54 protein-coding genes (1 of these 54 running past the window's edge) are annotated in these 57671 nt (G+C 41.3%); 34 read left to right on the top strand and 20 right to left on the bottom strand.

Annotation, left to right across the window (positions count from 1 at the left end; genetic code table 11):
• The 3 genes from L4D09_RS18590 to L4D09_RS18580 form a co-directional block, all read left to right on the top strand.
• Positions 1–900, top strand: the 3' portion of a protein-coding gene (locus L4D09_RS18590) for a sensor domain-containing diguanylate cyclase (RefSeq protein WP_428459015.1). It extends 792 nt beyond the left edge of the window; 900 of the gene's 1692 nt are visible here — the last part of the coding sequence; the start codon falls outside the window, past its left edge; its stop codon occupies positions 898–900.
• Between the two features lie 302 nt (positions 901–1202).
• The gene (locus L4D09_RS18585) at positions 1203–3089 is read left to right on the top strand and encodes a DEAD/DEAH box helicase (protein ID WP_428459014.1); all 1887 of its coding nucleotides are present in this window, start codon (positions 1203–1205) and stop codon (positions 3087–3089) included.
• A gap of 199 nt (positions 3090–3288) precedes the next feature.
• Complete coding sequence (locus L4D09_RS18580) at positions 3289–4995, top strand: phospho-sugar mutase (RefSeq protein ID WP_428459013.1); 1707 nt, start codon at positions 3289–3291, stop codon at positions 4993–4995.
• Positions 4996–5090: 95 nt separating this feature from the next.
• Here L4D09_RS18580 and L4D09_RS18575 read toward each other — a convergent pair whose 3' ends face one another.
• Positions 5091–5546 carry an exoribonuclease R gene (locus L4D09_RS18575; RefSeq protein ID WP_428459012.1) on the bottom strand — a complete coding sequence of 152 codons (456 nt, stop codon included), beginning with the start codon at positions 5544–5546 and terminating at the stop codon, positions 5091–5093.
• Positions 5547–5775: 229 nt separating this feature from the next.
• Here L4D09_RS18575 and mrcB point away from each other — a divergent pair, with 229 nt between their 5' ends.
• The 3 genes from mrcB to L4D09_RS18560 all read left to right on the top strand — a co-directional run bounded on the left by mrcB (position 5776) and on the right by L4D09_RS18560 (position 10413).
• Positions 5776–8142, top strand: coding sequence for a penicillin-binding protein 1B (gene mrcB, locus L4D09_RS18570; protein WP_428459011.1), 2367 nt, complete (start codon positions 5776–5778; stop codon positions 8140–8142).
• Positions 8143–8241: 99 nt separating this feature from the next.
• Complete coding sequence (locus tag L4D09_RS18565) at positions 8242–8790, top strand: NUDIX hydrolase (RefSeq protein ID WP_428459020.1); 549 nt, start codon at positions 8242–8244, stop codon at positions 8788–8790.
• Between the two features lie 327 nt (positions 8791–9117).
• Positions 9118–10413, top strand: a complete 1296-nt coding sequence (locus L4D09_RS18560) for an L-cysteine desulfidase family protein (RefSeq protein WP_428459010.1) — start codon at positions 9118–9120, stop codon at positions 10411–10413.
• 23 nt (positions 10414–10436) lie between these two features.
• Here the strand turns inward: L4D09_RS18560 and L4D09_RS18555 are convergent, their stop codons facing one another.
• The 3 genes from L4D09_RS18555 to L4D09_RS18545 all read right to left on the bottom strand — a co-directional run bounded on the left by L4D09_RS18555 (position 10437) and on the right by L4D09_RS18545 (position 12854).
• Positions 10437–10724: a Rho-binding antiterminator gene (locus L4D09_RS18555; RefSeq protein WP_428459009.1), complete on the bottom strand. Its 288-nt coding sequence runs from the start codon at positions 10722–10724 to the stop codon at positions 10437–10439.
• 282 nt (positions 10725–11006) lie between these two features.
• Positions 11007–11792, bottom strand: coding sequence for a RelA/SpoT domain-containing protein (locus L4D09_RS18550; protein ID WP_428459008.1), 786 nt, complete (start codon positions 11790–11792; stop codon positions 11007–11009).
• A gap of 258 nt (positions 11793–12050) precedes the next feature.
• On the bottom strand, positions 12051–12854 hold the full coding sequence (locus tag L4D09_RS18545; RefSeq protein WP_428459007.1) for a nucleotidyltransferase family protein: 804 nt from the start codon (positions 12852–12854) through the stop codon (positions 12051–12053).
• Positions 12855–13201: 347 nt separating this feature from the next.
• Between L4D09_RS18545 and L4D09_RS18540 the strand changes: the two genes are divergently transcribed.
• Positions 13202–13534, top strand: a complete 333-nt coding sequence (locus tag L4D09_RS18540) for a hypothetical protein (RefSeq protein ID WP_428459006.1) — start codon at positions 13202–13204, stop codon at positions 13532–13534.
• Positions 13535–13658: 124 nt separating this feature from the next.
• On the opposite strand, the gene L4D09_RS18535 is transcribed toward L4D09_RS18540, so the two are convergent.
• The 3 genes from L4D09_RS18535 to L4D09_RS18525 all read right to left on the bottom strand — a co-directional run bounded on the left by L4D09_RS18535 (position 13659) and on the right by L4D09_RS18525 (position 15611).
• Positions 13659–14024, bottom strand: a complete 366-nt coding sequence (locus L4D09_RS18535) for a HopJ type III effector protein (protein WP_428459005.1) — start codon at positions 14022–14024, stop codon at positions 13659–13661.
• 66 nt (positions 14025–14090) lie between these two features.
• On the bottom strand, positions 14091–14483 hold the full coding sequence (locus L4D09_RS18530; RefSeq protein ID WP_428459004.1) for a DUF2750 domain-containing protein: 393 nt from the start codon (positions 14481–14483) through the stop codon (positions 14091–14093).
• A 120-nt stretch (positions 14484–14603) separates the two neighbouring features.
• Positions 14604–15611 (bottom strand): transporter, encoded by a 1008-nt coding sequence (locus L4D09_RS18525; RefSeq protein WP_428459019.1) that lies wholly within the window; start codon positions 15609–15611, stop codon positions 14604–14606.
• Between the two features lie 449 nt (positions 15612–16060).
• On the opposite strand from L4D09_RS18525, the gene L4D09_RS18520 reads away from it, so the two are divergent.
• The 6 genes from L4D09_RS18520 to L4D09_RS18495 all read left to right on the top strand — a co-directional run bounded on the left by L4D09_RS18520 (position 16061) and on the right by L4D09_RS18495 (position 20748).
• Complete coding sequence (locus tag L4D09_RS18520) at positions 16061–16645, top strand: hypothetical protein (protein WP_428459003.1); 585 nt, start codon at positions 16061–16063, stop codon at positions 16643–16645.
• Between the two features lie 41 nt (positions 16646–16686).
• Positions 16687–17022 carry a carbon storage regulator gene (locus L4D09_RS18515; RefSeq protein ID WP_428459002.1) on the top strand — a complete coding sequence of 112 codons (336 nt, stop codon included), beginning with the start codon at positions 16687–16689 and terminating at the stop codon, positions 17020–17022.
• Between the two features lie 184 nt (positions 17023–17206).
• The gene (locus L4D09_RS18510; protein ID WP_428459001.1) at positions 17207–17791 is read left to right on the top strand and encodes a hypothetical protein; all 585 of its coding nucleotides are present in this window, start codon (positions 17207–17209) and stop codon (positions 17789–17791) included.
• 119 nt (positions 17792–17910) lie between these two features.
• The gene (locus tag L4D09_RS18505; RefSeq protein WP_428459000.1) at positions 17911–18585 is read left to right on the top strand and encodes a C39 family peptidase; all 675 of its coding nucleotides are present in this window, start codon (positions 17911–17913) and stop codon (positions 18583–18585) included.
• A gap of 8 nt (positions 18586–18593) precedes the next feature.
• Positions 18594–19106: a hypothetical protein gene (locus tag L4D09_RS18500; RefSeq protein ID WP_428458999.1), complete on the top strand. Its 513-nt coding sequence runs from the start codon at positions 18594–18596 to the stop codon at positions 19104–19106.
• Positions 19107–19404: 298 nt separating this feature from the next.
• Positions 19405–20748: a sigma-54-dependent transcriptional regulator gene (locus L4D09_RS18495; protein WP_428458998.1), complete on the top strand. Its 1344-nt coding sequence runs from the start codon at positions 19405–19407 to the stop codon at positions 20746–20748.
• Positions 20749–20920: 172 nt separating this feature from the next.
• On the opposite strand, the gene L4D09_RS18490 is transcribed toward L4D09_RS18495, so the two are convergent.
• Complete coding sequence (locus L4D09_RS18490; RefSeq protein WP_428458997.1) at positions 20921–21049, bottom strand: hypothetical protein; 129 nt, start codon at positions 21047–21049, stop codon at positions 20921–20923.
• Positions 21050–21241: 192 nt separating this feature from the next.
• Positions 21242–22681: an MltF family protein gene (locus L4D09_RS18485; protein ID WP_428458996.1), complete on the bottom strand. Its 1440-nt coding sequence runs from the start codon at positions 22679–22681 to the stop codon at positions 21242–21244.
• A 411-nt stretch (positions 22682–23092) separates the two neighbouring features.
• Between L4D09_RS18485 and nrdD the strand changes: the two genes are divergently transcribed.
• From nrdD to L4D09_RS18465, 4 genes are all read left to right on the top strand, one after another.
• On the top strand, positions 23093–25219 hold the full coding sequence (gene nrdD, locus L4D09_RS18480; RefSeq protein ID WP_428458995.1) for an anaerobic ribonucleoside-triphosphate reductase: 2127 nt from the start codon (positions 23093–23095) through the stop codon (positions 25217–25219).
• Positions 25220–25333: 114 nt separating this feature from the next.
• Positions 25334–25798, top strand: coding sequence for an anaerobic ribonucleoside-triphosphate reductase-activating protein (gene nrdG / locus L4D09_RS18475; RefSeq protein WP_428458994.1), 465 nt, complete (start codon positions 25334–25336; stop codon positions 25796–25798).
• Between the two features lie 491 nt (positions 25799–26289).
• Positions 26290–28275 carry an EAL domain-containing protein gene (locus L4D09_RS18470; protein ID WP_428458993.1) on the top strand — a complete coding sequence of 662 codons (1986 nt, stop codon included), beginning with the start codon at positions 26290–26292 and terminating at the stop codon, positions 28273–28275.
• A 32-nt stretch (positions 28276–28307) separates the two neighbouring features.
• Positions 28308–28571 carry a DUF2960 domain-containing protein gene (locus L4D09_RS18465; protein ID WP_428458992.1) on the top strand — a complete coding sequence of 88 codons (264 nt, stop codon included), beginning with the start codon at positions 28308–28310 and terminating at the stop codon, positions 28569–28571.
• Positions 28572–28573: 2 nt separating this feature from the next.
• Here L4D09_RS18465 and L4D09_RS18460 read toward each other — a convergent pair whose 3' ends face one another.
• The 4 genes from L4D09_RS18460 to L4D09_RS18445 form a co-directional block, all read right to left on the bottom strand.
• Positions 28574–29389: a ceramidase domain-containing protein gene (locus tag L4D09_RS18460; protein ID WP_428458991.1), complete on the bottom strand. Its 816-nt coding sequence runs from the start codon at positions 29387–29389 to the stop codon at positions 28574–28576.
• A gap of 1 nt (position 29390) precedes the next feature.
• Positions 29391–29798 (bottom strand): globin, encoded by a 408-nt coding sequence (locus L4D09_RS18455; RefSeq protein WP_428458990.1) that lies wholly within the window; start codon positions 29796–29798, stop codon positions 29391–29393.
• Positions 29799–29981: 183 nt separating this feature from the next.
• A complete protein-coding gene (gene rarD, locus L4D09_RS18450) occupies positions 29982–30881 on the bottom strand; it encodes an EamA family transporter RarD (protein WP_428458989.1) in 900 nt (299 codons plus the stop codon).
• A 117-nt stretch (positions 30882–30998) separates the two neighbouring features.
• Positions 30999–31595 carry a class I SAM-dependent methyltransferase gene (locus L4D09_RS18445; RefSeq protein ID WP_428458988.1) on the bottom strand — a complete coding sequence of 199 codons (597 nt, stop codon included), beginning with the start codon at positions 31593–31595 and terminating at the stop codon, positions 30999–31001.
• A gap of 324 nt (positions 31596–31919) precedes the next feature.
• Between L4D09_RS18445 and L4D09_RS18440 the strand changes: the two genes are divergently transcribed.
• The 4 genes from L4D09_RS18440 (at position 31920) to L4D09_RS18425 (ending at position 34297) form a co-directional block, all read left to right on the top strand.
• Positions 31920–32273 (top strand): DUF2750 domain-containing protein, encoded by a 354-nt coding sequence (locus L4D09_RS18440; RefSeq protein WP_428458987.1) that lies wholly within the window; start codon positions 31920–31922, stop codon positions 32271–32273.
• A 166-nt stretch (positions 32274–32439) separates the two neighbouring features.
• Positions 32440–32688 (top strand): hypothetical protein, encoded by a 249-nt coding sequence (locus L4D09_RS18435; protein ID WP_428458986.1) that lies wholly within the window; start codon positions 32440–32442, stop codon positions 32686–32688.
• A gap of 110 nt (positions 32689–32798) precedes the next feature.
• Entirely contained in the window at positions 32799–33389 is a 591-nt protein-coding gene (locus tag L4D09_RS18430; protein WP_428458985.1) for a TetR/AcrR family transcriptional regulator, read from the top strand.
• Between the two features lie 59 nt (positions 33390–33448).
• Positions 33449–34297 (top strand): alpha/beta hydrolase, encoded by an 849-nt coding sequence (locus tag L4D09_RS18425; RefSeq protein ID WP_428458984.1) that lies wholly within the window; start codon positions 33449–33451, stop codon positions 34295–34297.
• A gap of 108 nt (positions 34298–34405) precedes the next feature.
• Here L4D09_RS18425 and L4D09_RS18420 read toward each other — a convergent pair whose 3' ends face one another.
• Positions 34406–35164: a 1-acylglycerol-3-phosphate O-acyltransferase gene (locus tag L4D09_RS18420; protein ID WP_428458983.1), complete on the bottom strand. Its 759-nt coding sequence runs from the start codon at positions 35162–35164 to the stop codon at positions 34406–34408.
• A 258-nt stretch (positions 35165–35422) separates the two neighbouring features.
• On the opposite strand from L4D09_RS18420, the gene L4D09_RS18415 reads away from it, so the two are divergent.
• From L4D09_RS18415 to L4D09_RS18405, 3 genes are all read left to right on the top strand, one after another.
• On the top strand, positions 35423–37078 hold the full coding sequence (locus tag L4D09_RS18415; RefSeq protein ID WP_428458982.1) for an amidohydrolase: 1656 nt from the start codon (positions 35423–35425) through the stop codon (positions 37076–37078).
• 424 nt (positions 37079–37502) lie between these two features.
• Positions 37503–38012 carry an NlpC/P60 family protein gene (locus L4D09_RS18410; protein ID WP_428459018.1) on the top strand — a complete coding sequence of 170 codons (510 nt, stop codon included), beginning with the start codon at positions 37503–37505 and terminating at the stop codon, positions 38010–38012.
• Between the two features lie 116 nt (positions 38013–38128).
• Positions 38129–38647 (top strand): aminoacyl-tRNA deacylase, encoded by a 519-nt coding sequence (locus L4D09_RS18405; RefSeq protein WP_428458981.1) that lies wholly within the window; start codon positions 38129–38131, stop codon positions 38645–38647.
• A 128-nt stretch (positions 38648–38775) separates the two neighbouring features.
• Here L4D09_RS18405 and L4D09_RS18400 read toward each other — a convergent pair whose 3' ends face one another.
• The 4 genes from L4D09_RS18400 to ylqF all read right to left on the bottom strand — a co-directional run bounded on the left by L4D09_RS18400 (position 38776) and on the right by ylqF (position 43145).
• A complete protein-coding gene (locus tag L4D09_RS18400) occupies positions 38776–39324 on the bottom strand; it encodes a protein disulfide oxidoreductase (protein ID WP_428458980.1) in 549 nt (182 codons plus the stop codon).
• On the bottom strand, positions 39324–41426 hold the full coding sequence (locus tag L4D09_RS18395) for a protein-disulfide reductase DsbD family protein (RefSeq protein WP_428459017.1): 2103 nt from the start codon (positions 41424–41426) through the stop codon (positions 39324–39326). Before L4D09_RS18395 ends, L4D09_RS18400 begins: the two co-directional genes overlap by 1 nt.
• Before the next feature lie 73 nt (positions 41427–41499).
• Positions 41500–41907 (bottom strand): hypothetical protein, encoded by a 408-nt coding sequence (locus tag L4D09_RS18390; RefSeq protein ID WP_428458979.1) that lies wholly within the window; start codon positions 41905–41907, stop codon positions 41500–41502.
• Positions 41908–42191: 284 nt separating this feature from the next.
• Positions 42192–43145, bottom strand: a complete 954-nt coding sequence (gene ylqF, locus L4D09_RS18385) for a ribosome biogenesis GTPase YlqF (RefSeq protein WP_428458978.1) — start codon at positions 43143–43145, stop codon at positions 42192–42194.
• A gap of 518 nt (positions 43146–43663) precedes the next feature.
• Between ylqF and L4D09_RS18380 the strand changes: the two genes are divergently transcribed.
• Both L4D09_RS18380 and L4D09_RS18375 read left to right on the top strand, forming a co-directional pair.
• Complete coding sequence (locus L4D09_RS18380; RefSeq protein ID WP_428458977.1) at positions 43664–45391, top strand: amidohydrolase; 1728 nt, start codon at positions 43664–43666, stop codon at positions 45389–45391.
• A 389-nt stretch (positions 45392–45780) separates the two neighbouring features.
• Positions 45781–46134 carry a DUF3332 family protein gene (locus L4D09_RS18375; RefSeq protein ID WP_428458976.1) on the top strand — a complete coding sequence of 118 codons (354 nt, stop codon included), beginning with the start codon at positions 45781–45783 and terminating at the stop codon, positions 46132–46134.
• A gap of 92 nt (positions 46135–46226) precedes the next feature.
• On the opposite strand, the gene L4D09_RS18370 is transcribed toward L4D09_RS18375, so the two are convergent.
• Together L4D09_RS18370 and L4D09_RS18365 are read right to left on the bottom strand one after the other, a co-directional pair.
• Positions 46227–47222, bottom strand: a complete 996-nt coding sequence (locus tag L4D09_RS18370; RefSeq protein ID WP_428458975.1) for a helix-turn-helix domain-containing protein — start codon at positions 47220–47222, stop codon at positions 46227–46229.
• 224 nt (positions 47223–47446) lie between these two features.
• Positions 47447–47593: a hypothetical protein gene (locus tag L4D09_RS18365; protein WP_428458974.1), complete on the bottom strand. Its 147-nt coding sequence runs from the start codon at positions 47591–47593 to the stop codon at positions 47447–47449.
• Between the two features lie 236 nt (positions 47594–47829).
• Between L4D09_RS18365 and L4D09_RS18360 the strand changes: the two genes are divergently transcribed.
• The 8 genes from L4D09_RS18360 (at position 47830) to L4D09_RS18325 (ending at position 57643) form a co-directional block, all read left to right on the top strand.
• Positions 47830–48591 carry a ribonuclease H1 domain-containing protein gene (locus tag L4D09_RS18360; protein WP_428458973.1) on the top strand — a complete coding sequence of 254 codons (762 nt, stop codon included), beginning with the start codon at positions 47830–47832 and terminating at the stop codon, positions 48589–48591.
• Positions 48592–48738: 147 nt separating this feature from the next.
• Positions 48739–49989 (top strand): esterase/lipase family protein, encoded by a 1251-nt coding sequence (locus L4D09_RS18355; protein WP_428458972.1) that lies wholly within the window; start codon positions 48739–48741, stop codon positions 49987–49989.
• Positions 49990–50280: 291 nt separating this feature from the next.
• Positions 50281–50541, top strand: a complete 261-nt coding sequence (locus L4D09_RS18350) for a chaperone NapD (RefSeq protein WP_428458971.1) — start codon at positions 50281–50283, stop codon at positions 50539–50541.
• Between the two features lies 1 nt (position 50542).
• On the top strand, positions 50543–53029 hold the full coding sequence (gene napA / locus L4D09_RS18345; protein ID WP_428458970.1) for a nitrate reductase catalytic subunit NapA: 2487 nt from the start codon (positions 50543–50545) through the stop codon (positions 53027–53029).
• 28 nt (positions 53030–53057) lie between these two features.
• Positions 53058–53492: a nitrate reductase cytochrome c-type subunit gene (locus tag L4D09_RS18340; protein ID WP_428458969.1), complete on the top strand. Its 435-nt coding sequence runs from the start codon at positions 53058–53060 to the stop codon at positions 53490–53492.
• A gap of 8 nt (positions 53493–53500) precedes the next feature.
• A complete protein-coding gene (locus tag L4D09_RS18335; RefSeq protein WP_428458968.1) occupies positions 53501–54097 on the top strand; it encodes a NapC/NirT family cytochrome c in 597 nt (198 codons plus the stop codon).
• Positions 54098–54358: 261 nt separating this feature from the next.
• The gene (locus L4D09_RS18330; RefSeq protein ID WP_428458967.1) at positions 54359–55033 is read left to right on the top strand and encodes an SDR family oxidoreductase; all 675 of its coding nucleotides are present in this window, start codon (positions 54359–54361) and stop codon (positions 55031–55033) included.
• Positions 55034–55402: 369 nt separating this feature from the next.
• A complete protein-coding gene (locus L4D09_RS18325; RefSeq protein WP_428458966.1) occupies positions 55403–57643 on the top strand; it encodes a bifunctional metallophosphatase/5'-nucleotidase in 2241 nt (746 codons plus the stop codon).
• Positions 57644–57671: the final 28 nt, after the last annotated feature.

Genomic DNA, 57671 nt, shown 5'->3' with positions numbered 1-57671 from the left:
CCCGATCACCCTTTAGTTAATGAAGCGCTCAGCCGTAAAGACCACGTCGTCGTAAAAGAGAATGCACCTTTATATTACGGAACAAATAAAGTGGGCACAGGTTGGAACGCGATGATAGCGATGTGGAATGGCGATCGCTGTATTGGTTGGGTTGCTGCAGATAACTTAATTAATCAGCGCACGTTAACTGAACATCAACGAGAAATCCTAAAGCTATTTGGTGCCGCTCTTGGGCAGCAAATTGTGATTAGGCGTAATCATGACGAGTTGAGCAAATTGAATCATCAATTAGAAGCTAGGGTTAATGAACGAACTCAAGAATTGCTGGCTTCAAATCAAGCACTTGAAAAAGCCAACCAACAACTTGAGCAATGGTCGATGCAAGATGGTTTAACGGGAATTGCTAATCGTCGCTTTTTTGATATCACTTTAAAGCGCTATTGGAATAAGGCGCTTACAAAGGAAGTGCCACTAAGCTTAATCATGATTGATGTCGATAACTTTAAGCAATTTAATGATCAGTACGGGCATATGGAAGGGGATGCTTGTTTGAAGAAAATCGCTACTACGTTAGAGAATGTAGTTAAAAGTGATAAAAGGGTAGTGATAAGTCGCTTTGGTGGGGAAGAATTCGCCTGTTTAATTCCCAAGTCCTCTATTAAAGCGGTTAAAATGATCGCAGAGAAAATGTTAAGGGCAATTTTACGCTTATCAATCAAGCATGTAGGGGCTGATAGCGGTGTAGTTACAATTAGTCTTGGCTGTCACACGGTCTTCCCAACCGAGATGATTAAAGAGAACGTGCTTATGAAAGGGGCTGATAAAGCGTTATATCAGGCAAAGGCACACGGGCGTAATCGAATATTCCAAAACGAAACGAAGGGGTTTACGAGTGAATAAAGGGAGGCTTTTCTTATTTAAAGGTGATTAAAGAAGAGGTAAGTCCTACCATTTAAAGGGAAATATGGTGGTTTGAGGCGTTTTAATAGCCAGTTATGGGTTAGCTGTCAGCCTTATTGTTTAAATAATAGGTGTTTGAAAGTTATTTTGTGACATTGCTCAATTTTTTCTGGCATTTTATCGAGTAATGGAGCAGAATACGCGCCTCATATCGTCGAGGCCCATGCTTGTGGTTGCTATTGCAGAACCGTTTTTTAGCTTTAGGGGCCCCGTTTTACGTTAGATTATTTATTGGGATCCCAATGCTAGAATCTGTTACAGAATTTCGCCAATTAGATTTGGCTGACACACTTTTATCTGCTCTTGACTCAATGGGCTTCGTATCACCAACGCCAATTCAGGCGGCATCAATTCCTTTGCTTCTTACTGGTGCTGATGCATTAGGTAAAGCACAGACTGGTACTGGTAAAACGGCTGCGTTTTCACTACCTGTTCTAAACAAAATTAACCTTTCTCAGCATAAGCCTCAGGCTATCGTAATGGCGCCAACGCGTGAACTTGCGATTCAAGTTGCTGCAGAAATCAAGGTTCTTGGTCAAAACATCAAAGGCTTAAAGGTACTAGAAATCTACGGTGGTGCTTCTATCGTTGATCAAATGCGTGCACTTAAAAATGGTGCTCACATTGTTGTTGGTACACCTGGTCGTGTTAAAGATCTAATCTCTCGTGACCGTTTACACCTTGATGAAGTAAGTACGTTTGTACTTGATGAAGCCGATGAAATGCTAAAAATGGGCTTTGTTGACGACGTTACTTGGATCATGGAGCAAGCGCCAGAAACAGCTCAACGTGTATTGTTCTCGGCAACTATGCCTCCAATCGTTAAGCAGATTGTTGACCGTTTCCTACGTAACCCAGAGCGCATTGACGTTGCTGGCGAAAACCGTACTGTTTCTCAAGTAGATCAGCAGTTCTGGGTAGTTAAAGGTGTAGAAAAAGACGAAGCAATGAGCCGTCTTCTAGAAACAGAAGAGACTGATGCTTCAATCGTATTCGTACGTACTCGTCAAGATACTGAGCGTCTAGCTGATTGGCTATCATCTCGTGGCTTTAAAGCAGCTGCACTTCACGGTGATATCCCTCAGTCTCTACGTGAGCGTACTGTTGATCACATCAAACGTGGTGTTATCGATATTCTAGTTGCAACTGACGTTGTTGCTCGTGGTCTTGATGTTCCACGTATTACACACGTATTCAACTACGATATCCCATTCGATGTAGAATCATACATTCACCGTATTGGTCGTACTGGTCGTGCGGGACGTTCTGGTAAAGCGATCCTATTGGTTCGTACTAACCAAATCCGTATGCTTCGCACTATCGAGCGCGTAACTAAATCACGCATGGAAGAAATTCAACTTCCAAACCGTGACCTAGTTGCAGCATCTCGTCTTAACCGTTTAGGTGAAGAACTTGCTGTTCAAAAAGAGCAAGTGAATGTAGAAGCATTTGTTGAGCTTGTTGAAAAGCTACAAGAATCTATTGAAGTTGATGCAGCAACACTTGCAGCAATGCTACTTCAACGCCAGCAGGGTAACCGTCCATTGTTCTACAAAGGTCCGGACCCAATGATCGCTGCTATCGAGCGTGAAGCACAACGTCGTGAGCGTCGTCGTGATGACCGTGGCGGTGAGCGTGGTGAACGTCGTGAGCGCGGTGAACGTGGCGAGCGTCGTACATTCAACAGTGCTGATTGGGATACTTACCAGTTACAAGTTGGCCGTGAGCAAGGTGTTCAGGTTAAAGATATCGTTGGCGCAATCGCAAACGAACTTGGCCTAAGCAAAGAGTTCATCGGTGCTATTAAACTGGCTCCTTCACATACGTTTGTTCAACTTCCTAAGAAGATGACAGCAGAAGTTGCAGCACAGCTTAAGAAACTACGTATTCGTCAGAACGACGTAAAAGCGGTTGTTGTTGAAGGTGAAGTACTTCGCGAACACCGTGGTGGAAGCCGTGATGGTGGCCGTGGTCGTCGTGATGGTAACCGTGATGGTAACCGTGGCCGTCGTGATGGCGAGCGCCGTTTTGACCGTAACCGTGGCGGCGATAGCCGTGGTAGCCACCGTGGCGAGCGCAACCACAGCGCAGCACCACGTCGTGAGCGTAAGCCACGCACTGAAGGCTAATACTTAGACTTCAATTGCTGAAAAAGTTTAGCTAAGAAACCAGTTCCTTCGGGAGCTGGTTTTTTTTCGTTTGAATGAAAGAGAGCTGACAAGACGATAGGTTTACGTTTGTATGGGAGAAATATTGCTTTTATTCTACTTCGAAATTCAGCTTCTATACTTCATGCAGTAGGTTTGTTTGAAGTTAGGGAATACCCAAATGAATAGTGAAGTATCACAGTGGTTGGCTCGTGACCCAGATCCTGTCACCAGAGAAGAACTAAAGCAGCTAATTGATACCAACAATCGTTCAGAAATCGAAGATAGGTTTGCATCCCGTTTGGCATTTGGTACCGCTGGTTTGAGAGGTATTGTTGGTGCTGGCCCCAATCGTATGAACCGACTCGTTATACAAGAAACCGCGGTTGGTTTAGGAAGATATCTATTGGCAGAGATGGCTAATGCTGCCAATAAAGGTGTCATCATCGGTTATGACGGACGCCCAGACTCGAAACAATTTGCTGAAGATGCAGCATGTATGTTGGTCGCTTTAGGGATTAAAGTTTTTTTGACCGAGAAAGTCGCTCCTACGCCATTGGTCGCTTTTGGGGTCACCCAGCTTGGTGCAGCAGCAGGTATTGTGGTTACCGCAAGTCATAACCCGCCAGCCTATAATGGATTTAAAGTATATTGGAGCAATGGCGCGCAAATTATCCCACCACATGATATTGGTATCGCCGCCGCCATTGAGGTTGCGGCAAGAGAGACACTACCAGTCATGACGCTTGAAGCGGCAGAGCTACAAGGCTTGTTGGTATGGTTAAATGCTGATTTTTATGCTCAGTATCGTGACGCCTTAACGGGTAGTGCCTATTTATCAAATCACACTCAGCCGCAGGATATTAGTTTGGCCTATACCGCCATGCACGGTGTTGGAGCGGAAATGGCTGAGGCATTATTAAAAGATGCAGGGTTTAATCAGGTTTATAGTGTGCAAGCACAAAGAGAACCAGACGGTCGTTTTCCAACTGTTAACTTTCCAAATCCAGAAGAAGCTGGCGCAATGGATTTGGTGATAGCTGAAGCACAAGAGCATAAAGCGGATCTTGCTTGTGCAAACGATCCTGACGCCGATCGCTTTGCTGTTGCTGTTAGGACGGAATCAGGTACTTATAAGATGCTAACAGGGGATCAAGTCGGTGTGTTGCTTGGTCATTATTTATTGACTCATGCGGTACCAGAACAATGTTTAGTTGGCACGACAATTGTTTCGTCTAGCTTACTTGAGCAGGTGGCCAAATCGGTTGATGCGACGTATTTTGAGACTCTAACGGGTTTTAAATGGCTCACAAATGTCGCGATGCAAAAGCAAACCGAGCATAACCAGTTTCTGTTTGCTTACGAAGAAGCACTTGGTTATACCGTTGGTAACACTGTGTGGGATAAAGATGGATTATCGGCTTTAGTTGCTTTCGCGCAGTTAACTGCTGAGCTATCTACGAATAATCACACAGTATGGGATAGGCTGGAAGCGATATACCGAGAGCATGGTTTGTACCTCAACGCTCAACGAAGTATTGGACTTGATGCTGGTTCTCCACCTATTGGTGATACTCTACGAGCTGACCCACCAAGCTGTATTGCTGGGCGTAAAGTGATTATCACCGACGATCTTAAAGTGTCGAAAAAATTTCATGCCGATGGTGAAGTGGAAAGCATTGATTTACCAGCCAGTGATGTACTTATTTATCGCTTAGATGATGGCTCAAGAGTGGTTGTTAGGCCTTCTGGGACGGAGCCAAAATTGAAGTGTTATTATGAAGTTATCGAGGCGATGAGCCATGAAGATACGATTGAGCATGCGCAGCAACGTGCCGAAGAGGCGATGGCTGATTTAATTAACAAGCATCAAGCTTCATTATTGTAAGTTTGCTTAAAATAGGTACGCTCAATGAAAAGAGGCATTCTTTACATAGGATAAAGAATGCCAGTTTAAAATCGAAATACAGGCGCTATATAGGCTTATTTAGTGCTTTTTTGCTCACTTAATTCAGCGTATTTGTGCAGTAAATCAGTCAACGCTTTTACCCAGCCAAATGCGTCTTTTGGTGCTTTTACTAACAGCGCTTCGACTTGCTCGCAGTGCTGTTCAAGGCTAACCGCTTCTTCAAGGTTGAACGACATTGCATAGAAGTGCCATAAAATTAGGCGATACATACGTTCACTGTTTTGTTGCGCATTTTCAGACTCTGAAAATGCCACGCCGACTTCACCCAAAGCAATGGCTGTCATTCGTAGCATGGCATCAAACTGTGCCGACTTCATACGTTCTTCACTGTCTACTTCTTCTTGCTCGAAGGTAAACAATTCTTGCATGACATCTTCTGGAACCATACGGCCCACAACGCGTAAGCTAAATTCTTCTAGTTCATGGCGTGGCATCGTTAGTAAGCATTCAAGTTTATAATCGCGTTCCATTTTATCTCGGCTTTTTTATCTGTATTAATAAGAGCATAGGTAGGTATTACTCAGTGGTTAGCTGTATAGACCAATGATATTACTGCCTAGTGGCTTGTATCTCCCCATAGAGGGGGGCGTATTTTGAGGGATTTTAACATCAAAAGCCAGTGCCTGTTTGACATAGCGATGACACCGCCAGCTTGTTCATGGGGTAAGGTCGGCGCGAACTCGTAACCAGCAAGACATTATGACAGATCAACATAAGCCAAATAGCGATAAGCCACAAGATACTAAGCAACAAGCCGTGAAACCGCATTTGTCAGAGCAAGTGCAGGGGAGCTCTCCAATGCGGAAGAGGAGTTTGCGGAAATTATTCACCTATAGCACTGTGGGTGGGCTGTTACTGGTGTCTGGTGGTTTGGTTAAAATGGGCTTCTCGATAAGCGATGAAATAACCGCTAAATTCGAAGGACAATTATGGCAATTACCTTCCGTTGTTTATGCCCGCGAATTGACGTTACAGCCTGGTGCCATTGTCCGTTATGAAGACTTAGTTAATGAACTAGAAGTCTTGAAATATCGTAAGGTTGACGGAGCACCAGCCAAAGCAGGTGAATATTCAACAAGTCGTTTAAAAGTAGAGTTTATTCGTCGTCCTTTTGAGTTCAGGGACGGACAACAAGATTCACGCCACCTTATCGTTGAGTTCGATTATTCTAAAGTACGCCGTATTTACGAAGCAAGTAGTGACCGTGAATTAGGTATTGCTCGAGTAGAGCCGAAACTGTTAGGTATGCTAGAGGCTAAGACTGAAGAGCAGCGTATATATCGCTCGAAAGAAGAGATGCCTCAGGCATTGGTTGATGCTTTGATTGCGACCGAAGATCGAGATTTTTATAACCATGATGGTATTTCACCAACAGCGATTGCACGTGCTTTTATTGCGAACCTAAAAGCCGGGAGGACAGTGCAAGGGGGAAGTACATTAACCCAGCAACTTGCTAAAAATGTCTTCTTAACCAGTGAGCGTAGCTTCTGGCGCAAATTCAAAGAAGCTTATATGGCGATAATCATTGATTATCGTTACAGCAAAGATCAAATTCTTGATGCCTATTTGAATCAGGTTTATTTAGCGCAAAGTGGCCGTGACGCGGTGCATGGTTTCGAACTGGGCTCACGGTATTATTTCGGTTTACCGCTGACTGAATTACGTGTTGACCAACAGGCATTATTGGTAGGCTTGGTAAAAGGTCCGTCATATTTCAATCCGTGGCGTTATCCGGAACGCGCAGAGCGCCGCCGTAACCTCGTACTTAAGCTGATGGTCGACAACGGTGCTCTTGAGCAGGCTGACTATTTAGCTGCCGTAGAAAAGCCGCTTGATATACAGGGTAAAGGCACTATTGCTAATCGTCAGCCAGCATATTTTGGTCAGCTACAAAGAGAGCTAGAGCAAAAAGTTGATAATTACCAACCAGGGCAAGGGGTAAGGTTATTTACCACGCTAGACCCTCGTTCACAGGCGATGGTTGAACAATCTGTTCGGAAGACAATCCCTAAACTTGAAGCGAAAGCGGGTGATGAATTAGAAACGGCGGTTGTTGTCGCTGACCGTATGACAGGTGAAATCCGCGCGATGGTTGGTGGGTCTCGTACTGGATATGATGGTTTTAACCGTGCGATTGACGCGAAAAGGCAAATTGGCTCGGTAGTAAAGCCCGCGATATACCTAGCAGCTCTTGAGATGCCTAAGCGTTTCTCGTTAGCCAGTAGTTTACAAGACCGGCCGTTAACGCTGAAAGGCCAAAATGGTGAAGATTGGTCACCTCGAAATTACGATCGCCAATATCGTGGAGAGGTGCCGTTATATCAGGCTTTGGCTAAGTCTTATAACATACCTACAGTGAATCTAGGTATGGCGGTAGGCTTGGATAAAGTCATTGATACCATGTCTAAACTGGGGGTTGATCCTAATGAAGTGCCGAAACTGCCTTCGATGTTATTAGGTGCTTTTACATTAACACCTGTTCAAGTCACGCAAATGTATCAAACCATCGCCAGCGGTGGTCATCATAGTGAATTAAGTGCGCTCAGTGCTGTTGTTGATCAGCAAGGTAATCTGATTTATCAAACCTTGCCTACATCTAACGCTACGGTGTCAGAACAAGCTGCATGGCTAACGATGTATAGTATGCAAAAAGTCGTGTCTGAGGGCACGGGGCGTTATTTAAACTCAGTGTTACCATCCTCTCGACTTGCAGGGAAAACCGGTACATCAGATAGAGGACGAGATAGCTGGTATGTTGGCATTGATGGACGTGAAGTTGTGACGGTATGGATGGGGAGAGATGACAATAAAGCTGTAAAATTAACGGGTTCATCTGGGCCGTTACGTTTATACGCCGATTATATCCAACATCGTGATCCTGAACCGCTAGTAATGCGGGCGCCCGAGCAAGTTATTGATTTCGACTATTACCGTGATCAACGAGGTGTATTATCCCAAAGTTGTGTGGGGCAAACGCACCTGCCAGCATGGGATCCGGAAGGTTCACTTAAACAAGGCTGCGTGAAGAAAGTAGAAACATTCTTGAAGCGTTTGTTTACGTGGTAGTAATGCAAGCCTCGGTTGCAGGGGAGTGGGGATTTGCGTGGTGGTCACGAGATGGTTACAATGCACCGCTTTGAAACTAGCCACGAGATCTCCTCTGTCATGCGCTTATTAAAATCAACAGTACATCCTGACCTGACAAACCTTGATGGAACAATCTTCCACCGTAAAGCGGCGCGAGGCATTATCCTTAATGGGGAAGATATCTTGATGTTGTACACGGAGCGTTATCATGATTACACCTTACCGGGTGGAGGCATTGATGACGGCGAAGATGCTATCGAGGGGTTGATTCGAGAGCTTGAAGAAGAAACAGGTGCACAGAATATTCGTGATATTGCTGAATTTGGTATGTACGAAGAATATCGTCCATGGTTCAAGCCAGGCCACGATATCGTACATATGGAATCATATTGCTATGTATGTACGATTGATGAGCAATTGGGTGAAACCAAGCTTGAAGATTATGAAGTGAAAAATGGTATGAAACCTGTCTGGATGAATATCTTTGAAGCTATTGCCCATAATGAGCATACGATGGCGAATAGCGAGAAAAAAGGTATGTCTATTGAACGTGAAACCTTCTTGCTAAAGCGTATTGTTGACGAACTGCTGCCAGCATCACAGTCAGAATTGAAAGCTGCAAGCTAAAGCGATTGGCTTAAATGCATTGTTAATATTAATAATGAGTGAATGAGCTTCACTCATTATTCCCCTACCGTAAAGACTTTCCCTGCATTCCTAAAGTATTCCACATTTCAAAAAGTGTTACGTACCTCTCAAAATCTTTTTTAGGAGGAAATTTTGCTATATCAATGTGTTTTGTGGAATCTTTTTCTTATAAATAGCGTAATCAAGAGAAACTATAGCAAAAGTTTTTCCACTAATGCGTGTAGATTATCCCCATGAATTAAAAGGTTTACTGTGCGACAGCATGTGTACTGTGAACCTGCCTCCCTACATTAAAGGTATATGGTAATGAAAAAGCATTTATGGGCTGATTTTATTAAAACGGTTAAGCGCGAAGTTGTTCCTGCTCTTGGGTGTACTGAACCTGTTTCTGTTGCACTTGCCGCCTCGATTGCTACTCAGCACTTATCAGGAAAGCCTGTACGAATAGATGCTTTTGTTTCTCCTAACCTTATGAAAAATGGCATGGGTGTTGGTGTTCCGGGAACGGGGATGGTGGGGTTACCCATTGCTGCTGCGGTTGGTGCGTTAGCCGGTGTGCCAACGGCTGGGTTGGAAGTGCTTAAGAATATTACCTCTGCCGATGTTGATGAAGCGAAATCGCTGCTTGATGCGAATTGTGTATCTGTTGGTGTGGCGAAAGTGAGCAATATTCTGTTTGCAAAAGTAACGGTTAGTGATAGCACAGATACTGCAACAGTAATTATTGCCGATAGCCATACTGAGGTTGTCTCAATTGAGGTTAACGGTGAAACCACGTTTATTGCGGATCAAAAATCAGATGCTCAGCAAGGCAAAGCGAATAAAAAAGTAAATACTTTCGAAGAGGCAACCGCACAAGATATCTATGATTTTGCGTTGAACGCGCCTATTGAAGATTTAAGTTTTATTACTCAATCATTAGAGTTAAATAATGCATTGTCTGAAGAAGGACTAACAGGCAAATATGGGTTACAGATCGGTGCGACTTTTCAGCGAAATATTGACCGAGGGCTACTAACTGCCGGGTTGATGACCGATATATTACGTCGCACTTCTGCTGCATCCGATGCGCGCATGGACGGGGCCATGAAACCTGCAATGAGTAATTCGGGTTCTGGGAACCAGGGAATTGCTGCAACCATGCCCGTAGTGGTTGTTGCTGAGCACATTAAGGCAGACATTGAAACAACGACTCGCGCACTAATGATGTCGCACTTAATGGCTATTTACATAAAGAGCTACCAAAATAAGCTATCAGCACTTTGTGGTGCAACGACAGCGTCAATGGGGGCTGTCGCAGGTATGACATGGTTACTTGGCGGCAATTTTAAGCAAGTAAGCGATGCTATTTGCAGCATGATAGGTGATATTACTGGTATTATTTGTGATGGGGCGAAAACAAGCTGTGCGATGAAAGTATCATCATCGGCAAGTGCTGCGATTAAAGCCGCTTTAATGGCGCTTGATGGAATTCGAGTAACAGGTAACGAAGGTATTGTCGCTGATGATGTCGATGCGTCTATCCGAAACATGTCAGCATTAGCAAACGGGTCTATGACGCAAACAGACGTACAAATCTTAGATATCATGGTACATAAGTAGTCGCCATAAGCTACTTTTAGCCATTATGAAGAGCACTCCGAGGTGCTCTTTTTGCATTGTATGACAGAAAACTTCGCGCCGGGTGTTTTGGATGACATCTGTAAAATGAAATCGAGTCGTATTTTAGTGTATTGGTATTCAGTTTTAAAAATTAACCACTCCGACTTATCTTTCTGCGTTTCAGTATTTATACATCTCCCTTCAAGAGAACTCTCGTCTTGCAAATCGAGCTTTACGTCATAGTGATAAAGGCATGCTAATTCAAAGTAATCGTGAAGATTACAGTCGATAGGCTGGTAACGATTACTCATAATTATATCTCTTTAGCGTTGATTACGTTGCAGTGAAGGCATTAAAAACAGTTATGATAAAACTTCTGGTTTAAGCGCCAATTGCTAGTTTAAGTTCTAGTGAATTACAATAAGCATAATTGAGATTCGGCATCTTTCACGAAAATTCTACGGTTTGTTTTGTTGATGTTATGTTTTTAAGACAGTGCTGCTCTGAGTTACGGCATTGATTTGAGATGAAATGTGGTTGGTAGAAGCCGCTTAGCAAGCTAAACAGCCTCTACAGGGGGAAGCAATGTACCTTTAACTAGCAATGGTGACAGGTTGTAAATACTGCTGCCATGCATTGTGGTATAGATTTTTAGATGTTGCCCTTAGTTTGGCAATTTGAGCAAGTTCAAACTCTGTTATTTCACGAGCCTGCGAGAGGGCATTTCGTTCAATATTTTGTACTTGTTCATAAATTTCATGTTCTTCGCCGTTTTTAACCGTAGAGATAGCACTTAAGTGCAGCTGCACTTCTGCAATCATTTTTGATTTAGGCAGTTGAACCAGCATTTTTAGATCGCGATAGCCTGATTCGGTGGGGGTCTTGAATCGGTTTTTAATCGCAACAACGTCAACTTCTTTATTCATTAACTCGAAAGCCTGTACCAAGCTTGGTATATCGTCAGCGACAATCGAAGCTCGTGCTAAATCAGTAATTTTGTTTGCTTGACCGTTTAATTCGGTATTAATTTTAATCTCAGCCCGCGTCTTACTTTTCACCGGCGGTACGACTGATTCTGTTTGAGTGATTAAGCTGATTTCGCTAATAAGGTTTGCTAACTCTTGCTGAGCTGCAGGTGCGGCACTATACATTGCTTCAAAGTCAGCGTAAGGCTGCTGGATAGCATTGTATTTCCAGTTTTCAATGGCATATAAGCCACTTAAGCTACGTTGAAAGGTTTTTTTACTAGTCTCAGATTGTTTAGATGATACTTCGTAATCTAGCTCTGGAAAGCTGGCTACTGGTGATGCTACAGCTGAGCCTCGACCAAAAACCATAAGAAGAATAAAGCCAGTACGAAGTACAGATTTAATATCCATTGAACAACTCCTGTCATGCTAGTCTTCAAGACTTAGCACTATACGTAAAACGGTATCTTTAAGCGGTTTTTATGCTGCTTAGTAAAGGTGACGTATCAGGTTGTGTCGCTAGCTACACTTTATACTGAGTAGATTAACACTTCTATCTGAACACAGGATGAATTGGGTGAAATAAACGAGAGGGTGGTCAAATGTTGTTTAGGCTAGTTCATTAATGCTACTGGAACTAGCCTGTACTGAAGGTAATGATGCCGTGGTTTAACTTGCCATTCTTAATACGCTTGTGTTTAGCTGATCAGGCTGTAGGTATTGATACCAAGCGTCTTGGTACATTTTTTGTGTTTGTTTGCGCAGTACATTAATACGTGCTGTTTCAATATCATTTAAGGCTCTATTCTGTGCTAGGGCTAAGCGCTCTGTTTGTTGAATTTGCTCATAAATTTTATGCTCAGGTCCACTTTTAATTTCTGCAATGCTATCAAGGTGCAACTGAACTTCAGCGATTAAATTACTTTGAGGTAGCTGAATTAGCATTTTAAGGTCGCGGTAACCTGATGGGGCGGGGTGCTTAAATCTGTTTTTGACTTCAACCACATTGGTTTCTTTACTTAATTGTTCAAAAGCATGCACTAGGGAGCCAATATCTTTAGCCACCAATGTACCGCGGGCAATATCGGTGAGGCGTTCAGTATGACCACCAAGTTCGGTTGCAATCTTGTACTGGGCACGTTGTTTTGATTTTATACCGGGTAAAATCGGGGCTGCTGATGAATGCAGGCTAATTTCTTTAAGCAGTAGCTCAAGCTCTTGCTGTGCAGGTTCAGCTTGTGCATAAAGGTCTTCAAATTGACTGTAGGGCTGGTAAACATTGTGCGATCTAAAGCTCGGGATAGAAAAAAGGCCACTAAGTGAGCGTTGAAATTTGCTCTTTGTATCTTGTGTCGGTGATGGATGCTCGATATCTGAATCGGTAAATTGAGGGATAGCTGCACCAGCAACAGGCCCACGCCCAAGAATACATAGCAGAACAAAACAGGTTCTGAATAAAGACTTCGCGATCATTGAAACTCCTTGATAACACCACTTAATATTCCAAGTGGCCTAGTTAAGATATAGGGGTAGGGGCGGTGCTTTCAATATGAATCAAGATGAAAATAAGAGAGGAAATGATGAGGTTGTGACTGGCTTCCCAATCAACTAATTTCCTATGTGATCTAAATACAATTTTATAAAGAGAGCTGAAACGGCTCAAAGGAAAAAGTGTTCAAATTTTGACTGGTTTTTATCTAGGCGGGCGGCTGAACTTAGCTTGTTAAGTTCAATTAGTACTAGGTTTTTTATATCAAAATACGATTAATCACTGTAAATTGTTTTTATATTAAATACGTACAACCCAAAAAGGAAAGGTTTTGCAGCAAGAACTATTGATAACTTTTGCGATTGTTTGGCTGGCATTGTCAGTGGGTAGCTTTATGTTATTTCAACGTGGCTCTGACGTTGCGAAGAAACGTAAATTATGGCCAATTTACACCATATGCAGCAATGTTATTATTGGCGCGGTCATTATATATATGCAACCCCCAATGATGATGATGCTTGGTTTATTGGCCTTTATGGTACCACTGACATGGCTAACAATACGTTCAACTAAATTTTGTGACGCTTGCGGCAATGCTTCGCGCTCGCCATTTTTCATGAAGCCGCCCACGAAGTGTTCGCACTGCCAGAAACCATTAAAGTAAAGTACGACTGATTTTTAATCGTATAAACTGAATATCGTCATTATGCCCAAGTATTTATACATCATGGATGTAAAATTTACTTGGGTATTGATATCGACGATTATTTACTACTTGCAGATAGCTATTAAGCTGACGCTTTTTGCTGCGCTATTAATGCAGTTCCTTCAAATTGAATACCTTGCCAACCATACTTCATGAAGTGACGGATATTTTGGTGATCGGTTTTTTCCGGGTGAAGTAGTACGTCGGTACGATAAAAATCACCGAAGCAAGCCAATGTTTCAGCTTCAGTCAGTTGCTGATCTTGAGCGAAAGCAAAGATTTTGCATGAGCCTTCATTTTGTCCAGCGCCGTTATGTAACGTTTCTTTACCTAATCCATTGGTAAAAGGAGTCGGTGTGTAGACATAATAATGGCCAATGGCACTAATAACATCTTTGAAAGAGACTGTTTCTGAGCGGTTTTTGATTTGATCCAGTAGCGCGTCCATGGCTGTTTAGCTCCTAGAAAGGGTCTTAAAGACCCTTTTGTGTTAATTAGTTTTCACGTAGTTGCGTTATTTTTGCTTACGTGCTTGTTGCTTAAGTTCAAAATCTAGCTCGTCAGGGTATACAACGAGGCCGTCTTCGTTTTGATTTGGGAAAATAACAATCGCGAGTTCATCATCTTCAAGGCCATGAGTCCAGCGACTATGCCACTTGTTCAAAGAAATGGACTCAGCTTTACAGTTGTCCCATTCGCCTGTTGCCCATGATTCAGCAAATTCTTGATTCGGCCAAACTGGTACACAATCTTCATCATCAGTATTAAGCATTACACAACCATGCTCATCTGTCAGAATCCAGATTTCACGGTTAGCAACAACTTCTTTTACTAAGTATTTGTATCGTTTTTCAGTGTCATAACCCTGAATAGCTTCAACTTGGCTTGCTTCTAGCGACGTGGACATGTCTATTTTCCTGTAACACATTCTAATTCCGACATAGCATAGAGGAAAATTAGACTTTAGTCATTGTGTTAAAAAGCCCCGTAAATAATTACGAGGCTTTTATTGAAGAGTGACGCGAGGTTATTTTAGGGTATATGGAATACGAACGGATAGCTGGAAGTCAGGAGCATCGGCTGTTAGGCCTGCTGTTGCACCAATATTAAGGGTGGTTTTGGGGCTGATAGCATAGTTCGCGCCAAATGATAATGAATCAAGCTGAAGCAGCTTCGCATCGGAAGGTGTAGAGCCATCAATTTTAGATTTTAAAATTGTTTTATGGCTTAAACCAATACTGAAAGAGAACTTAGGGTTAACCGAGAACCCCATACCCGCACTGAATGATATGGTGTCGCCCAAATCGATGGTGCTTGCTTGAAATTCTTGATCGCCCGATGTTACATCAACTTCAACATCATCTTTAATATTCCAGATATAACTCAGGTTCGCATAGATAACAGCAGGATCGATTGGCATGATCATCGTTAGTCCCGGCTCAATACTTGGGAAGCCAGAGCCTGTAGGGAGCTCTTCAAAATCATTGAGATCGTTCACAGGCACATCATAAGGTGATTTACCGGTAGTACTTTTGAACCGAAGACTACCAATCCAGTAAGGTGCTTCCTTCATATTGATCTGATATTTGAAAGCCGCCTCAATATCACCAATATCACTACCATTGACGGTACGCAGTGTATCGGTTGGTGTGCCTGATGATGCTTCACGCTCAAAGATAGAGTCGGTGCGATATACCCAAGGGATCCGAGCTTCTACCTCTAGGCGATTGGTTATACCGTAGCGGCCTGTTAGCCCAAGCGTTAGCGTTGTCCTGTCAATATCGCTAGCCCTAATTAAGCCGACGATAAGTGAAGGTAGAACAGTGTAGCCAACGATAGAAACACTATTCGATGAGTTTTGGGTATAGGAGAAAGACGTATCAAGAACAAACGAGCCTTTTGGTGTCAACACCCCAGGAAGGTCTGGATCTAACAAATCTCCCCAGGTTTGAACACGTTTAGGTTTTGGTTGTTCTTGATTGGAATCAGTGGTTTCTGCTGCAACTGTCCCTGATAACAAAGCAAGAAGCGCGATAAAGCTCTTGTTATTGAAAGTACTCACGATTTCCTCACTTAAGAATATAAAATTACCCTAAGAATGTTCATTACTTATTATGCAGTAACAAAATACTGACAACATTTAATAAGAAAATGATAGACGAACTGAGAATAAGTGGTTAATTGATAATCTCAGATACAGTCTTATATATGAGATGTTTTATTCTTCTTCTTTAAAGTGAGAAATGAGAAAATATATTCTTAATATTAACAACCGTTCTAAATGTTGAAATTATGAGACTGAGTTTCATTATTTAGGCGTTTTTAAATGCTGATATATAAGTGAAAAAATAATATTCAAATGAATTGAATTTTATTAAAAATAATACAGACATAAAACTTGCCAACACTATAGTTAAGTTATCTCGCAAACACGTGCGAGTGATTATAAGAAATAACTGCTCAATAAATATTTGGAGTATGACCATGCGTAAAACAAATATCGCACTATTAATAGCAGTAGTAGCTTCACCTCTAGCGCTAGCAAATTCATATGACCCATATGGTGGTTATGGAAATGGTTATGATAGTTATGATAATGGAAACACTATCACAGACTCATTTAATAAAGATCTCGATGCAAGCTTAACAAAAACATACGACAGTGAATATACAGTTAAAGATTCATATAATTCTGATGATGACAAATTGTTAATGTATGATGTAAATAATACAGATAAGCATGAATACATTGATAACAGTACGCATGATTATAGCCAAGATTGGGATATTAAAATTGAAGACAATTATAATATGGCCACTTCAAACCTTGATGGTATGGTGACATACAGTGAAGTAACTTATGGCGGTGCATGTTGTGATGGCGGTGGTCATTACGGTAGAGGGTACGGTGGTCCATCTGCGCCATCTTCAGTTACTGTAATGCATCATAATGATATGTCTGGTGCCTTTAATGGTGCGTCTGGTATTAATCTAGCGGGACAAAATGCGGGTAACAACTCGTTACTACAGCAAACAGCTAGCACAAACGCGACGTTAGCAGGTAATTAACACATAACTGAGGGTTGTGGTACAACCCTCAGGAGGATGTCATGAAATATTTAACACTGATGGCTGCAATGTCGATTTCACTTAATTGCTTTGCCGCTGATGAGTTGGATATTCTAGCAAATTCTGACTTATTAAATGAGGATGTCATGACTGATACACGCGGTGGCGAGTATGAGTTGAAAATTGACAATATTCATGCAAGTTCAGAGATGCTTGGCGATGTTGCAGGTAATAGTGCTTATAATAATACAACAGGTAATAACATCATTGATGGTGGAGCTTTAAGCAATTCATCTGGCGTATTCAATATAGTACAAAACACCGGTAATAATGTGTTGATACAAAATGCAACCGTGGTAAACCTGACATTGAAGTAATTGTTAGTCTATCTAAGCTAGTAATAATCTAGCAACCAAGATCAATAAAAATATATTGGGTTGGTTTCGCAGGGCGTAACAAATATGCTTCTGGTTATATGGTGCTTGTTGTTATGCACATAATAATAAGCACCATAATCAAATGGATGTGAAAATAAAATTACAAAATATTTGGAGTATTATCATGCGTAAAACAAAAATTATGCTATTAGCAGCAATGATCGCATCACSAATGGCGCTAGCAAATGATTATGACTATGGTTACGACTATGGTTACGGCGATAGCTATGATGATAGCTACACTATTGATGGCAGTGGTAATAAAGATGCCAAAATTGATATTGAAGTAAGTAATAGTTATAAAAAGACCATAGACTATTCTGGTAATACAGATGATGACTTGCTTGTGATGAAAAACGTAGGTAATACCTATGAAGTAAAAGATGTAGATAATTCGCAGTGGGATGCTTCAAAAGATGTTGATATTGATAAAGAAATCAATACATATCTCGCAGAATCAACATTATACGGTACGGTAATGGATACAGCTGTTACGTATGGTGGGGCGTGTTGTAAGAAGGGGCAAGGATCAACACTTGAAGTTCACCATGTAAATGGAATGGGTAATTCATTCGGCTCAGCTTCTGGTATCAACATTGCGGGTCAAAACGTGGGTAATAACTCACTCGTACAACAAACAACAAGTACAAATGCAGCGCTTGTTGGCTCAGGTGGAGCTGTATCACCTATTGGTGGCGGCTCATATTAATAACGAAAAGGGCCGAAAGGCCCTTTATTTGTTTCAACATTATCAATTCTAATATTTGTGACTGCCAATGTTGGTTAATATTAATCGTATTATTGGTTGGTATAAGAACGGTGAAGAGTATGAAGAAATTGTCCATAATGCTCATCAGCCTGTTTACATCGTTTAATGTATCGGCGTTAGATTACTTCCCGAGTAGAGGTGGGTATAACGTTGAAGTTAAAAGTTATCAAGAACAGCTGTTTGGTGATGTGTTTCGCCAGCAATATGATTTTAGTTGTGGTTCAGCAGCTGTCGCGTCACTTTTACAGTTTCACTATAAAATGGAAGCGAAAGAAGAAACCATTTTTGAATATATGTTCAAGAATGGCGACAAGGACAAAATTGAGCAACAAGGCTTCTCAATGTTAGACATGAAAAACTATTTAGTATCATTAGGGCTTGATGCGAATGGTTATAATATTCCACTCGATAAATTTAAAAAGTTGAGAATACCTGCAATTACGATAGTGAACTTTGATGGGTATATGCACTTTGTTGTCATTAAAGGAATGAATTCCAGTAATGTTATTCTTGGTGACCCATCGCGTGGAACCATGATTATGCCAATAAAAGATTTTGAAAATTATTATAAAGGTGCAGTGTTACTTGTGAAAAGTAAAGCTAAGCTTGGCCGTGAAAGCTTTATAACAGCAGATAATTATAATGTATATGCACCATCACCGGTATCAGAGTCTGTTGCGAGAGATTCACTTGCAACATTTAGTATTACATTACCCGGTGCTAATGACTATTAGAGGCTAGTATGAAAAGGTTAACTCGACTATTCATCGCATCTGCGATAGGAAGTACAGCAGTTATTGCTCATGCATCCATTACTTATTTATCGATTGAAGATGTTGGACTGACGTCTTTAACTGAAAGCGAAATGTCCTCTTTACGCGGGGGATTTGTTTCTATTAACGATAATAATATTATTAATATCGGCTTGTCTATTAATACGGCGATTAATGGTGAAACGGTCCTTTCTACCCATATTGCAGACTTCACGATTAATAATGGTATATTAATGAGTCGAGATGGTAGCCAAACCTATGCGACTAATGACCCCTTAAAAGTGATATCAGTCGGTGGTAACAATGGCGTTAAGGGCAACATCAGTGATGATGCTTTTGGCGTTGCTGTTCAGAACTCTCTTGATGGAACACACATTAATACCCAAACTATTCTCGATGTAGAAGCAGATGTGAATAGTTATAACCAACAGACGATATTCAGGGGTCGTTTAGAAAATTCGATACTTTACAATGGCTATTAGTCAAGTTGCGTATGTAGAATTATCCTGTTTAGTATTTTTTTGTCATGAAAAAGGGTATTGTTATTAACAATACCCTTTTTCTTTGCTAGCATTAAAAGTTGACAATAAAAAGTTCAATATATCCCTTCTTAATTTCCCCCTTACAACTTACTGATAAATATAATAATTGCATATTTGCGATGCAAAAGTATTATTATTATGTGAATTTTCTTACTTATGACACGGTGCAAACTATCTGGTTATTGCCTATATTTTTATTACACAATAATAAGATTTACATTGCTAGAAGGTGACTTCGATGGTGGCTCAATGTCAAAATAAATCAATTAATGGTCGTTTAGTTGCAATTGGATGCAGTTATGAACCTTGGATTGCGCTATTAGAACAATCGGGTTGGAAAACACATTGCTGTTACGACCTCCGCACGGCTGATTCAATCTTGGATGAATACAGTCCATGTATATGTGTTGTTGATTTAAGCAATAATGATTTTAGCTTAAATAGCATTTCTTTAAGGGCAAATAAAACAAAGCAAGTTAAGTGGATTGCTATTATCAAAAAAGAACAATTAAAAACTGATGCTATTTGTCAGTTTATTAATAACTTCTGTGTTGATTATTTTACAGTTCCTATTCCTGGTAGCCATTTATTAGATACCATTGGCCATCAACTAGGTATGCTTGAGATTGAATCGAGCTCATGGGTCGAAATTACTTCGCAACATGATATGGGCTTATTTGGTGAATCTAAGTCAATTAAGCAGCTTCGTGATATGGTTCGCCGTGTAGCGATGACCGAAGTAAATGTTTTCCTAACTGGTGAGAATGGTACTGGAAAAGAGCTTATTGCTAAGTCGATTCATAATTTATCTAAGCGTAAGAATACGGCCTTTATCTCGGTTAATTGCGCTTCGTTAACCCGTGATGATGAAAAAATGGCGCTATTAAATGGAACTTACCGTAATGAAGATGGTGCGTTGTTTAATGGCACATTAATGCTTGATAATGTCGAGGAACTATCGCGGGAACTACAAGACGATTTACTCGCTTACCTTCAAGTACCTGCAAACGATAGTTTAGAAGAAGAGCCAAGCTGTGATGTTCGCGTTATTGCATCTTCTAGTGCAGATCTTGAAGTCGCTGTAGCAAACGGTGAATTTAGTAAAGAATTGTTCTATCGCTTAAACGTGTTCCACATAAAAGTACCTACACTGCGCGAACGTGGGTCTGATATCTTCTTATTAGCAGAAACGTTCTTAACTAAGTTTGCTCGTGAATATAGCACGATGGCATCTTCTTTTTCAGAAGACTCAAAGCAGCTGCTACTGCGCTATAGTTGGCCGGGTAATGTCAGAGAGTTGATTAACCAAGTTAAGCGTGCTGCGCTGCTAGCCGAAGGCAATGAAGTGAAGGCTGAACATTTTGATTTACCAAGTAAAGCAAACCTTAAACAAAGCCTTCGCAACATAAAAGATGAAGCTGAAAAAGATGTATTAGTTGCGGTATTAGAAACGCATCGCGGTCAGGTAGCTTCTGCTGCGAAAGACTTAGGTGTATCAAGAGCGACAATGTATCGCCTGCTAAATAAACACAACATTGTTCCTGATGTAAGGCACTATAATAATGGTTATGTGAGAGAGTAATACCAGCATGTAACTTAAATATGTCTAGTCCAAAAAGCCCTTTTTTAAGGGCTTTTTTGCATTTATAGGTAAAGGGAAAATTACGATAACGAGTGGTTCTGAGAAAACCTGCTAAAACGGCTAGTATTGGTTTTAATCAGCATCAACGAACTGGCACTGGTTTAGTTTGGTATTACCATTTAGTGATCACTTCATTGGTCAGTTCATCATCGTCATCACTCAAAAATAATTGCTCTGGGTTCGTGGCTAAGAGTTCTTCTTCGGTTGGTGCAACAAAGGTGATATTTTTCAACGTATCCATACTACTCATTCCTTATAGAAGTAGGCCTGAAACTTGATTGCGTTAACAGAACCTACGCTTCTTAGCGCATATCTAAATGTCAGTTTTAGAAGGTAGTATAGTGAAATTAAATGACTATATGATGAAAGTGAGAGCATGCTCTCATCATTCAAGAGATACTGGTGGATTAATGTTCGATTATGCGTTGAACAATTATCTGCTGATCATATAGCGTAAATTTTTAGCCGAGGCCATACGTTGACCCGCTGCATTTTGTAGAGAAAAAATTTGTTTATAGATAGTAAAATAACGATTGATATTACCCACATAGGTTATGGGCTCAAGGCCGACCTGTTCACGCACCACGATCTCAACGTTATTAAACCATAGAGTGGGATCAAAGCCTCGCTCTTCTGCGACTTTACGTAAACGACGAATCCGGTTTGGGCCAGCATTGTAGCTTGCTAATGCAAAATAGAGTTTGTTGAGATCATCTGTTTCATCGTCGTTGATGTAACGTTCACGTATAAAGTCCATATATTTCACCCCAGCATGGATATTGTTATCGATATTGTGAATGTTACGAATGTTGATGTAGGGTTCTCGTGCGGTTTGAGGCAGTACTTGCATGATGCCAACTGCACCTGCATGTGAGCGCTTTGACTGGTCAAATTGAGATTCTTGGTATGCCTGTGCAGCAATGATTAACCAATTAATACCATACATATTGGCATAGCGGATAAAGCGGTCTTCAAGCTGTTTGAATTTTTCAATGTTATTAGGACTAACGACTTTTTTAAACCAAGCTTTGCTATTGAGGTAACGGTTAAAGATGACATTGCCATTCAGAGTACCGCGGCGATTATCTTGAATGAAACTATTTATTAGCTCGCCAAGCTCTGGGCTGTCTTTTCGATAACTCCAGCCAACACCTGCATTTTTTCTGATTGGGTATTCATAGTTTATTTGTAGGTCGTCGGTAACAAGGTCCCAAAACTCTGCTTTATGTGAGTCTAGAACTGTCATTGGGATCAGCCCATCCTGGATCATTTGCAGTAATTCATAGTCTTGAAGTGTTTCTTCTAGAAAGTGGACATACATTGGCTCAAGATCTTTTTGGGTCAACCTTTTGTTAATTTTCCTGATGCTTTGGTAGTAGCTGGAGCTCGCCCTAACCCAAACACTTTTTTCGGAGAGGTCGCTGAGTGTTGTAATGGGGGGGCGGGTAGAGTGGGTGATAAAGAGCTCTTGAATGTCTTTAATGATCGGCGTACTGAAATCGACGACCTTGAGGCGGCGTTTTGTTATTGTCAGATTTGCTGCAGCTATATCACCAACACCAGCAACAAGTGCAGGGAGAAGCTGATCACGGTGTACTGGAATAATTTGTAATCGATGGCGTTTTTGTGTTTTCAATAGGATGTGTTTTTCAAACAATAGCAGCATCTCTGAAATCATGCCTTTTGGCTGCCCTCGATCAAGATAGTAAAACCCGAGATCCGCGGCGACTAATACACGAATAACTTTTTTTTCAGAAAGTACAGGCAAATCACCCGTGTACTTTTCATGGGATATGGGTGTTATCTCGAAAGCAGAACATAATGATGACAGTCCCAGACCAATAATAAAGGCAGCCAAGCTAACTAGACGCATAGTAAGACTCAATAGTGTTGCAATGTTATTGAGTATAGGAGATACCGTCTGTACACGAATTTATAGGTAATAGCACTAAAGCCAGCGCAGGTATTTTAGTTCTTTTTATTCCTGTCAATAGGCTCGCTCTTTTTCGGCTTAAGAGAATAAAATCAAGTAATTTTTTTGTGTTTTCTTAGTTTCGTGAGCAATAAAATAGTTGACAAAAAAGGTACGTTTCACGTGAATTTTTCATTTTTGAGAGTTAGCCGAAAACATCGGTTGTAACCTGTACTCTCTTGGTGAAATACTGATTTAGATCAATGTTTAATTTCCTGAATTCTCGCTTAATACACCACATCTAGTACCAGCCCCATTACTAAGCCCTATATTTAGTGGTTTAGTTACAGCGTCATTTTTTAGGAGCTTTGTGTGAACCCTGTTGTGATCAAGCGTGATGGATGCCAAGTACCGTTTAATACCAAGCGTATTAAAGAAGCGGTTCTCAGTGCTGCCGAGTCATTGGAATCAATGGATGCAGTGTATGCTGAGTCTGTTGCTGAGAAAGTACTTTCTCAGTTTGCAAACCAAACTCAGGTGGATATCCATGCGATTCAGGATGCTGTTGAAAATCATCTAATGAATGGACCACACAAAGAGGTTGCACGTGCATATATTGAATATCGTCATGACCGTGATATTGTGCGTGAGAAGGCAAGTACTTTAAGTGCTGAAATCACGGGTCTTGTTGAGCAAAGTAATGCTTCTTTGTTAAACGAGAATGCCAATAAAGACAGTAAGGTTATCCCAACCCAGCGTGACTTGCTGGCTGGTATCGTTAGTAAGCATTACGCAAAGAATCACATGCTACCTCGTGAGATTGTCCAAGCTCACGAAAGTGGCCAGATTCATTACCATGACCTGGATTATTCACCCTTCTTCCCTATGTTCAACTGTATGATTGTTGACTTGGAAAACATGCTAACGAATGGTTTCCGGATGGGTAATGCAGAAATTGACACGCCTAAGTCAATTCAAACGGCAACGGCTGTAACTGCACAGATTGTTGCACAGGTCGCTAGCCATACATATGGTGGCACTACCCTGAATCGTCTTGATGAAGTTCTAGCCCCTTATGTTACTGCTAGTCATCGAAAGCATCTTGCAACAGCTCAAGAATGGGATGTACCAAACCCAGAGGCATATGCTGATAAACTGACTGAAAAAGAAGTGTATGATGCCTTTCAATCCCTTGAATATGAGATCAATACTCTTTTCAGCTCCAATGGTCAGACCCCATTCCTCAGTATAGGTCTTGGTTTAGGTACCTCATGGGAATCTAAGTTAATTCAAAAGTCTATTTTTGAAAATAGAATTAAAGGTTTGGGTAAAAATAAGAAGACGGCTGTTTTCCCTAAATTATTATTTGCCATCCGTGATGGTGTTAATCATAAGCCTTCAGACCCCAACTACGATATAAAGCAATTAGCACTAGAATGTGCGTCTAAACGTATGTACCCGGATATCCTCAATTACGATAAAGTTGTGGAAGTGACGGGTTCATTTAAAGCCCCAATGGGCTGCCGTAGCTTCCTTGGTAAGTGGACTGACGAAAATGGTAAAGAAGTCCATGAAGGTCGTAATAACCTTGGTGTTGTAAGTTTGAACTTGCCGCGGATTGCGATTGAAGCGAATGGTGACGAAGATAAGTTCTTCAAGATCCTTGATGAGCGTACTGCACTTGTTAAGCAAGCGCTAGATACTCGCATTGACCGTTTACGTGGTGTTAAGGCACGTGTAGCACCGATTCTGTACACAGAAGGCGCGCTAGGTGTACGTTTAAAACCTGATGATGAAGTACTCGACATCTTCAAAAATGGTCGTGCATCGATTTCAATGGGGTATATCGGTATTCACGAAACGATCAATGCGCTTTATGCTGAAGGTGGCGAGCACATCTACGACAGCGAAGAATTGCGTCAAAAAGGTATTGCGATTGTTAAGCGCCTAAAAGATGCAGTAGATAGCTGGAAGGAAGAGTCTGGATGGGGTTATAGTCTTTATAGCACGCCATCTGAGAACCTTTGCACCCGTTTTTGCTCACTTGATACGAAAGAGTTTGGTGTCATTGATCATGTAACTGAAAAAGGTTACTACACCAACAGCTTCCACTTAGATGTAGAAAAGAGCGTTAACCCGTACGATAAAATCGACTTTGAAATGCCGTACCCAGAGTTAGCTAGCGGTGGTTTCATTTGTTACGGTGAATACCCGAACATGCAGCGTAATATTGAAGCACTTGAGAATGTATGGGACTACTCATATTCTCGTGTTCCTTATTACGGCACAAATACGCCCATTGATGAGTGTTACGAGTGTGGTTTTACTGGTGAGTTTGATTGTACAAGTAAAGGTTTTACTTGCCCTAAATGTGGTAACCATGACCCTAAAAAGGTATCTGTAACACGTCGTGTATGTGGCTACTTAGGCTCGCCGGATTCACGCCCGTTTAACAGTGGTAAGCAGGAAGAAGTGATTCGCCGGGTAAAACACATGTAACCGCAGGTTAATGATCCACTCTCGCTATACTTAGAGTGCTGTATAGCGTAGACGGTTCTTTTTACATTTATTCTTAAAGTGCCTTTTTGGGGCACTTTTTCTTTTGGTAACGTTATGAACTATCACAATTATTACTCGGTTGATGTCGTTAATGGCCCAGGAACGAGGTGTACGCTATTCGTTTCAGGCTGTGAGCACCAATGCCGTGGTTGTTATAATCAAAGCACATGGCGAACAGATGCTGGCCATGCTTATACTCAAGTGGTGGAAGATGCAATCATTGCAGATTTAAATGATAGCCGAATTAAGCGCCGTGGTTTATCGCTATCTGGTGGTGACCCACTTCATCCAGCAAATATATCAAGCGTTCTTCAGCTGGTTAAGCGTGTACGAGAAGAATGCCAAGGTAAAGACATTTGGCTATGGTCAGGCTATCGCTTGGAAGAACTATCGCCAGATCAACGTGCCATCATAGATTTAGTTGATGTGCTTGTTGATGGGAAGTTCGAAAAGGAATTACATGATCCTTCTCTGGTTTGGAAGGGAAGCAGTAATCAAGTTATTCACTACCTAAAATGATTTGATCGCAAAGTGTTGCTTTTGTGTGAAAAATACACACTTAGGAGCAAGTTATCCACTGTTTCTGTGCATAACTCTGGGAAAAGCAGGTGTATGGATACTCATGGCCTTAGGCAGTAACTACCATTCAATATTGTTGCTATGAATTAGGATAGTAGTTAAATAGTCTAGATTTATTGAATAAGTCTATTTTATTCGCTTATTCAATGATATTGGTCGTGATAATTAATTATTGTCTAATCATTTAATTATGTTTTCTATTTGATGCTTAAACATTGAAATTAAAACATTATGTGGATTAGTTAAGGGGTGATGTTTAAATACTAAAATGTAATTTAATTTGTTATGATGCAAAAAGGGTAGGAGACTTCCCTTTAGGCATAAAGATATTATTCATATACATTTTAATGTTTGGGCTGCATACTTTGGCAAGTTTTTTATCGAGGCTTTCTTCAAATTCTTATTTAATTGCAGTAAGTAATGTTTTCATTATGGCATTGCCTGTGTCATTGATCGCAACATTCTGTAATTTAATTGCATTTCTTGCTGAAGAAAGCGGGTACACAAGTATTAGCTTAACCGTTGGCTATGTTGGCCAGATGACGGGGCATATTTTCCCTATTTTGCTGAATATATATCTTGCTACATATGTCTCTTCTATACGACGCTTACCTAAAGCGGCATCAATATCTTGCTCATTGGCGGTTTTCTTTATCGCATCTCAGCAGTGGGGTTTAATCTCGCCTGTGATCCCCTTACCGAATAACTTTGCTATTTCATTATTATCAGCCTATGTGACTTGTATTTTGATCGATAAAATACAGAGGATTCGATATTTCTCTTTATCAGACTACTCCAATGCAGTTGATAACTCTGCAAAAATGATTGTGATTTGTATACTTGCATTAGGTGGAGTGCTTTCTTTTTTCTTTATTATTGAATTAATATTTAGTCGATATTTTGTTCAGTTCATTTATTTCCCTGAACTTGATCCAACGTCATTTTATGATGGGCTGCTCTATGAGTTTATTCGTGGTTTATTATGGAGTATTGGTATAAATGGACATAATGTTTTACATATGTTCAAAACTGAGCTTTACGATATCACGATTTCAAATATGGCTGATTGGAATAACTTTGGTACGGATTTAAATATTATCAGTACCAATTTTTATGATTTTTTTACAGGGATGGGGGGGAGCGGGAACACATTAAGCTTAGTCCTCTGCATACTGTTATTTTCAAAAAATAAAAGTTACCGAATACTAGCTAAGACTGTTCTCATTTTAAGTGTTTTTAATATTAATGAGCCTGTGTTATATGGTGTGCCGATTATTTTTAACCCTATAATGATTGTTCCTTTTTTGCTTGTGCCTATGCTGAGCTTCATATTGGCCTATGGTGCTATATATATAGGTATTATACCGCCGTTGAGTGTTGTCCAAAGCTGGATTGTGCCTCCGGTGATCAGTGGCTATTTAGCAACAGGGGGAGGGTTTGTGACCCCACTGTTTCAAATTGCACTTATCTTGTTAGGAATAGCGCTTTACTATCCCTTTTTTAAGCTTATGGATAGACGCTCTACTGGGCTAGATTTATCATCTATATTCAATAATCGCTTTTTTAATGACGAAGAGATAGCAACACGATCTCGACTCACGAGTTTTATACCGTCACTACAAAGCAATCTTGATGCACAAAAGGAAGTGGAATCATTGCAATCTAATGGTACTTTTTTGTTGCACTATCAACCCCAGATCGATATTCAAACCCAAGGTTTAGCTGGACTAGAAGTACTTATTCGATATCGGACAAAAGATGGGAAGATTAAGCCGCCCTATTTTTTACCCTCATTTTCTCAACTTGGTTTAATGCCAGAACTTGATTTCTGGGTGCTTGAAAATGCCGTAAAAGAATCTGAGCCATATGCGGGATGCTCCGGCTTTTGCCTCTCAGTGAATGTGTCACCAGAAACGGTATTGACCAATGGATTTGTTAAGTCACTGAAGCAGACGATCGCTCAAAGTGCATTAGCGTTTCATCAGGTTGAAATTGAAATTACTGAAGAGTTGCTAATTAAAGACGAAGTTAAGACTGCAAAGATCATTACTCAGCTTCAGACCCTCGGTATATCCGTAGCATTAGATGACTTTGGGACAGGTTATTCGTCTTTGGCTTATTTATCTCGTTTTGATTTCGATAAAATTAAGATCGACCGTTCGTTAGTGCTGAACCTTGATACAGAGCGTGGAAAAAGTCTATTTGGTGTTGTTGTGCAGCTAGGTCGAATTACGAAAGCTAAAATAGTGGTAGAGGGTATCGAAACCCAAAAAGATTTAGCTTTCATTGCTGAAGTAGGTGTCCGCTATGTGCAAGGATATTATTACTATAAACCGATGCCATTAGCAGAGCTTGAAGCGGGTGGGGTACTTTCATCTTCAGAAAAGAAGGTTTCATCTGAAGGCGAACTAGGGTAAATTCCCTTCCTTATTTTGCTGTAGGAGGCGTTATGTCACGCACCATTATTTATACATATAAAATGCAAGAGAAAACACTGACGTTTTCCTATTCTCAACACCGCTCTATCCATGAGGCGGTTGCAGCAGCAGAAGGTATTGATTTAACACAGTACTTTCAAATGGAGCAGCAAGTTGAAGCCGTATCGTCTGGTAGTAAAGCGGTACGTGATTTCCGAGATAGTCACTTCCGTAAATTAGGGTTTGGTAAAATCACCTTAGCGAAAAAAGAAAATCGCGGTGTCGGCCACAAATAATACTATTGCCCTGCCTCATGGCAGGGCTTTTTATTGCGTTTTTTCCATCCTAAATAAATACAGTACCCTGCTATAGCTGCCAGTATATGTTTTATACTGTGACCACTTACTGTTTCGCCGAGTAGTTGATAAATTTCCTCGTCATTAGATTCCGCGCCTTTTGCCAAAACATACCAGCCTAAAGCGTATAGATAAAACCGAGAATGACTATAGCGGGATGGGTACAGTAAAATGATAAGGGGTATATGAATGATTGGTAGTACTTGCACCAGCACATAGGCAGCCATGTTTCCTCTACCTGTGCTGACATCGGTCATGTACCAGTAAATAACCGAGATGATCCCGTAGGCGAGCAGTAAAGGGAACATTCGCTTGCTAAGCTCTTGAGAAATACATTCAGCGATCACAATACAATAGAGACAAATAAACCCGATAGTTATGGGGATGCGATCGAGCATTAAGGTGAACGCATTTGGAGAGAAATGATAGGCAGACGAACCAGCGAATGCCGCAATTAGGCTAAGAAAAAAAAGCTGATAGGCAATACTATGATTAGGAACGTGCTCGATGCGTCTGACTGTATGATGAAGCCCTAATACGCCAACTAATATAAAACCACTATTAGAGATAACATTCCAAAAGTGAGGAATAGCTAAAATCACCCGCTGGTCAGCATACTGATAAAAATTCCTGCTTTGGTGTATTGGTGAAAAAAAGAACGCAAGTCCAGCAAGGGCTATAGCAATAGCGACTAGTAACCCATATCGCCAATCAAAGGTATTACGGCGCATGTTATTGTTGTAATTGTCGCTCGGCATTTTAGCTCTCTGTTTGGCATTCCTCTTTCATTATAGCGATTCCTTCATTAAAGCATGCTTGCCATGCTTGCTTCACTTGATCGTTAAACAAGGGGTCGCATAAGCTAACGGCATTTATCAGGCAATCGAACCATATATCAAAGTCGACGGGGTGAATGTTAATCCCTTCTGGGCCATGCCGACGGCCATACACACGTATAGCCTCTCGTGCTGACTCAGACGTTGATGAAAGTAGGATCATCACAATAGAAACTTTAATCATCCTGATTTGATTTACCATATCGACACCTTCAAACATCTGTCGAAATTTTTGATCTTTTTTGAAAAAACTGTCGTAGAAAATATCAAAAAAGTCATCGTGTTTCTGGCAGCGTTCATAACTGTCATTGAATTTTTCATGAAAGTCCATTTCATCTCCAATTTGTTGTACTCAAACAAGTTTCCTGATAGGTAGGATGGTTAGTCAACAATAAAAGTATGGTCTTTGGGACAGGAAAAACAACCATGATAGTAAGAAATGTGATATGAAATGATGATAATGCACCCTGGAAAAAGAGTGCATTATTTTAAAAAGAAAGCGAAGGGGGGGGGGTTAAGATACCGATAGTTGCTTCTGGCGACATAGGCTTGCTATAGCCTCAATACTGCAAAGTATTAGACCAAACCAAATAAAGCCAAAACTAACGGCTTTTACCTCATCGAATATTTCACCAAATAAGAACACAGCTAATAAAAACTGCAATGTAGGTTCAATATACTGCATTAGGCCAACCATGGTTAAACTGGTTCGGTTAATGGCAAGTGCGAAGAAGATAAGTGGTGCTAGAGTAATAGGCGCAGAGCCGATATAGAGCAGTAGCGTTGTTACGTCTTCAGATATAACCGTACTCGTCCCTGATAAACTGGAGAAAGCAAAGTAAGCAAGCGCAAACGGCATTAAAATAATCGCTTCAAGTGTCACCGATGTAAGCGCATCGTATTTAATGAACTTCTTACACAGGCCATAAAAGGCAAAAAAACTGCCCATGATCAAAGAGACCCATGGCAGCTCGCCATAATGCCAAACCTGATAGGTTATACCAATAACACCAAAAATAGAGGCAGCCAGCTGGGCTGGAGAAAGCCGTTCTTTCAGAAATAGTACACCAAGAGCAATTGCAAAAAGTGGATTAATAAAAAAACCAAGGCTGGCTTCTAGTATTTTACCTTGTGTCATTGCCCAAGTGAATGCATACCAAGAAACACACATAATTAAGCCAGCTAAAGCTGACATTAGTAACGATTGTTTATCTTGCAATAGAGCAGACAAAGGCGGTATGGGCCGCCTAAGCAAAAGCATGATAAACAGCATAAATGGCACTGAAAATATAATCCTTAAGGATAATAAATCATTGATATCTGCTTGAGGTAAAAACTGGTAGTAAAGTGGCAAAATGCCCCAAAGTACAAAAGAAAACGCGGCCAATGCATTTCCGGCACGATGACTTTGCATATCGAGCAACCTAGAAGAATGAGAGAGTAAGCGTGTATTTTCTCATTAAATAGGTTGTGATGATAGATGCGTATAAGCAATAAATTATACGCTCAAAAAGTAATGAAGGAAGGGACGCTATTTTTTCATGGCGATAATAGTATGAACTAGCCATAAACGTTTTTTGCCCGTGAGGTGGGCTGAATATTCTTGCTTTTTTTTCCAAGAAATGATGTAAAAGTTGTTTAAGAGGTGTTCAATTTCACGCTGGCTGTGGGTAAGAATTGGGAGTTGTTCATTGTCTTGTAATGTTTCGCTGCCTAAAAAATGGCCACAAAAAAGACCGTCAATACATAAGCTATTTTGGATGTTACCCCAAAGAATATTGAAATCAGTTTCGGTACTGAAAAAAAGGCAGGCACTGGCATTAATTAGATTCGCCCGAGGAAATTCAAAGTCAGCAAAGCTGCTAATTTGAATGTTGAGGTTTGGATTGTCGCTGGTTAGTGGGTGTGCAGAAAGTGCCTCTAATCGGGGTATATCATTGTCGAATGCATAAACATGATAGCCATTCTCCAGCAAATACAAGGTATCTCTCCCTGCACCGCAAGCACAGTCTACAGCAACTTTCTTGTTGGCGTTACTTCCTAAGAATTCAAGAGCTTCCACCAAATGAGATCTTGGTATCAGTATGGTTTGGTTATTTAAGTTAGCTAGCCAATCAATGGTTGCCATGCAGATACCCTCTTAGTGGCTTAAACGGCTTGAATAAAAGAGAAATTGTGTGTGGTAACCGTTATCTGTGTGTAAGTATAGCTGTCTTATCAATATTTAATTTTAGACTGAAGTACAAATATCTCGAGGAAAACGCTATGTCGCCTTCAGTTGAGGCTGCAGGGTATTCAGGCCTGACTATTAAGGGTAAATAAGAGAAGCCGTGATAAACATTTGTATCATCTTGAAAGATAAAAACCTGCTGCATACGACGGAAGTTTGTTACTATAGGGCATATATCAAGTAACGACTTGATGCGTTATATAAAAGATAAGAGAGAATAGAATGACTAAGTTAACCGCTGATATTAAAGCAAACGTTGAGTTGTTTGTTGCAGATACGAAAGAGTCTCAAGTAATTTGGGGTCTTTGTAATGAAGAAGGTGACTGGCTTTCTGTTGCATCAAGTGAATTTGAAGAATCAGAAGTTATGCCTTTCTGGTCTGCTGAAGCCGATGCGAAAGAACATTGTGCTGATGAGTGGGCCGAGTTCAATGCAGTTATGATTCCGTTGGATGTTTTCGTTGAAGATTGGATGATCACACTATCTGAAGATGGTGTTTTGGTTGGGTTAAACTGGAATGCTCAACTTGATGGTTCTGAGCTTGAACCAACAGATGTTGCAAAGCTATATCTATAATAGATTTACCGATAAAAAGTGATATTTCTAGTCAAGTCTCTTAGCTTGGTTTAATCATTTTAAAGTATATCGAAAGGCCACGACGTTTTCTTCGTGGCCTTTTTAGTGCTCAGAAGAAGAGGCTTGCTATACTTTAATTGGTTAAGTTGTCATTAGGAGAGCAGTGATGGTACTGTCCGAATGTCGTCAGCTAGTAGCGGATAAAACGATTATCGAGGCTCGTTTAGTTCATGACTTTCTTAGTGCAGGGTGGGGCATTCATTTCATCGATGGTGAAGGAAATGATTACCCTGTTACCGACACTTACGGTATACCTTGTAGCTATGATTCATTGAAGCAAGCAGAAGATACAGTGCATCAGGTTGTTAATTGCCCTGTACATATTGATAGCCTATTCCGCTTCGTTGAACGTTAATACTGTAGCAATAGATGATTTTTTGGGAATTGGTCTAATTTGTTCTTGAATGAAAAAGTACGATCGTGCTAAAAAGAGCTATTCGTGAATTAATAATGTCATGACACCTTATGAATAAAAGACAGGCGACTCGGGAACACATTCTTGCGACAGCATTTGACGTTGCAAGTACAGATGGCTTAGACAGTCTAACCATTGKGCAATTAGCCAAAGCAGTCGGGATGTCGAAAAGTGGGGTTTTTTCTCATTTTAATTCGAAGGAAAATTTACAAGTTGCTGTTCTTGAGTTTGCTGGGCAAATGTTTGTTGAACGAGTTATCCAGCCTGCTCGTATTGACGCCCCTGATAATATTGAACAGAAACTACGCATCTTATTAAAGCACTGGCTTGAATGGAATCAGTCGTTTCAAGGTAGCTGCATGTTTTTAGATGCGTGGAAAGATAACGTTGAGACAGATTCAACCATACAAATCGCCTTACAGGCATTAACACGGCGATGGTTAGATTACTTAGCCAGTCAAATTGATAAGGGAAAAGCTCGGAATGAGTTCAAACCAGCACTTGATACTTGGCAAGGCGTCTATCGCCTTTATGGCATTTATTTAAGTAGCCATTTGTTCCGTTCACTGTCATTAGAAACCGATGATCACCAACGTTTTTGGTGTGGTATTGAAGAGATATTCACAGAATGGCGCGTATAAGTGCTGTTTTATACAACATAAAAGCACGGTCGTACTATTTTGTGGTAAGGAAAGTTAGGATGAGCAGCAAGATTTATTTTAAACAAAAGAAAGGTTTTAGTTTTCGTAAAGGGATGGTGAGTATAACGACACGATTGCATCATCTTATCGCACCATCCCATGCGAGAAAGCTGGCAAAACGCGTATTGTTAACACCTGTGCGGAGTACAAGAGCGGTAACTGAACCTGTAGGGTTGATCCGTGAAGCGGTCGAGACATCAGAGGGTAAAATGATGACTTACCGTTTGGGTACAGGGCCAACATGGGTGCTTGGACACGGTTGGTCAGGAGCGTCTAGCCAGTTTTTCCCGCTAATGGAACATATAGCACAAGCTGGATACACCGCATTGGCATTTGATAACCCAGCACACGGTGAGAGTGAAGGCCGATATGGACATCTTCCTGGGTTTGTATCAGCTTTGGATGCTATTTTAGAGCAGCAAGACTCAATTTCTGGTGTTGTTGCACACAGTATGGGGGGAGCAATGGTACTTGAGAGTCGTCATGAGTGCTTAGAAAACAAACCTGTCCTACTGATTGCTCCTGTCTTGAATTACACTGAGAATCTACTAACGACTGTTGAAAGCTCTGGTTATTCAATGAAGTTATTCAACGAAGTCGTTAATGAAATAGCAGATCACTATCAGTATCCCTTAGACAGTATTAATCCGATACAGCGACTTGGGCAGAGACAAACGAAAGCTGTGATCGTACATGATATCGGCGATAAATTTGCCGCGTTTTCGGCATCTGAGTTAGCCAGTGAAATGGATCATGTGACGTTAATCGCAACAGAAGGGCTGGGACATGGCCGAATTCTAAAAAGCGAACAGCTTCGTCAAGGGTTTGATCTATTAACAGAAGCATAGCTAGGAGATAAACGGTTCTAGGTAAACAATATAGCGGTATGTTGAGTTTAAAAGGGCTTCTTTGTTTTCCGATAAAGGATGGAACAAAGAAGCCCTATAATCATTTATCTAGTTAGCGCTGACTTCATTTTGAGAGCGAGCTTGCTCTCGCTGAATGACTTCTTCATCAAGTTCGGCGATTTTCGCTTTCATTAATTGATGGCAATGCTCTGCTAATTTACGTGCATCCTCGACTTTGTATTCCGAGATGTCGATAGGCTCAAGCATTTCGGCAATAACAATACCGTTATTACGGTTGGCGAGTGAAAGTTTATGGTGAACAGAGCTGACACATACAGGCACAATAGGGACTCCCGCTTCAATGGCCATGCGGAAAGCGCCAGTTTTGAATGGAAGTAAGCCCCGACCTTTACTGCGAGTCCCTTCAGGGTACATCCACACGGAGAGATCTCGCTTATGAATGGCTTCTGCGACTTGTTGGATGGTATTTCTTGCTTTTGATTTATTTTCACGGTCGATCAATATGTTGCCGGTGATCCAGTATAACGGTCCGAAAAACGGGACCCATAGTAGACTTTTCTTACCGATGGTAACGGTACGAGGCATCAACATGCCAGGTGACGTGACGAAATCAAATATATTCTGATGGTTTGATATATATACGGCTTTTGGGGTGTCGGCAACGTTTTCTTTACCACGGTGAATTAACTCCACCCCCATGATTTTTTGTAGCTGATTAAACCAACGACAGAACACGTGGACGTGCTTAGGATCTCTTGGGCTGAATATCGAACAGTAAACGAGAGCACAGAGTGTAGTAACAATAATAAAGAGAGCACCAAGTACTAGGCGAATAAATGAAAGCACGTGTATTCCTTTGTTCACATACAAAACTGTGTTCATTATGAGATTTTTTTAGAGTAAAAACTAGTTGAAGATATGCTGTTTTCCGCTTTTTATCTGAGATGTGTCAGTTTTTGACCTAAAAGAAGCGAGTCGATAGTAAAAGCATGCTTGATATCACATTAAGTGTTCGTAATTAGGAGCAAAGATGCTCTTATTTGGCAGGCTAATATAATAAACCAAATATAATCAAAAGCTTATTGGTCTATCATCGTGCGGTGCTTGAAAATTCTTTGCTATGTTGTACTTAGCTTATATCTATCCGTCGCGAAGGCGGCCATTTACTTTGATACGTTGATTACTAATGGTCAGGTATACCGCTCCCCCGCAAACACCGTTATAGGCATTAATAATGGTGTCATTAGCTTCTTAGGAAAGCTGACAGAAGCACGATCTTTCATTACTAGTAATACCGAGATAATAGATGTGGAAGGGGCGGCGATTTACCCTGGTTTCATTGAGTTACATGCCCATGTTTTCGATAATATTATGTTTAGCCACAGTACGTGTAGGGTTGTACTTGAAGATGCTGCGATTGGATTGGCTAAGTGCATGGATCAAACAAAGCAATGGCCAAATGAACGCTGGGTATTAGGCTACAGTAATGATTTATTAACGCGATCTTTTCCTATGGCGACCCCAAGAGATTGGCTAGACCACTATTTCCCCGATCGACCTGTTGTCGTGAGTAAACCGCATTCATCCATTGTATGGCTTAATAGCCGTGCAATGGATGAAGTGAAAATCACTCGCTACAGTGCCAACCCTCTGGGAGGTCGAATTATACGGGATGATAACGATAGACCAAATGGCGTGTTAATTGGTTCGATTGCTGAAAAAGCGCTAATAAAAGCAGTAGGTTCGCACCCTATTGTGATGCCATCATTAATGGAGCGGTATCAATCCAAAATTGCATCATTTCATCGTCAAGGCATTACTAGCTTGGCTGAAGGAGGAAGTTTATGGCGTATGGGAAGCATTGATTTTTGGAATAAAATGCATGAAACCGGACAGCTTAAAATTCGAGTATCGGTGCGTCCTCGGTTGTCTCCTTTCGGTGGTGTTAATGAGCAGCTGTCTCAGCTAAAGGCAATATTTCGGAATGATTTTGGCTCATCACTTATCATTAACCAAGTGAAAATTGCTGTAGATGGGCAATACCACCTTGGCACAGCACGCTTAAGTTCGCCTTACCGAACACCTGCGATAAAACAGGAAGCTAAGGGTATATTTTATTTTTCACCGACAGAGTTAAACACTTGGCTACAGCGATTACAGACATTGGGGTATGGGGCTTATGTGCAAGCGGAGGGTGATGCAGCAGTAGAAGCGACACTGTATTCAATTGCAAATGCAAGACGCTTTAGTTCAGATCAACGTTTTACATTATCTGATATGCACTTTATCAAGCCCGAAATGTTTGCTTTATTAGATAAGCATAATGTGAGTGTGTCTTTTACTGATCTCCACAATGAGGCGTATCTCTCGCGTGAGGTTAAGGTCGACATTCCCAACTCATCCGCGAAGAAAGTGACCCTTGCAGCATTGTTAGAAAAGAAGATAAAGCCAGCCTTAAGCAGCGTTGGATTTAATGCTCAAGAGGTGACTCCCTTGGTGCGTATTAGCCAGTCATTACAACTTGGTAGGCACGGATTTCAAGATGTTCATCAAGCTATTGATAGCTATACAATTGAGCCTGCAAGAGCGCTCGGGATTGAAGCAATAACGGGCAGTATTGTACTTGGTAAGTCAGCCGATTTTGCTATTGTTGATAAGGTTGTTACCAGTCTGCCTTTCAGTGAAATTGCGAATGCGAATATACTCATGACGATATTTCAGGGAAAGACTGTTTATTCTCGTGATTCAAATCAGGGGTGACACACTCAAATTATTTATGGGCACTATTTCACTATTTGACTGTTTTTAAAGCTAAGTACTAGTGTGGGCGTGAAGTTGCTCGCATTGAGTGCGTGTTATCAATAAAGTTACTGGATAAGTAACTAGATACAGGCGATAAATGTACTCGGTAGGTGGCTTCCTTATCCCTGATAGTGTTTGTCCTGATGTGTATTAGGTGAATAGCATTTACCCTTCTGTTGTGTGGAATTTCGAGGCTAACTAAAGTTAGCCTTTTTTTTTGTCTTATTTTTAATCACCTATTGTCAATTCTTCAGCAGTTAGATAGCCGCCTTCTTATTGTGTTGGTACTATTCTTAAAGACAGCAAAAATATTCAATAAAAATGTTCAATAGCTTGAATTTGCGACTGATGATAAGCATTGAAAACTTAGGGGTACAAGGTGATAAGAAAAGGCTTTATATCGTTTTTCGTACTGCTAGGAGTAGTAGGATGCAGCTCAACCCCCGATCAACCTAAAGAAGAAACAACACCAGCACCTAGCATGGTAAAAGAGTATCAATATGTTCCGTTAAATGTCCCTTTTAACCAGCAAGCATCATTCGATACCGTATATCGCCAGTGGAAAGGTACGCCTTATCGACTTGGTGGCACATCACGCCAGGGCATTGATTGTTCGGCGTTTGTGCAAGTCGGTTATGCCGATGTGCATAACCTTCGCTTACCGAGAACAACGTCGCAGCAAGTAAAATTGGGTAAATGGGTAGCACTCAAAGAAGTACAAGAAGGCGATTTGGTTTTTTTTAAAACCGGGCGTGATACACGGCATGTTGGTATCTATGTCGGAGAGTCACGTTTTCTGCACGCATCAACATCACAAGGCGTCATGATTTCCAGTTTGCAAAATCCATATTGGCGAAGTGTTTACTGGCAATCTCGTCGTATAGACAACTAAACTTTACGCTTTGTTCGCGATTGTATAAGTCGCTAAAATGCCAATCCGCCACCATAATGAGCTATAGGGTAGTCCCAGTTTCAATCATACGACTGGGCTAATCAGGAGGTGATCCTATGGCCATGGCATTAACGGTTGGGCAGTTTCTTGCAAGTCATCATGTCGATTATAGCCTGATGCGACATCGGCATACTGATACATCATTTAGCTCTGCAATTTCAGCTCATGTCCCCACAGCGCAAGTTGCGAAGGCGGTGATGCTGAAAGACCAAAATAATGAGTTCTTAATGGCTGTTGTTCCGTCGAATCGGCGAGTTATGATCGATAAGATCAGCCGGATGATGGGCAAGCAATACTTTTTAATTGGTGAGCATGAACTTTCTACCATTTTTCAAGATTGTGAACCCGGTGCTGTTCCTTCTTTAGGGCCAGCGTACCAGGTCGATATGTTGGTGGATGATTTATTGCTAGAGCAAGATGAGCTCTATATTGAATCCGGAGATCATGAGAACTTGATCCACTTAGACAAGAAGCAGTTTCACAGAGCGATACAAGGTGTCCCTCACCAGAACATCAGTGGTTATCGTATGCTTTTTTCTCAAGCGCATGATGGACGTCATTGGGAGTGGGAATGAGTGTCGAGTCAGGTTTCCGACTGACAAGGTGAGTAAAAAACAGCCCAGTGTAGCTACTCTATATAAGTAGCTACTCTATATAAGTAGCTACTCTATAGAAATTACTGACTGGGCTGTTTACTTTTATATTAGCTAGCCAGCTTCATTCTCAACAAGAGCCCAGGAGGAGAGCTAAACCCAGTTGTGATTGAAGATACTTGCCCATCTTTTACAATGATGACTGACGGCACTGCTGATACACCCCATTGCCTCATGAGTTTTCCTGCATTGTCGTTAATGGTGTCAAAACGATATTCATGGTGGTTGAGGTAAGCATTTAATCGTCTATCATCACCTGAATTAACCGCGACAGAAATAACGTCATAATCATTATTTAGCCAATTTACGGTCGGGCTAACGAATCGGCAAACGCTACACCAGGTTCCCCAAAAGTAAACGAGGACAGGTTTTTCGTAACTTCTAGCGATTAAATCAACTGTTTTGCCTTGGGTTGTTTCCATAATCAAGGGGGGAACATCACCTTTAGGCATACTTTGGCTTCGCCAAACATCCATCGCAACAGTGATGGCAATGATGACAAGAAACATCAGCACAGCTTCTTTTATAAAGCGCCTAAATTTCGATGGCGGCTTGTTATTTAAAGTGTGTTCGGTTGTTGTTTTTGGTTCAACATCCATTACTGACCACCTTTACCGCTTGCAGCTTCAATCGCTGTTATTACCTCATCACTTTTCAGAATAACAGGTAGCGGAATGCCCATTGGTGCATTTGGCCCGTAGACAATATTAAACGGGACACCAAAACGGCCATTGGCACGCAGAAAGCCCGTTACATAGTCTGATGGCTTCGTCCAGTCTCCGCGCATCAATACGATATTTTCTTCGCCCAATGTTGAGTAGACTGGATCTTGGAGTAATACCGTTACTTTATTGACCTTACAGGTAATACACCAATCTGCAGTTACATCAACAAAAACGGTTTTACCTTGGCTGACTTGTGCCTGAATTTCATTGATATTCAGAGGCTGCCAAAAGTGATCTTTAGGTAGTGGTGTTGCCCAACGATCTGCTGTCATGCTACCAGCAATTAAGCCTCCGCCAGTACCAAAGATAATGAAAGCAACCGCTAAGATAACAGGTTTGCGTCCTTTTACTTTGCCTAAGCGCCATAGCAACGCAATAACCATTAATACACCAACAATAACGATTGTTGCGGTACCGAAGAAGTTAGTCATTAAGCTTAGTAACCACAGGCTGGTGGCTAGCATCATAAAGCCGAATAACGTTTTTACTTTATCCATCCACAGGCCTGGTTTTGGCAGGGCATTGGCAAGGCGAGGGAAAAGGGCGATAAGTAGCCATGGTGCAGCCATACCAACGGCTAAAGCCGTAAAGACAGCAATTAGCGTCACGTTACTTGCACCTAAAGCAAAAGCAACAGCCGTTCCTAAAAATGGTGCACTGCATGGTGTGGCCAGTAGGGTTGCGAACATACCTTGGACGAAATGACCCGCATATGAGTCATCACCTTTAGTTGCCATCCAGGTGTTTGTATTGCTTGATAGGCGAATTTCAAACAAGCCCAGCATGTTTGCTGCAAATAAAATGGTGATTAGTACCATCGCACCAATGAAGTAAGGGCTTTGGAATTGAACCCCCCAACCTAAGGCTTGGCCTGATAGCTTAAGAACAATCAAGAATCCGGCAAGAAGCCAGAAAGACGTTAAAATTCCGGCGGCAGACGATAGGAACTGCATCCGAATTTGACGTTGCTGTAGGCCGTTTGCGGTGATAACACTGCTTAACTTCATTCCAAGTACAGGCAGTACACATGGCATGATATTCAAGATCAGGCCGCCTAAAAGCGCGATACCAATGATCTCAAGCAAATTGGTGTTACCGCCAGCGATAGTGACGGGGATATCGTTGGCGATCCCTTGAACTTCAACAGAGAAATCAGTGTCGCTGATTGTTACGTTAAGGGTTTCGCCTAGAAGCTTAGGTTCACCAAACCAGCTGCTTACATCCATTTGTGCAGTAAGCGTATTACCATCAACATGGATTTTGGGTTTAAGGAAAGAAGCGTCTTGTACATTTTGTGTCTCACCATCAATGAATACATCTGGTGATTTCCAACCTAATGTATTTGTCGCGACAACAGACATGACACGCTTATCTTTGTTCCAAGAAAGTGCATTTAGCTCAACAGTGGCTTGAGTTTTCGGTACTAGCGTCATGCCTTGGTTGTAAAGGTGCATTGCTTCGGCAGAAGCCGTTAGATCTGCAGGGTTAAAGCTAAGCGAAATCTCATAATCGGTTAAGACGCAAATATTGGTGCAAGACGACATGGTTAACACACCCGATAGGAAAACAGGCTTGTTCATGTCATCAATATACAACGTCATTGGAAAGACGATGTTCTCTTTGTAGCCTAAGGTTTCGACACCAAGAAACTCATAGCGCTTTGGCATTGGCCAATGCCAGTCAACATCGGCAAGGTTGTTTGACAGTTCCCAATTAATTGTTGGCGCCACACCACCTTCACCGGGGCTACGCCAATAGGTTTTCCAGTCGGTATCCAGTTTTACTTCTAATAGAGCTTCTACCGTATTTGAGGCTGTATCTTGTTGCCCAGTCAGCATATAGCGAAGTTGTACTGGTGGATGATCAGGGTTGTTGAGCCACCCCGTTGAATACTCAGTAGCAGAAACAGAAAGCGAGATGAGAGTACTCACTAACGCCACAAGGGTTGTAAAGAAAGATAATCGTTTAAATATCATAGTTTTCAATGTAATAACTCCAAAAATAAAACAGCAGAAAGCGCAGGTAAATACCTGATAAATCAATCTGGGGTTATTCTCGAAATACGCAAAAGGTAAGGTGACGTCGCCGCGTCGGGGGGATAGGCTCGGTTAGTACTGGCACAATACGACTAACACCAGCGAACATTGAAAATGTCAGCACAATAATGAATAGGCTGATAATGGCATGTTCAAAAGTATGTTGGTGCAGTTGCAGCAGGTGATCGGACAGTGAGCATTTATCGGTGTTTTCTGATGACTGGCTGTCTAGAGAGCGTTGGATCTCAGCTGAGAGTGCTGGGGTATTAAAGTAGCTGTCGGTTGATTGAGCATTGTCAGCACCATACACATTACAGCTAGTCACTAGGCCAAAATTTTGTCCCGAGCAGACAAAAATGACTAGCATAACTAGCAGCAGTGTATATTTTGCTGTTTGGTTACGATTTAACCTATTATGCATTAATGCTCTCAATCGCCATAAAAATAAAATAACTTCCAATAAATGTTTGGAAATCAAACTAACAACGACATTCTGACCGTGCTAGTAGTCGAAAGTTTCATTGTTCGCTAGTTTTCACGTATTTTCGTGATTTTATGTTCATAGTGCAACCTTGTTGTTAAAAAGGCTTACAAAGTATCTGTGCTACAAGATGAAAAAAAACCATCAAACTTAGTTACGTAAACAGTAAACATGGCTTGATGGTTTAATGAAGAAGGCTTAAGCGTGGAATCTACGCTGGAGTATTAACGCTTATTACGCAAATAGCGCTTACGACGTTCTTCTTTCTTCTTGATTTGCTGTTCTTTTTTACGTTCCGCTTCAATTTCTACGTTCACCAACTCTTCAGTGATCATTTCTGGGCGTTCCATAGTGATCTTACCCAGAGTTCCGTTACGTAGCTCATTGATCAGAATTTCAGAGGCTTTGTGAAGGTCTATACGGCCACCAGAACGTAAACAGCCTCGCTTGCGACCAATCTCTTCCATCAGTTCAATTTCACTTTCAGGTAAATCGTCATCTAGTTCGTAGCGAGCTTTGATAAGATCAGGATATGCCTGAATAAGGTATTCAATGGTAAAGAATGCAACGTCAGTGTAATCCATTGCGGTATCTTTAACGGCACCTGTTGCGGCAAGGCGGAAACCACTATGCGGGTTTTCAACTTTAGGCCACAAAATTCCTGGTGTATCCGATAAAACGATACCATTTTGTAGATTGATACGCTGTTGTTGACGTGTCACTGCTGGCTGGTTACCAGTGATGGCAACAGTACGGCCTGCTAGTGCATTGATGATGGTAGATTTACCGACATTTGGAATACCCATGATCATGGTGCGAATATTCTTACCCATGTCTTCGCGGTGTGGCGCCAGCTTGCGGCATAGCTCAGTGATCATCTTCACTTCGCTAAGGTTCTCTGTGGTGATGGCTATAGCCTTTACACCTTGTTCTTTCTCAAGGTGGTCAATCCACAACTGCGTCATTTCCGGATCAGCTAAATCACGTTTGTTCAGTACTTTAACGACAGGTGTCGTGTTTTTCTCACGGAAAGTTTTAATCAGTGGGTTTTCACTACTGAACGGAATACGGGCATCAAGTACTTCAATGATGACGTCAATTTTAGGAAGTACTTCTTCAATTTCTTTACGTGCTTTGTGCATGTGGCCCGGAAACCACTGAATTGTTTKGCTGCTCATTTGTTTTAACTCTTTTTTGTTCGGCAAGGTCTTTGAGTTACTAAAGCAAAGGCAAGCCGAAAGCTATAAGTAAGGGCGTGTTCACTTAAGTACACATTGACTGGCAATATTGTTATAACCAGCGCTTACTCATCAATTGTTAGTCAGTTGATGTGAAGTTTAACGTAATGAGCGAGAGACATAAACGATTTTGGTTCTAGGTCACAGTTTTAACGGTGTTTCTAAGCCAGTCGTATAAATTAACACCACTTTATGCATTGTAACAAGATATTAGATGTACGAATGAATAGGTAGATGAAAATTTAACCTCCGCGTAACGATATTAAGTTTACCGAGAGTAATTAGGCGAAGTTACCTCTAAATATTATGCAAATGCAYGTTGTTAAAAAAATAATATGTTATAGATTGAAATAATAATTAACACTGATGATAATTTTGTATTACAAGACAACGATAGTATTAAATTTGCTGATGTATCGGCTATTTATAAAAATACTATATGTGCCTTGGAGCAAAAATTGAAAAAATGTAGTCACTTAACGAAAAAAGAAACATTAGGTACCCTCTGTGCAATCTCTCTGATTTTTTCTGCGGGAGCCAATGGTATAGAAGCAGAGACCATCTATACCAATGGCCACATCATCACGATGGATGACTCTAGAAAAACGGTTGAGGCTGTTGCAGTTAGTCAGGGGAAGATACAAGCAGTTGGTGAACTTTCAGAGATGAAGTCACTTGCCTCTGAGCATACAAATATTGTGGACTTGGAAGGAAAGACAATGTTGCCAGGGTTTATTGACCCGCATGGTCATTTCTTTTTTATGGCAGAGTATGCTTATGGCTGGGTAGATGTTAACAGTAAGCCGATAGGCACTGTGAAAACCATGGACGACATGATGTTGCTCCTTAAACAGCAAGCGGAAGTGACCCCAGAAGGTGAGTGGATTTTGGGGTGGGGTTATGACGATACTAATATCAAGGAAATGCGGCACCCAACCCGCGAAGATTTAGATAAAGTCAGCACAAAGCATCCAATTTATGTACAGCATGTCTCTGGCTGGTTGTCTTCAGCAAATACGCTGGCGCTGGAGTTAGCCGGCATTGATAAAGACACGCCTGATCCCGATGATGGCCATATCCAAAAGAACCCTAAAACAGGTGAACCAACAGGGGTCATTGAATCTGCTCTACCACCTGTCTATAAAGTCGTCCCAAGCTATAAGCCTCAAGATTATGTTCAAGCTATGGAAGCGGGCTCTGACATGTATCTTGCAGCAGGTGTAACGACAGCACATGAAGGGTGGGGTAACTTCAATCAATGGGAGTTACTGCAACAAGGGCTGGAGGCCGGAACGTTGAAAGTCCGTACGATTTTCCGTCCTTTAGCACAAGGTGGAGGAACAGCGGAGCTGGAACTGTATCCTAATATTGCTTCTGGAACCGCTATAGATCAAGATCAGATGCTTGTTTTGGGGGCGCATAAATTAACCGCTGATGGCTCTATTCAAGGATATACAGCTTACTTATCAGACCCTTACTACAAGCAACCGGAAGGGCAGGTAGATCATGCGGGTTATCCAACACATGACCATGAAGCTCTTGAAGAAATGGTTTTGAGTCTTCATAAGAAAGGGCATCAACTTGCGATTCATGGGAATGGTGATAAGGCGATCGATTATATATTAGATGCTTTTGATGCGGCTCAGAAAGCCTTCCCAAGAGAGGACACTCGCCATATTGTCATTCATAGTCAGATGGCACGTGATGACCAACTCGACAGAATGAAAGCGCTAGGTGCTATCCCTTCTTTCTTCTCAACGCATACTTATTTCTGGGGTGATCGTCATTACGAAATATTTATGGGTGCAGAACGTGCTGAACGCATGAGCCCAGCAGGCTCCGCAGTGCGTAAGGGTTTACCGTTTACATTGCATAATGATACCTACATCACGCCTATTAGCCCATTAAAGTCTATCTGGTCAGCGGTCAACCGACAGTCATCAAGTGGCAGGGATTTAGGTAAAGAAGCGCAAGGTGTATCGGTATATGATGCGATGAAAGGTGTGACTATACATGCTGCTTGGCAAAGCTTTGAAGATGAAATCAAAGGGTCAATCGAAGCTGGAAAGCTGGCAGATTTTATTATTCTTGATGAAAACCCACTGAAAGTTGATCCAATGACTATTAAAGATATTCGTATTAGAGCCACGATTATTGGCGATGATGTTGTTTATGGGGCAATTTAAATAGAATAATATATGGTGTGACTATCACAGCTGGCTAGTTGATTCTGAACTCACAAGAATTTTTAACTGGCAGCAACACAATTAATGGGGTACCTCACACCTTTAACATTGAAACCAAAATATGGCTGGATGTAAATGAAATATTAATAACTCATTACATTCAGCACATATAAAGTGACTAAATTTATATGGAAGAATGTTTATTAAGATGTAAGTGTCGCTAAATGACCTTCTATGCCTAACTGGTTGATGTTGTAATACCTGAAAAACGAGTAGCTATAAGATCGATATGTAGGATTTGCCCCAAATGTTTGGGGCTTTTTTTATTCGTATATTGGTTTTTATTGCGAAATGAGTGTTTATTTTTAACGGTTAAGTTAGACATTAAAATGATGATATTTAATAATGTAACTAAAGTAGTATTTTCTGTAGCGGCAACTTTAATTCTTAGTGGATGTGTTGGTAGTAATGTTGCTACCACTAAATTGATGGAATATAACATTGAAGCAGTCGATAACCGATATGCTCGTGGTGGTTTGAATATGGCTATGTCGCCACTTTATGGTGTAACTGTCGCAGCAGACTATATAGTTTTGAATTCTTTGGAATTTTGGACTGGCTCTAATCCAATCAGTGGGGCTCCACATATTTTTGATACCGAAACTGAAACTTGGTTAGAGGTCAATAATAATATTGATGAGTCGCTACATTCGGCTCCAATTAAAATAAGTAACGAGAAGTAGGAACCCTTACTGTATAGTTCTGTATGTGTGACTTGAAGTAAGTTTTACCCTCACATTGTGAGGGTCTTTTTGTTTAAGGTAAAGCTGAATTATTATGACTGCATTAAATATTGACGAGGAGTCATATTAATTTGCTTTTTTAATGCACGAGTGAAATTCGATGGATCGCTATAACCAAGTTCAAAAGCTACATCGTTAACACTCATGCCTTCCTTTAGTAACTCTAAAGACTTCTTTAGTTTTTTCTTATTGATATAATCTCTAAACGATGAACCTTGATCAATAAATAGACGCTGCAATGTGCGTTCAGACACACCGAATAAGTGCGCTACAAATTCAAGGCTAAAAGACTCATGCTGCCAAAATATGTCAATGATGTGTTCTAAACGAGAAGACAAACAACTACGACTTTGAGTTTCACTTTGAAAGTGCAGAGTCTCTATAGCACATTCAACGGGGATGTAGTTGCATTTTTGACCAGTGATGACTCTATATTGTTTGGTCTGCCCAACAATTTTAGCCTGCGGGGGGGAGTTGTTTTCCATGACAAGGTAATCTGGTTTCCATGTGTTACCAAGGTATTTTCTTAATAACCCTAATAGCTTAAATGTAGTAAAATCATTGGCGTACTCAAACCCCCGGTCTGTACTTTTTAATGCGCTTTTATGATAAATACGAAGTTTATTTTCATTGTATTCGACCCAAAGTTTAAAATGAGAGCCCTGTAATTTCTGATGTGTCATAACCGTTGATAGTAAGCCAGATAAATCATTATTACTTTGAATACATTTACTTAGTGTAGGGTGTAAGTCATCTAAATCATTATATTGGGCAGCATGAAAACCGAGATCATGGTGGTTTGATAACTTTGCAACTGTATCAGCCAGTCTCCCTATCATGTGAGTAGGAAGATAAATGTTAGGGTTTGTAAGTGCTTGTTTATTTAATTTAAATGCTTTTAAAACTGTTGATGAATCGATATTGTTATCATCTGCAAACTTTAAGAATGGCGCACTAATAGTTGCGCGGCTGATAGGCAATGTATTCAAGGTGTTTTGTTTCTCTTCGTAATTGCGGTGCGACTCCATTGCAGCGCTTTAGTAAACAAATTGTGCTTAGCAAATCTATCACGTATGGCTAACGAGAACAGTTATGTTTGAAGCTAATTGTATTTCAAAATGTTTCCATAAAAAGTAGTGAATATAATAATTACTGCTCAGGAGTCTTGTTAAATAACAACGAGTATAACCGGAACCTCGCTAATTACTTTCTTGTTACCGTGCATAGTAGAGATTTATCTGAGCATTAAGCTCTATTCCATACTGTTTTTTTTCATTGGCTTATTAAGCTTTTGACTTTGTTGCTCATGGAGGGCATCAATTAGTTTCCGATCTCTCTCAGCAAAGTACAAATCTTCTTCTGCCTTTCCTCTTAGCTTCATTTTTTCGGTAAAATCCATATCGACTCTCCCCCTCTAATGTGCGTTAACTTAAGCGTAGGCAACGTACAAAGTTTCTTCACTATGGTCAGTTAAAAGTGTGATCAAGGATGAATTTTATTCTTCCCTTTCAAGTGACTATCAGCAATGTCGTTAGTTTAGTATTCTTGATGGGTTATATTTGCGATATGCCGACATTTGTAATCTAGTGTCATTGAGCTTAAGCATGTATCACTCTGATTATAAAGGGAAAACAAATGGCTAAAAAATTTTATGTTGTCTGGGTAGGGCGTGAAACAGGTGTATTCACCACTTGGGACAAAACCAAGCAGCTTGTCGATAAGTACCCAAAGGCAAGGTACAAATCCTTTCCTTCACGAGAAGAGGCGGAAACCGCTTTTAAGTCAGGTAAGAGCGCGGCGCCAAAACCGCAAGCTAAGGCTGGTGGAGCAAAAGTAAGTCCTAAAGTATCAGCAAAAGTGAAAGTGCCATTAACTGACTTTGACGTAAATATATACTGCGATGGTGCATGTGATCCTAACCCAGGAAGAGCGGGCTCAGGTATTGCTGTTTATCATAGCGACCAATTGGCTGAGCTCTGGTATGGATTATATAACCCGAATGGTACGAATAATACTGCAGAGCTGAACGCTTTACATCAGGCTCTATTGTTGGCTGATAGGGCATTGCAGCAAGGGAAAAGTGTCCATATTTTAAGTGATTCCCAGTATTCGATTAATTGTATTTCTGTCTGGGCTTATAGTTGGAAGAAAAAAGGCTGGAAACGCAAAGATCCGGGCGATATTAAGAACCTTGAGATCATTCAATCCGCACATGAGTTATATGACAAGCTTAAAGCCAAGGTGACGTTGTCACACGTTAAGGGCCATGCTGGTATCGAAGGCAATGAGCTTGCAGACCGCATGTCGGTATACGCGGTAGACCAAGCTGATACGGCATTTCATCAGTATAATGGTCAGTTAGATATCGAAGCGATATTGGCACTAAGAGCCGGGTAGTATTTAATATACTCGCTTGGGTTCATTGCTCTAGTTTATCCTTTCGTTATGAGCTTGGTGGCTTATTCTATTTACGTATGTTATTAGGTATGACGAAGATATTTTCTTTTCATTATTCTTAATAAATACGCGAAATGGAGTTCGTTAATGGTTAAACAAGCGGCAACCAAACGATTTAAGCACCTTCATGCATCAGATCTTCGAGGCATTGGCCAATTAGCGACTCAAGCGACAGTCAGTGCTACTCGGATCGCTGAAGGTGTTCATCAGTCTGTCTGGCGTACACTTGGGATGCCAAGTGGCGCAGCGCCAGACCGAACTCGTGGTGTTACGGGTTTTGTGTATAAAAATATTTATTCCATTACTGAGTTTTTAGGTAATGGTGTCGACAAAATACTTGAGAAACAACAGCCTTGGCTTGAATCGCTAGATGAAGATAAAACTGACACGCTTGAACGAATATCAGTGATATCTGCTCTAAATGGTGTAATGGGTGATAAGTTGGTAGAAAAAAAGAACCAATTTGCGATCCCAATGACCTTTTACTATCAGCAATCACCTTTGCAATTAGAAAATCTGAAACCGTTAGTTATTCCACAAGCAAAATGTAAAGTGTTGCTGATGATCCATGGCTTATGCATGAACGATCGACTATGGCAATGTGAGCGTGATGGGATCGAAGTTGATCATGGTCAGCAGCTGTCATCGACATTGGGTTATACCCCTGTTTATCTTCGTTATAATTCTGGTTTACATACATCGCAAAATGGTAGAGAACTCTCAGATTTACTTGAGCTATTTGTCAAAAACTGGCCGACCCCCATAGAGGAATTGTCTATTGTTGCCCACAGTATGGGGGGCTTAGTGGCGCGAAGTGCTGTTCACTATGCTAAGGCGCAGGCATTAGACTGGCCTAATATTGTAAAAAATATAGTCTTTCTTGGAACGCCTCATCAAGGTGCACCTTTAGAGCGCATTGGAAATAAATTCGGTGTGATCCTTAGTAAAACCCCGTACACAGCACCTTTTAATTTGCTCAGCAACCTTCGCAGTGCGGGGATCACCGATCTACGTTATGGCAATGTTGTTGATGAAGACTGGCAAGAAGTAGACCGCTTCCATAACAAACCGGATGAGCGACGCGGTGTGCCCTTACCGAAGGGTATTGCTTGTTTTGCTGTTGCGGCGGCAACAGCAAGCCAAAGGAGTTTGCTGGCTGAGCAATTAGTCGGAGATGGCTTAGTGCCGTTAAACAGTGCGCTGGGATGCCATTCAGCGACTGAACGTAATTTACTTTTTCTAGAGTCTTCGCAGAAAATTTTTTATGGTATTAATCACAATGAATTATTGAGTGATCCGAAGGTTACTCAGCAACTTGAATCATGGTTAAGCCAGTAATGTAGATACACTTCTTCTCCCCCTAGGAGCCCACTGCCTAGGGGTGCATATTTTTACTTATTTCTTCATAAGCTTTCATAATGGCATGATTTAGCTTTAAGTTACTGATTTTAATAACTGTGAACTCAGTACGGCCTCTTTCTTGATCTAACTCAATAGTAGTACCTGTTACCCCTTTAGGGTTATACCTTGCTTTTTATTAATGCATAAATTGGTCAATAACCACTTTAAAAGTAAGTATTTTACTTTTGTGCGGGTGATGAAGTGTGCCTGTTTTAGGAGGAGTTAGCAGTGAATGAATATCATATCAGTAGCTTGATTGTTTACGCCGCAGCCAAACAGAGTGAGCTGATAAAAGCAGCAATTGAAAACCTAAAAGGGGCGGAAGTACCTATACACAGTGAATCAGGAAAGATGGTTGTTACGCTGGAAGGAAGCAGCAAAAACGGGATCGTCGATCGTTTTAATGAAATAAAAGCCATGCCCGGTGTATTGGATACCACACTGATTTTCCACCAAATGGATGAACAATCTGAGCTTAAGGAAGCGTAAAATGACAATCAGTAGACGTAGTTTCTTAAAGGCAAATGCCACGGTAGCCGCGGCTGCCGCAGCAGGGCTGACTATACCAGTGTCGGTCACACATGCAGCGGGAGAAGATAAAGAAATTAAATGGGATAAAGCACCATGCCGTTTCTGTGGCACGGGCTGTAGCATACTTGTTGGGACGCAAAATGGTCGAGTGGTTGCGGCGCAAGGTGATCCGGAGTCGCCCGTAAATAGAGGCCTTAGCTGTGTTAAGGGGTACTTCCTACCTAAAATTATGTACGGGAAAGATCGCCTAACTCAACCGTTGCTTAGAAAGCGAGATGGGGTATATCACAAAGAAGGGGAGTTCACCCCAGTCAGTTGGGATGAAGCCTTTGATGTAATGGCAGACAAGTTTAAGTCAGCCATGAAAGATAAAGGGCCAAGTGGTATTGGCATGTTTGGCTCTGGTCAGTGGACGGTGTGGGAAGGGTACGCAGCGGCGAAGTTGTATAAAGCGGGCTTCCGTTCTAACAATATCGACCCGAATGCTCGTCACTGCATGGCATCGGCTGTTGTTGGTTTTGGCCGTACCTTCGGTATGGATGAGCCGATGGGCAGTTATGACGATTTAGAGCATGCGGATGCGTTTGTGCTTTGGGGCGCGAACATGGCAGAAATGCACCCGATCTTATGGACTCGTCTAGCCGACAGACGTTTATCGAATGATAAGGTGAAGGTAGCTGTCCTATCAACCTATACACATCGAACTTATGAACTGGCTGATAACCCGATTATCTTCAGTCCTCAGACTGACTTGGCCATTTTGAACTTTGTTGCTCACTATATTATTTCTAATAATAAAGTGAATAAAGCGTTCCTTGAAAAGCACGTTAATATCCGTGAGGGAGTGACCGATATTGGTTATGGGTTGCGTCCGTCTCACCCATTAGAGCAAGCCGCAAAGAACCCAGGTAGTGGCGATTCGACGCCAATGAGCTTTGAAGACTACGCAAAGTTTGTATCAACTTACACGGCAGAATATGCGTCTGAAATATCGGGTGTACCGATTGATCAACTTAATGAGTTGGCAGAATTGTACGCAAACCCTGATATCAACGTTGTCTCTTACTGGACGATGGGGATCAACCAACATACACGTGGTGTGTGGGCAAATAACCTGATTTATAACATCCACCTGTTAACAGGTAAGATCTCTAAACCTGGTTGTGGGCCTTTCTCACTAACCGGTCAACCATCAGCTTGTGGTACTGCTCGCGAGGTAGGTACTTTTGCTCACCGCTTACCTGCCGATATGGTGGTGATGAACCCGAAACACCGTGAAATATGTGAAACCCAATGGAATATTCCTGCTGGTACCATTCCACCTAAGCCGGGCTATCATGCGATTTTGCAAGATCGTATGCTTAAAGACCGTAAGCTCAATGTGCTTTGGGTAATGTGTAACAATAATATGCAAGCAGGGCCTAATATTAATGAAGATCGCCTGCCGGGCTATCGTGATCCTGCAAACTTCATTATTACTTCGGATCCCTATCCAACAGTAACGGCAATGGCGTCAGACTTGATTTTACCAACAGCAATGTGGGTAGAAAAAGAAGGTGCCTACGGTAATGCAGAGCGTCGTACCCAATTCTGGCGTCAGCAGATTTCACCACCAGGCGAATCTAAATCAGATCTTTGGCAAATCATGGAATTCTCAAAACGTTTCAACGTTGAAGAAGTGTGGCCAGAGGATTTGATTGCTAAAAAACCTGAATTGAAAGGCAAAAATCTATATGACGTTCTGTTTAAGAACGGCAAGGTCGATAAATTCAGTAATGATGAACTAGCCGCTGATCAGCTAAATGATGAATCTCGTGATTTTGGTTACTACGTTCAGAAAGGCTTGTTTGAAGAATACGCCTATTTTGGTCGCGATCATGCCCATGATTTAGCCCCATTCGATACCTACCACAAAACCCGTGGCCTACGTTGGCCTGTTGTCGATGGCAAAGAAACAGTGTGGCGTTATTCAGAAGGTTATGACCCTTACGTTAATAAAGGTGAAGCATTTTCTTTCTACGGTAAGCCAGATAAGAAAGCGGTGATTTTTGCCCTGCCTTATGAGCCACCTGCTGAAGCACCCGATGCAGAATATGATCTATGGCTATCGACAGGCCGAGTGTTAGAGCACTGGCACACTGGTTCGATGACTCGCCGCGTACCAGAACTATACCGTTCATACCCAGATGCCGTTGTTTACATGCACCCGCTTGATGCTAAGAAGCGAGGCTTACGCCGTGGAGATGCTATCAAACTGGTTTCTCGTCGTGGCGAAGTTTCAAGCCATGTTGAAACCCGTGGTCGTAACCGCGTACCACAAGGGCTTGTTTACATGCCGTTCTTTGATGCTGGACAGCTAACGAACAAGGTAACACTGGATGCCACTGACCCTATTTCGAAAGAGACTGACTTTAAGAAATGTGCGGTGAAAGTAGTAAAAGCATAACGGAATTTAATAAGAATTGGAGCCAAAAATGAAGGGTAAGTATGTTGTATCTGCACTGCTCGCCGCAGTGGTAAGTGTTGCAGCATTCGCCGAGGTTACCTCGCTACGTGGCGATCAGCCGATTGGTGATAACAATGAGGTGGTGGCGATCAAGCAAGTGTCTAAAATGCAAGGGCGTCTTGGGTTAGATTTTGTTCATCAACCGCCGCTTGTTCCGCATGCAACGGAGCATGTGCAGATGAACCCAAGTAATAATGGGTGTTTAGCATGTCATGATGTCGATAAAACACGTCGTACAGGCGCACCTCGTGTTAGTCCAACGCATTATATGGACGCTAATAATAAGATATTGTCAGAAATTGCACCTCGCCGATATTTTTGTTTGCAGTGCCATGTGCCTCAAGTTAATGCTGAACCAATCGTTGAAAATACATTCGAGCCGATTGGTAAGTTCGGTAAATAGGGGGATGTATGGGAGATAAGCGACCAGGTATTATCCAGCGATGCTGGCAGTGGTTTCGTAAACCTAGCCATTTTGCTATTGGAAGTATCTTAACAGTCGGTGTGATTGCAGGTGTTGTTTTATGGGGGGGCTTTAATACTGCAATGGAAGTCGCCAATAAAGAAAGCTTCTGTATTGGCTGTCATGAAATGGAAAATACCGTGTATCAGGAATACATGGGTACGATTCATTACACCAACAGCAGTGGCGTTCGAGCAACCTGCTCAGACTGCCACGTCCCTAAAGAGTGGGGGCCAAAAATGGTGCGTAAGATCCAAGCCAGCAAAGAGCTTTATGGCAAATTAGTTGGAAAGATCGATACACCGAAGAAGTTTGAAGAACATCGCTTTGAAATGGCTTCCAGAGAGTGGGCACGAATGAAAGACAATGACTCTCAGGAGTGCCGTAATTGCCACAATTTTGAGTATATGGATTTCAGCACCCAAAGAACGATAGCTGCTTCAATTCATAGTCAGGCGGAAATGGATGGGAATACCTGTATTGATTGTCATAAAGGTATTGCTCACCAGTTACCGAAAGGGCATACGATAGAAAACGCGATCTAGTTTCATTTTCGGTGTAAAAAAATCCTCTGTAGCGAGAGCTGCAGGGGATTTTCTCAATTAATCTAGCCGGATAATATAAACCTCGCTGGCGTTAAATTGATGGTAAGAGTAATGTACAGATATAGTCAGAATATAATTGATGATAATATAAAATAATACGGTTAATAAGTTACTGGTAGAGTCTGATTAATGCTTCGTGGGCTTTCGTATGTGCATATATTTATTTTCAGCAGGCTTTAATATTCAACGGATAGGATTATTATGAACATTCTAATAACTGGCGCTACGAGTGGTATTGGCTACGAACTAGCAAAGCTATTAGCAAAAAAAGGACATGTTGTTGTTGCAACAGGACGGAATCTGGACAAATTAAATGAGCTAAGTACAGCAGTAGGCTGCCATACTTTACAAGCAGATTTAAGTTGTACTGAACAAACGCTTGAAATGTTTAAGCTAGCGCATCAGCATTTAGGTGAAATGGACGTCCTTATTAACAATGCAGGAATGATTTCAAGAAAGTGCTCTATTGATGAATTTACCCTCGAAGAGTTTGAGGATCAATACGCTATAAACTTAAGAGCGCCTGCACTCTTATGCCGCGAAGCACTGAAAGTGATGAAGCCGCTAAACTCTGGTCACATCATTAATGTCGTCAGTACTGTTGCTAAACGTGCGAACGAAACAATGAGCATTTATACTGCGATGAAACAAGGGCTAGCAGGGTTTAGCTCAATCTTAATGAAAGAAGCTCAGCCACATGGAATTAAAGTCACTTCATTGTTCCCCGGTGGAACAGATTCTAACTTTAGAGTTGCTGACCGGCCTGAATATATGTCACCAGAAAGTGTTGCTAAAACAGTGGCTTGTATCCTAGAGCTGCCGGATGACATTGTTATGCATGAAATGACATTCCGACCTAAAGTCGAACTAGAATAGTTTTTTCTTGGCTTTGCTAATTAATTTGGCAAAGCCAGTTTACTAATGACATTAAGCCACAAATTCTAGCCTCAGTTTATTTATTACGACTACTGTCTTCTGTGGTGGCGTAAAATTGCTTCCTATTCACCGTTATTCTCTATGCATTAACTGTGTGAGTGTCTGTATTCTTATTGAACAAATTCATGTTGTGCATTTGTATGGTTTTAACGGTTACGTATCATGCAATGGTTTACAATTAACGATTCATTTATTGAACTTACTGAATTTACAAATTGAAACTTCTTTGGTGCTTTTTTAAGTACTTACTCTATTTGCAAGCGTATATTTCTTAGTGTTTGTTTTTTTAATTTCACTGGTTTGCGAAAAATGAAAAAGAATACCTTAAAATATACAGCGCTTAGTGTAGCAATCGTTGCTGCATTAGCGGGATGCGATAATAACAATAATACTAACGAAGTAAAAAACGAAATTGCATCTATTGCAGAATGTAAAACATTTGAACCTACACCAGCCGTTATTGTAAAAGGTGAGAATGACCAATTGACTCACCAAACCATCACGATCGGTGCGACAGGTGATATGCATGGTCGTATTTTTGCTTACGATTACGCACTTGATGGCGTTGATGTGAATGCCGGTTTCACCAAAATTGCGACTTTATTGCATGAAGAGCGCGAAAATAACGAAAACTTCTTAATGATCGACCTTGGCGATACTGTTCAAGGTAACTCTGCTGAACTATTTAATAACGAACCGTTACACCCAGTTGTTGAGACTATGAACTTCATGGATTACGACTTGTGGGTACCGGGTAACCATGAGTTTGATTTCGAGCGTGCTTTTCTTGATCGTAATTTAGAGGGCTTTAATGGCTCGGTAATTTCTTCAAATGTTGTATGGGACAAAAATGCGACTGACTGCCAATCTAATGGTGAAGAAGTTCCATTCCTACGTGGTTACCAAATTTTTGATGTAAACGGTGCTAAAGTTGCGGTGATCGGTCTGACACCATCATGGGTTAAAGTCTGGAACGCGTCCAACCCTGAAAACTTCCGTAACTTAGATTTTAAAGACGAGCTTATCGCTGTTGAAGAAACAGTTAATGCGGTTATTGGTGAGTACCAGCCTGATGTCGTGATTGGCGCATTACACTATGGCCGTAAAGAGCATGATCGTGGTGTTCATGAAATTGCATCAAAACTGGCTGATAAATTTGATGTGATCTTCATGGGGCACGAGCACGCTCGCTTCATTGAGCAAGTCGAAAAAGGTGCCGATATTGCGGCTGAAATGCCAAATATTTCTGTTGATGCTGGTAACGAAGTAGAAGATAAAACGAAGTCTGGTGTTTACAACGCTGAAAATCGCCATGAGAAAGTAAAGATTATTGAGCCGGGCAACTGGGGTTGGGCATTAGCAAAAGCTGAAATCGAACTAGAAAAAGATCAAAACGGTAAATGGCAGATTGTTGATACAACCATGTCAAACCGTACTGTTGCCGATGTGAAAGAAGATGCAACATTGCAAAAAGAAATGCAGCATGTTCATGATGCCTCTGTTGTTGATGCAAACATCAAAATTGGTGAAGTCATCGGCAACTTTACCAATGCAGCTGGTGGCTTTGCGGATGAAGCTGTAGGTGAAGAACAACACTTAAGCAGTGAAGGACTACGTTTATATACAACTATTCAWACAGGTAAATTGTATGACACTCCATTGACTGATCTGATCAACCAAATTCAAATTAACAAAATTGAAGACAAGGTGGTTGACGCCGATGGTAACCCTATAAAAGTAGATGTATCGGCCGCTGCGTTATTTTCAGATGCATCAAACTTGTTTGATGGTCAAGAGTTCCGCAAAAAAGACAGTGCTAACCTTTACATGTATGACAACCAGTTAGTGGCCGTTAATATTAAAGGTGACAAGCTAAAAGAATACATGGAATGGTCTTACGGCTACTTTAATACGTATCAAGAGGGTGATTTGACGGTTTCATTTAACCCTGCCATTCCATCATATAACTACGATATCTTTGATGGCGATATTCATTATACCGTTGACCTAAGTAAAGAGGTTGGTGAGCGAATTGAGATATCTCAGATCCGTGGTGGCGATTTTAATGAGTCAGACACATATGTGTTGGCTATTAATGATTACCGACTAGGTACACCTATGCTGAAAGTAGGGTGGATTTCTGAAGATGATGTGATTTGGGATTCTTCTGCAGAGCCTGTTTACGCTGTTCGCGATATGCTGACAGAGTACGTTGCTGAAACTGGCGTTCTTGACCGTAGCAAGTTTGAAAATACCAACTGGTATATTACTCAATACGGCCCATCAAATGCCAACGGTGACGTTGCCGCTGAGCAGAAGGGCGATATCCTTAAACTTCGTGAAGATGGCGCAGATGGTGAGGCACTTTGGAGCCGACTGCAAAATAAAGAGGTTTGTGTGATGCGTTCAGGACCAGGCGCTCGAAATTCAATTAACGTGTCTATGAATATCACTGACGAGAATACTTGGTTTGTAAATCCAAACCATAAGCCTGATGCGACGAAAGATGAGTTATACAACGGTTGCGTTTATACAAATCAACCAAATTAAGAGCGTAGCTAAGTAATATAAATAAAGA

This window comes from Photobacterium makurazakiensis (genome assembly GCF_050336715.1).
Taxonomy (GTDB): domain Bacteria; phylum Pseudomonadota; class Gammaproteobacteria; order Enterobacterales; family Vibrionaceae; genus Photobacterium; species Photobacterium makurazakiensis.
Note: the sequence above shows the minus strand (reverse complement) of the source record. Positions and strands in the feature narration are given on the sequence as shown.

Excerpts from the sequence above, each read along its gene's own strand:
- nrdG (WP_428458994.1), top strand. The coding sequence starts at position 25,334 with ATGAACTATCACAATTATTACTCGGTTGATGTCGTTAATGGCCCAGGA.
- L4D09_RS18515 (WP_428459002.1), top strand. The coding sequence starts at position 16,687 with ATGAAATATTTAACACTGATGGCTGCAATGTCGATTTCACTTAATTGC.
- L4D09_RS18465 (WP_428458992.1), top strand. The coding sequence starts at position 28,308 with ATGTCACGCACCATTATTTATACATATAAAATGCAAGAGAAAACACTG.
- L4D09_RS18565 (WP_428459020.1), top strand. The coding sequence starts at position 8,242 with ATGCGCTTATTAAAATCAACAGTACATCCTGACCTGACAAACCTTGAT.
- L4D09_RS18460 (WP_428458991.1), bottom strand. The coding sequence starts at position 29,389 with ATGCCGAGCGACAATTACAACAATAACATGCGCCGTAATACCTTTGAT.
- L4D09_RS18535 (WP_428459005.1), bottom strand. The coding sequence starts at position 14,024 with ATGGACGCGCTACTGGATCAAATCAAAAACCGCTCAGAAACAGTCTCT.
- L4D09_RS18355 (WP_428458972.1), top strand. The coding sequence starts at position 48,739 with ATGGTTAAACAAGCGGCAACCAAACGATTTAAGCACCTTCATGCATCA.
- L4D09_RS18425 (WP_428458984.1), top strand. The coding sequence starts at position 33,449 with ATGAGCAGCAAGATTTATTTTAAACAAAAGAAAGGTTTTAGTTTTCGT.
- L4D09_RS18520 (WP_428459003.1), top strand. The coding sequence starts at position 16,061 with ATGCGTAAAACAAATATCGCACTATTAATAGCAGTAGTAGCTTCACCT.
- L4D09_RS18455 (WP_428458990.1), bottom strand. The coding sequence starts at position 29,798 with ATGGACTTTCATGAAAAATTCAATGACAGTTATGAACGCTGCCAGAAA.
- L4D09_RS18490 (WP_428458997.1), bottom strand. The coding sequence starts at position 21,049 with ATGGATACGTTGAAAAATATCACCTTTGTTGCACCAACCGAAGAAGAA.
- L4D09_RS18580 (WP_428459013.1), top strand. The coding sequence starts at position 3,289 with ATGAATAGTGAAGTATCACAGTGGTTGGCTCGTGACCCAGATCCTGTC.
- L4D09_RS18560 (WP_428459010.1), top strand. The coding sequence starts at position 9,118 with ATGAAAAAGCATTTATGGGCTGATTTTATTAAAACGGTTAAGCGCGAA.
- L4D09_RS18340 (WP_428458969.1), top strand. The coding sequence starts at position 53,058 with ATGAAGGGTAAGTATGTTGTATCTGCACTGCTCGCCGCAGTGGTAAGT.
- L4D09_RS18435 (WP_428458986.1), top strand. The coding sequence starts at position 32,440 with ATGGTACTGTCCGAATGTCGTCAGCTAGTAGCGGATAAAACGATTATC.
- L4D09_RS18470 (WP_428458993.1), top strand. The coding sequence starts at position 26,290 with ATGGCATTGCCTGTGTCATTGATCGCAACATTCTGTAATTTAATTGCA.
- mrcB (WP_428459011.1), top strand. The coding sequence starts at position 5,776 with ATGACAGATCAACATAAGCCAAATAGCGATAAGCCACAAGATACTAAG.
- rarD (WP_428458989.1), bottom strand. The coding sequence starts at position 30,881 with ATGCAAAGTCATCGTGCCGGAAATGCATTGGCCGCGTTTTCTTTTGTA.
- L4D09_RS18365 (WP_428458974.1), bottom strand. The coding sequence starts at position 47,593 with ATGGATTTTACCGAAAAAATGAAGCTAAGAGGAAAGGCAGAAGAAGAT.
- L4D09_RS18500 (WP_428458999.1), top strand. The coding sequence starts at position 18,594 with ATGAAAAGGTTAACTCGACTATTCATCGCATCTGCGATAGGAAGTACA.
- L4D09_RS18370 (WP_428458975.1), bottom strand. The coding sequence starts at position 47,222 with ATGGAGTCGCACCGCAATTACGAAGAGAAACAAAACACCTTGAATACA.
- L4D09_RS18585 (WP_428459014.1), top strand. The coding sequence starts at position 1,203 with ATGCTAGAATCTGTTACAGAATTTCGCCAATTAGATTTGGCTGACACA.
- L4D09_RS18375 (WP_428458976.1), top strand. The coding sequence starts at position 45,781 with ATGATGATATTTAATAATGTAACTAAAGTAGTATTTTCTGTAGCGGCA.
- L4D09_RS18390 (WP_428458979.1), bottom strand. The coding sequence starts at position 41,907 with ATGCATAATAGGTTAAATCGTAACCAAACAGCAAAATATACACTGCTG.
- L4D09_RS18495 (WP_428458998.1), top strand. The coding sequence starts at position 19,405 with ATGGTGGCTCAATGTCAAAATAAATCAATTAATGGTCGTTTAGTTGCA.
- L4D09_RS18360 (WP_428458973.1), top strand. The coding sequence starts at position 47,830 with ATGGCTAAAAAATTTTATGTTGTCTGGGTAGGGCGTGAAACAGGTGTA.
- L4D09_RS18505 (WP_428459000.1), top strand. The coding sequence starts at position 17,911 with ATGAAGAAATTGTCCATAATGCTCATCAGCCTGTTTACATCGTTTAAT.
- L4D09_RS18485 (WP_428458996.1), bottom strand. The coding sequence starts at position 22,681 with ATGCGTCTAGTTAGCTTGGCTGCCTTTATTATTGGTCTGGGACTGTCA.
- L4D09_RS18405 (WP_428458981.1), top strand. The coding sequence starts at position 38,129 with ATGGCCATGGCATTAACGGTTGGGCAGTTTCTTGCAAGTCATCATGTC.
- L4D09_RS18575 (WP_428459012.1), bottom strand. The coding sequence starts at position 5,546 with ATGGAACGCGATTATAAACTTGAATGCTTACTAACGATGCCACGCCAT.
- L4D09_RS18545 (WP_428459007.1), bottom strand. The coding sequence starts at position 12,854 with ATGATCGCGAAGTCTTTATTCAGAACCTGTTTTGTTCTGCTATGTATT.
- L4D09_RS18550 (WP_428459008.1), bottom strand. The coding sequence starts at position 11,792 with ATGGATATTAAATCTGTACTTCGTACTGGCTTTATTCTTCTTATGGTT.
- L4D09_RS18445 (WP_428458988.1), bottom strand. The coding sequence starts at position 31,595 with ATGGCAACCATTGATTGGCTAGCTAACTTAAATAACCAAACCATACTG.
- L4D09_RS18440 (WP_428458987.1), top strand. The coding sequence starts at position 31,920 with ATGACTAAGTTAACCGCTGATATTAAAGCAAACGTTGAGTTGTTTGTT.
- L4D09_RS18555 (WP_428459009.1), bottom strand. The coding sequence starts at position 10,724 with ATGAGTAATCGTTACCAGCCTATCGACTGTAATCTTCACGATTACTTT.
- L4D09_RS18335 (WP_428458968.1), top strand. The coding sequence starts at position 53,501 with ATGGGAGATAAGCGACCAGGTATTATCCAGCGATGCTGGCAGTGGTTT.
- L4D09_RS18530 (WP_428459004.1), bottom strand. The coding sequence starts at position 14,483 with ATGTCCACGTCGCTAGAAGCAAGCCAAGTTGAAGCTATTCAGGGTTAT.
- L4D09_RS18395 (WP_428459017.1), bottom strand. The coding sequence starts at position 41,426 with ATGATATTTAAACGATTATCTTTCTTTACAACCCTTGTGGCGTTAGTG.
- napA (WP_428458970.1), top strand. The coding sequence starts at position 50,543 with ATGACAATCAGTAGACGTAGTTTCTTAAAGGCAAATGCCACGGTAGCC.
- L4D09_RS18400 (WP_428458980.1), bottom strand. The coding sequence starts at position 39,324 with ATGGATGTTGAACCAAAAACAACAACCGAACACACTTTAAATAACAAG.
- L4D09_RS18330 (WP_428458967.1), top strand. The coding sequence starts at position 54,359 with ATGAACATTCTAATAACTGGCGCTACGAGTGGTATTGGCTACGAACTA.